Origin of the sequence: Streptomyces sp. NPDC093801 (assembly GCF_040701585.1) — a bacterium.
GTDB lineage: Bacteria > Actinomycetota > Actinomycetes > Streptomycetales > Streptomycetaceae > Streptomyces.
The window spans coordinates 87907-143949 of sequence record NZ_JBFBDP010000009.1; the positions used below are offsets into that span (position 1 = coordinate 87907).

Below are 56043 nucleotides of genomic sequence, written 5' to 3' on the forward strand. Positions count from 1 at the left end.
CCGGCAAGTGCGCCACCGTCGCCGGCGGCACCACCACCGACAACAACCACCCGCTCGTCCAGTTCGACTGCGACACCCACCCCTCGCGACGCTGGAACGTCACGAACGAGGACGACGGCACCTTCCAGATCGTCAACGAACAGACCGGCAAGTGCGCCACCGTCGCCGGCGGCACCACCACCGACAACAACCACCCGCTCGTCCAGTTCGACTGCGACACCCACCCCTCGCGACGCTGGCGCATCACGAACGGGGACGGCTCTTCGTTCCAGATCGTCAACGCGGGGACGGGGAAGTGCGCCACCGTCGCGGGCGGCACCACCACGGCCAACAACCACCCGCTGGTGCAGTTCGACTGCGACAGCCACCCCTCGCGACGCTGGTTCCTGCGGCTCGCGCAGTAGCCGTCCGGCCCGCGGAACGACCGGGTGCCCTCCCGCTCAGGCGGGAGGGCACCCGGTCGTGACCGACGGGGCCGGGCCCGCGAGGGTCAGTTGTGGCTGTGCAGGACCTCGTTGAGGCCGCCCCAGTTCGCCTTGTACGGGCGGGCCTCGACGGCGCCGGTGACCGAGTTGCGGCGGAAGAGGATGTTGTCGGCGCCGGAGAGCTCCAGGGCCTTGACGACCTGGCCGTCCGGCAGGGTCACCCGGGTGCCGGCGGTGACGTAGAGGCCCGCCTCGACGACGCACTCGTCGCCGAGCGCGATGCCGATGCCCGCCTCGGCGCCGATCAGGGTGCGCTCGCCGATCGAGATGATCTGCTTGCCGCCGCCCGAGAGCGTGCCCATGGTGGACGCGCCGCCGCCGATGTCGGAGCCGTCGCCGACGACGACGCCCGCCGAGATGCGGCCCTCGACCATGGAGGTGCCCAGGGTGCCGGCGTTGAAGTTGACGAAGCCCTCGTGCATCACGGTGGTGCCCTCGGCGAGGTGCGCGCCGAGGCGGACGCGGTCCGCGTCGGCGATGCGCACGCCCTTGGGCGCGACGTAGTCGGTCATCCGGGGGAACTTGTCGATCGAGGTGACCTGGAGGTGCAGGCCCTCGGCGCGGGCGTTCAGCCGGACGGTCTCGACCCGGTCGACGGCGACGGGGCCGAGGGAGGTCCAGGCGACGTTGGCCAGCAGGCCGAAGACGCCGTCCAGGTTCTGGCCGTGCGGCTTGACCAGACGGTGGCTGAGCAGGTGCAGGCGCAGGTACGCGTCGTGCGCGTCCAGCGGCTTGTCCTCCAGGGAGGCGATCACGGTGCGGACGGCTACGACCTCGACCCCGCGGACCGCGTCCGAGCGGACGGCCTTGGCCGCGGCGGCGCCGAGGAGCTCCACGGCCTGCTCGGCGGTGAGGCGCTCGGTGCCGGCCGGGCCGGGCTCGGCGGAGAGCTCGGGGGCGGGGAACCAGGTGTCGAGGACGGTGCCGTCGGCGGCGAGGGTGGCAAGTCCGGCGGCGACGGCGCCGGTGGTACGCGTAGCAGTCATGCCCGAAACCTAACCGGCGACGGGCCGCGGCCGCGAACCGGTCTCATGTGCCGGGCGCGCGCCGGGCCGCCCCTCCTCCTGCCGGGCGGCCTCCGCCGCCGCCCGCCCCTGCCGCCGGGACAGCCGGATCAGCACCGCCCCGGCGCCGGCGGCCAGCGCCGCGCACAGCGGCCACAGCAGCCAGGGGGCCGCCGCGTACAGGGCCCCGCCGGCCGGCGGGGCGAGGACGGTCCCGCTGACCGAGACCCCGGCGTACAGGCTCTGGAACCGTCCGACGGCGTGCGCGGGGGCCTGGTCGGCGACGTACGCGGTGGCGGTGGTCTTGTAGAGGATCTCGCCGAGGCTGACGAGCACCATCATGGCGACGGCGGTGGCCGCCCCCGCGCCGATCAGCAGCGCGCCGTACCCGGCGCCGACGAGCACCAGCCCGGTGCCGGTGACGGCCAGCGGCGGCCTGGTCCGCAGGGCGACGGCGGCGGGCAGCTCCAGCAGCAGGATGACGGCCCCGTTGACGGCGATGACCAGCCCGAAGGCGCGGACGTCGAGGCCGTGGTCGGCGAGGAAGACCGGGAAGGTGAAGTACTGCTGGCGGTAGACCGTGTCCGCGACGAGGATCGCGCCCAGCAGCACCAGGACGGCGGGCCTCGCCCGCAGTTCGGCCCACACCCCGCCGCGGCCCCGACCCCCGTCCGGGGCCGCGGCGGGGGTGCGGGCCGCACCGCGCGCCGGGACGACGCGGGCGGTCCAGAGGGCGAAGAAGAGGGTGCCGAGGCCGTCCGCGAGGAAGAGCCAGTCGTACGAGAGCCCGGCCGCGACCAGGGCGCCGAGCGGCGGGCCGAGGGTGAAGCCGCCGTTGGACACGCACCGTACGACGGCGAAGGCCTGCCGGCGGGCGCCTTCGGGGACGGTGACCGCGACCAGCGCGGAGTTGGCCGCCCGCACCACGCCGTTCGCGTACTGGGCCAGCGGCAGGGCGGCGTAGAGCAGTGGCGTCGGCAGCAGCGGCAGGGTCGTCAGGGTCAGCCCGCCGAGCGCGGATGCGGCGAGCAGGACGCGGCGGTGGCCGAAGCGGTCGCCGTACCAGCCGCCGGTGAAGTTCCCGGCCACCAGGCCGATGCCGCCGATGCCGGTGACCACGCCGGCCTGCGCGGCGCCGAGGCCGCGCGGGCCGGTCAGGTAGAGGAAGACGAAGACGAAGGTGAAGCCGACGACGGCGTTGACGAACACCCCCGCAGCCAGCAGCCACACGACCCTCGGTACGTCCTTGAACCCCTGCAGCACACCCGTGCCCCCCTCGCCCGATCGAGTAAGTTCCTTTTGGGAACGGACTATGTCAGCATGACAGCCTTGGGTCAACGGACAAAGGAGTTCCCATGGCCCAGCGCACGCACCTCGGCGACGCGGACTGCTCCATCGCCCAGGCCCTCGACGTGGTGGGCGACTGGTGGACGCTGCTGATCGTGCGCGACACCGCGCGCGGGCTGTACCGCTTCGACGAGCTCCAGCGGGAGCTGGGGGTGTCCCGCAAGGTGCTCGCCGAGCGGCTGAAGCTGCTGGTCGAGGCCGGGGTGCTGACGCGCGAGCCGTACCAGGAGCGCCCGGTGCGGCACGAGTACCGGCTGACCCCGCGCGGGCGGGGGCTGCTGCCGGTCCTGGTGGCCCTCCAGGACTGGGGTGACACCTGGGTCCTGGGAGAGGGAGAGATGACCGCCACGACGGAGGAGTCCTCGAAGGAGGCCGCACGGGTCCACGCGCTGCGCGGCACCCGGCTGCCGGAGCTGCTGCTGCCGGACCGTTTCGGCGAGGTCCGCGACCCGGTGGCGGACACCCCGTTCACCGTCCTGTACTGCTTTCCCGGCGCGTACGCCCGGGCCGAGTCCTATCCGCCCGGATGGGGCGGGATCCCGGGGGCCAGGGGCTGCACGCTGGAGTCGTGCACCTTCCGCGACCAGCTCGCGGAGTTCACCGCGGCCGGCGCCACCGTCCACGGCGTCTCCACCCAGCGGCCGGACGAGCAGCGGGAGTTCGCCGAGCAGGAGCGGCTGCGCTTCCCGCTGCTGTCGGACGCGGACCTGGAGCTGGTGACGGCCCTGCGCCTGCCGACGTTCCGCGCGGCGGGGGTGAGCCGGATCAAACGGCTGACGCTGGTGGTGGACCGGGACCGCACGGTGCGCGAGGTGTTCTATCCCGTTCGGGACATCGAGGCGAGCGTCTCCGCTGCACTGGAGGCCGTGCGCTCGGCGGTGTAGCGGGGGCCGCTGCGCGGAGCCGTCTCCCCGCCCCGCCCTCTCACCGTTTCCCGGGGCTCCGCCCCGGACCCCGCGCCTCGAACGCCGGCGGGGCTGGACCCTGCCACTGCGCGGCAATTCCAGCCCGCCGGGCGGCAGGCCTAGACGGGGCGGACTACGCGGGTCAGGATTTCGCGGGTGTAGGGCTCGTCGTACGGTGTGCCCGTCAGCAGGACCTGGAGGCCGATGCCGTCCATGACCGCCACCAGCGCCCGCGCCGTGACGGGGTCGGTGTGGCCCGCCAGGGCCTCGACGACGGCCTCGCACCACTCGGCGGCGACCGGCCGCAGTGCGGGCCGGCGCAGGGCCGCCAGGTAGAGCTCGTACTCCAGCTCGGCCCGCCCCCGGTCGGCGGCCAGGAACTCCCCCAGCAGCCGGGCCAGCGCCCCCGCGAGGTCCTCGCCCTCGCGCAGGGCGAGGACCGGGGCCGAGGTCTCGTTGGCCTGCCGCAGGGCCGCCACCAGCAGGTCGTCCAGGGTCTTGAAGTGGTACGTCGTCGAGCCCAGCGGCACGTCCGCCTCCGCGGCGACGCTGCGGTGGCTCAGCCCGGCGATGCCCTTGGCGCCGACCACCCTGATCGCGGCGTCGATGATGCGCTGCCGGCGCTCGGGGTCGTACCGGCGCACCGCGGCCGCCATCAGTGGGTCGCCCCGCCCAGGTTGAGCAGGACCACCCCGGCGATGACCAGCACGATCCCGGCGATCTTCGCGGCGGTGGCGGCCTCGCCCATGAACACCATGCCGATGGCGGCGATGGCGGCGGTGCCGACCCCGGCCCAGATCGCGTACGCCGTGCCGACCGACATCGACTTGAGGGTCTGGGCGAGCAGGGTGAAGGCGACGACGTAGCCCAGCAGGGTGCCGAGGGAGGGCCACAGCCGGGTGAAGCCCTCGCTGTACTTCATCGCGGTGGTGCCGGCGACCTCGGCGGCTATGGCCATGGCAAGCAGTACGTAGGGCATGTGTACGACAGTACACATCGATGCGTACACATGTACACACGCAGACCCCGGGACACCGGCGCGCATCGGGGCTACGGTGTCCCCACTCAGGGGACAGGGGGCCGCTCATGGCGATGCAGCAGGGGACCCGCGGCGGCTGGCTGCCCCCGCACCGGCCCGGGCCCGGCGTGGTGCCACTGCGCCCCCTGGGGACCTCCGACATCCTCGGCGGCGCCCTCGCCGCCCTGCGCCGCTACGGCGGCCCCCTGTGCGGCGCCCTGCTGCTGGGCCAGCTGACGGCCGGGCTCGTGGTCACCGCGGCGGCCGGCGCGGCCACCCTGGCCTCCCTCAGCCCGAGGTCCGGCAGCCGGGTCTTCGTCTGGACCCTCTTCCCGGCGGCGGGCCTGTTCCTGCTGTTCACCTGCGCGCTGGCCACCGCCCTGATCGCGGCGCTGCTGCGACCGGCGGTCCTGGGCCGCGCGGTGACCGCGCCGGGGCTGCTGCGGGCCGCCCTGCCCCGCACCCCGGCCGTGCTCGGCGCCCAGCTGCTGGCCCTGCTGGCCGTGGCCGGGCCCCTCGCGGTCCTGGTCGCGCTGGGACTGCCGCCCCTGGCGGTGCTCCCCCTCGCCCCCGTGGCCCTCTGGCTGGGGGTGCTGTCCGCCCTGGCGCCGACCGCCGCCGGATACGAGGGGCTCGGCCCGGTGGCGGCGCTGCGGCGCTCGGGCCGCCTGGTGCGCGGGGCGTGGTGGCGGACCCTGGCCGTGACCGCCCCGGCCGTGGTGTTCACCGGGGCGGCGGCGTACGCGCTGCTGCTGTGGTTCGGTCTGCCGGGGGCCCTGTCGGCACTGGTCCTGCTCCCGGCGTTCCCGCAGCTGCCGGCCGGCCTGCTCTACGTGGACCGCCGCATCCGCCGCGAGCACCTCGCCGAGGCCCTCGCGACGGATCCGCGGCCGGCCGGACCGGCCTGAGCCGGGCTCAGTTCAGCGTGAACCAGGCGGCGCGGGACTTCTTGAACTCCGGGTGCGTGAGGTCCTTGGCCTCGATGCCGTCCCCGTAGAGGTCGGCGGAGCCGCTGTCGGTGATCAGCTGCACCCGCGCGCCCGGCACCGACAGGTCCGGGACCTCCACGATGGCCTCCCAGCCGCCGGGGTCGGTGGTCGGCAGGTCGGCCCGCTTGACGGGGGCGTGGCCGGCGACGCCGTCCCACTGGTACAGGGCGTAGGGGTCGGAGTTGTCGTCGGCCGCCCAGGAGCCGGCCAGGATCAGGTACTGGTCCTGCGCGTTCTTGCGGATGTCGCGGACCGACAGCCCGCCGAGGTCCAGCTCGATCGCGGAACCGAACGTCGCCGAGGCGCCGTTGGAGAGCACCTGGTCGAAGTCGGTGACCGGCACCAGCAGTGCCTTGCCGCCCGGGACCGCGGGGGCGAGCGGGGCGCGGAAGCCCACGTAGGCGGTGGTGGTGGAGCCGGGGGCGAACTCCAGGCCCTCCACGTTGAACCCGTCGATCTGCTTGGGCGCCTGGCCCGTCGCCGTGCCCGCCGCGAAGCCGTAGCGGTTCCCGTTCGCCGCGTCCCAGGCGACCAGGTCCTCGCGCAGGTGCTTGTACGAGCGCCCGTAGGCGAGCTGCGTGGCGGAGCCGGAGCCGCTGACGGTGGTGGTGAACACCGTGTTGCGCGGGGCCTTGTACTCGCCGTCCTTGTTGTTGCCGAGCGAGCCGGTCCAGTAGACGGTGTTGCCGATCCGGGTGGCGCCCTCGATGTCCACCTCCTTGGTGACGCCGAGCTGGGAGCTGAAGTCCCAGGTGCGCACGGGGGCGTCGGAGCGGGAGCGGTCGTACAGGCGCAGCACGTTGTTCTCGTCGTCCGCGACGACGGTGTAGCCGCCGCCGACGTCCACGGCCGCGGAGGAGTCCGAGGCGCCGCTGAAGTAGCGGGCGTCGGCCGGGTTCCGGACCGCGGCGGAGGCGGCGTAGGAAAGGGTCTTGGTGGCGGTCTTGCCGCCGAGCCCGGTGACCTTGACCGTCAGGCTGGTGTAGCCGCGACCGTGCGCGGTCACGGCCAGTCGGCGCACGGCCCCGGTGCCGGTGACCGTGACGTCGCCGGTGCCGGCGACGGAGGCCTTGCTGGAGGCGGAGGCGCTGACGGTCAGCGCGGAGACGTCGGCGCCGCTCTGGCCGACGGTCACGTCGACGGTCTGGTCGCCGACGCCGTTGACGGACCCGGACAGGTGGCCGGCGGACAGCGCGATGGTCGGGGTCCCGTAGGTGACCGCGTGCGCGGGCATCACCGTCGCGGCGACGATCAGTGCGGCGACCCCCGCGGTACTCGCGATTCCGAGCTGCTTCTTCAAGGTGGCGTCCTCTCCCTCACGGGTCACGGCGTCACTCCGTGACGGCCGTCGAGAAGATTCGGCCACCCTGGCCAACGTCCGGTGCACACCGGTCGTCCGCCGCAAGAACAGGGAGGGCCCCCGGCACGACCGTGCCGGGGGCCCTCCTGTGGACCGCGTGGGTCAGACGTTGAAGCCGAGCGCGCGCAGCTGCTCACGGCCGTCGTCCGTGATCTTGTCCGGGCCCCACGGCGGCATCCAGACCCAGTTGATGCGGAGCTCGTTGACGATGCCCTCCGTCGCCGACTTCGCCTGGTCCTCGATGACGTCCGTCAGCGGGCAGGCCGCCGAGGTCAGGGTCATGTCGAGGGTGGCGATGTTCGCGTCGTCGATGTGGATGCCGTAGATCAGGCCCAGGTTGACGACGTCGATGCCCAGCTCGGGGTCGACCACGTCGTAGAGGGCCTCGCGGACCTCCTCCTCGGTGGCCGGCTTGATCGACGCCTCGGGCGTCGCGTTCTCGGTCATGCCGTCTTCCTCTCCGCGTCGCCCAGTACCTGGGCGGTCGCGTCCTTCCACGCCATCCAGCTCAGCAGAGCACACTTCACACGCGCCGGATACTTGGAGACACCGGCGAACGCCACCGCGTCCTCCAGCACCTCCTCCATCTCCTCGTCCGGCTCGATCTTGCCCTTGGACTGCATCAGCTCCAGGAACACGCCCTGGATCTTCTGCGCCTCGGACAGCTCCTTGCCGACCAGCAGCTCGTTCAGCACGGACGCGCTGGCCTGGCTGATGGAGCAGCCCTGGCCCTCGTAGGAGACGTCGGTGAGCGTCTCGCCGTCGTACTTCACGCGGAGCGTGATCTCGTCGCCGCACGTCGGGTTGACGTGGTGCACCTCGGCGTCACCGTCGCGCAGGCCACGCCCGTGCGGGTGCTTGTAGTGGTCCAGGATCAGTTCCTGGTACATCGAATCCAGCTTCACAGCGTCCTCGTCCTCGTGGCCCTCGGTCAGCCGAAGAAGTTCCGTACGTGCTCCAGCCCGTCGACCAGCGCGTCGACGTCGGCCGGAGAGGAGTACAGGTAGAAAGACGCCCGCGTGGTCGCGGGAATTCCGTAGCGCAGGCAGACGGGGCGCGCGCAGTGGTGTCCCACGCGTACCGCGATGCCCTGCTCGTCCAGGACCTGGCCCACGTCGTGCGGGTGGATGTCACCGAGCACGAAGGAGATCGCCGCGCCGCGGTCCTCGGCCGTGGTGGGGCCGATGATCCGCAGGTCGGGCACCTCCTGGAGGCGCTTGACCGCGTACTCGGTGATCGCGTGCTCGTGCGCCGCGATCTTGTCCATGCCGATCGAGGTCAGGTAGTCCACGGCCGCGCCGAGGCCGACGGCCTGGGCGATCGGGGGCGTGCCCGCCTCGAACTTGTGGGGGGCGGGGGCGTACGTCGACGAGTGCATCGAGACGGTCTCGATCATCTCGCCGCCGCCGAGGAACGGGGGCAGGTCCTCCAGGAGCTCCTGGCGGCCCCACAGGACGCCGATGCCGGTCGGGCCGCACATCTTGTGGCCGGTGAAGGCCACGAAGTCGGCGCCGAGCGCCTGCACGTCCAGCGGCATGTGCGGAGCGGCCTGCGAGGCGTCGATCAGCACCAGCGCGCCGACCTCCTGCGCCCGCCGGACGATCGCCTCGACCGGATTGACGGTGCCCAGGATGTTGGAGACCAGCGTGAAGGAGACGATCTTCGTCTTCTCCGTGATGACCTCTTCGATGTTGGACAGGTCGAGCCGGCCGTCGTCGGTGAGGCCGAACCACTTCAGCTTCGCGCCCGTGCGCTGCGCGAGCAGCTGCCACGGCACGATGTTGGAGTGGTGCTCCATCTCCGTGATGGCGATCTCGGTCTCGCGGTCGACCCGGTAGGGCTCGTCGGCCCAGCCGAGCATGTTCGCGACCAGGTTGAGCGACTCCGAGGCGTTCTTGGTGAAGATCACCTCGTCGCGGCTCGGCGCGTTGATGAAGGCGGCGACCTTGTCACGGGCGCCCTCGTACAGTGCCGTGGCCTCCTCGGCGAGCACGTGCACGCCGCGGTGGACGTTGGCGTTGTGCCGCTCGTAGTAGGCGTTCAGCGCGTCGAGCACCTGGCGCGGCTTCTGCGAGGTCGCCGCGTTGTCCAGGTAAACGATCTTCTTCCCGTCGTGGACCACACGATCCAGCAGGGGGAAGTCCTTGCGGATCGCCTCGATGTCGAGGAGGCCAGGCAGCTGTGTCACGCGGTCGCGCCACCCTTCACGTACTTGTCGTAGCCCTCGTTCTCCAGCTGGTCGGCGAGCTCGGCGCCGCCGGACTCGGCGATGCGGCCGTTCGCGAACACGTGCACGAAGTCGGGCTTGATGTAGCGCAGGATGCGCGTGTAGTGGGTGATCAGCAGGGTGCCGACCTCACCGGTCTCGCGGACGCGGTTGACGCCCTCGGAGACGATGCGCAGGGCGTCGACGTCGAGGCCGGAGTCGGTCTCGTCGAGGATCGCGATCTTCGGCTTGAGGAGCTCCAGCTGGAGGATCTCGTGGCGCTTCTTCTCACCGCCGGAGAAGCCCTCGTTGACGTTGCGCTCGGCGAAGGCCGGGTCCATCTGGAGCTGCTCCATGGCGGACTTGACCTCCTTCACCCAGGTGCGCAGCTTGGGGGCCTCGCCGCGGATGGCGGTGGCGGAGGTGCGCAGGAAGTTGGAGACCGAGACGCCGGGGACCTCGACCGGGTACTGCATGGCGAGGAAGACGCCGGCGCGGGCGCGCTCGTCGACGGACATCTCCAGGACGTCCTCGCCGTCGAGGGTCACGGAGCCACCGGTGATGGTGTACTTCGGGTGACCGGCGAGGGAGTACGCCAGGGTGGACTTGCCGGAGCCGTTCGGGCCCATGATGGCGTGCGTCTCACCCTGCTTGACCGTCAGGTCGACGCCCTTGAGGATCTCGCGGGCGCCGTTCTCGGCCTCGACGGAGACGTGCAGGTCGTGGATTTCAAGCGTTGCCATGGGTACCTCAGGACTCCTGGGTGAGGGAGACGAGCACGTCGTCCCCTTCGATCTTTACGGGGTAAACGGGGACGGGGCGCGTCGCGGGCAGACCGGAGGGCTTGCCGGTGCGCAGGTCGAAGGCCGACCCGTGCAGCCAGCACTCGATCATGCAGTCCTCGACCTCACCCTCCGAGAGCGAGACGTTCGCGTGCGAGCAGATGTCGTTGATCGCGAACACCTCCCCCTCGGTGGAGACGATGGACACCGGCGTGCCGTCGAGTTCCACCCGCTTGGGGGTGTTCTCCTCCAGCTCGCTCAGCGCGCAGGCCTTGACGTACGTCATCAGACGGCCGCCGCCAGCTCGGCCTCGATCTTCGCGATGAGGCGCTCCTCGATGTCCTCGACGCCGATCTGCTGGACGAGCTCGGCGAAGAAGCCGCGCACGACCAGGCGGCGGGCCTCGTCGGCCGGGATGCCTCGGGCCTGGAGGTAGAAGAGCTGCTCGTCGTCGAAGCGGCCGGTGGCCGAGGCGTGGCCGGCGCCGACGATCTCGCCCGTCTCGATCTCCAGGTTCGGCACCGAGTCGACGCGCGCGCCGTCCGTCAGGACGAGGTTGCGGTTCATCTCGTAGGTGTCGGTGCCCTCGGCGGACTTCTCGATGAGGACGTCGCCGATCCAGACCGCGTGGGCGTCCTGGCCCTGGAGCGCGCCCTTGTAGACCACGTTGGACTTGCAGTGCGGGGCGTCGTGCGTGACCAGGAGGCGGTGCTCCTGGTGCTGGCCGGCGTCCGTGAAGTACAGGCCGAGCATCTCGGCCTCGCCGCCGGGGCCCGCGTAGGTGACGCGCGGGTGCAGGCGGACGAGGTCGCCGCCGAAGGTCACGACGACGGACTTGAAGCTCGCGTCGCGGCCGATGAGGGCGTTGTGCTGCGAGGTGTGGACCGCGGTGTCGTCCCAGTCCTGGACCGACACGAAGGTCACCTTGGCGCCGTCGCCGACGAGGATGTCGACGTTGGCGGCGCGCACGCCGTCACCGGTGTGGTCGATCACGATGATCGCCTCGGCGAACGGCTTGACGTCGAAGACGGTGTGCCCGAAGGTCGTGCCGCCCTCACCGTGCAGCGCGACCCGGATGGGCTCGGCGAGCACGGTCTCCTTGGGCACGGTGACGACCGTGGCCTTGGCGAACGAGGAGAAGGCCTGGGCGGCGACCCGGTCGACGGGGGTGCCGGCCTTGCCGATCCGCTCGTCGTCGCGCTCGACGGACTCGACCGTGACGCCCTCGGGGGCGTCGATCTGGGCCTTCATGGTGCCGTTGGCGACCGCGGTGCCGTCGTGCAGGCCCTTGAGGCGGGCCAGCGGGGTGAACCGCCACTCCTCCTCGCGGCCGTGCGGGACCGGGAAGTCGGCCACGTCGAAGGACGGGGGCGCGCTCATCCGGGTGGCGACGGTGGACTCGGCGGCCACCGCGATCGCGCCGGCGGTGGTGGAGCCCGCCGGAATGTTCTGAGCCTCAGCCATGGCTGTCGTTCTGCTCTCTTCCTACGTCAAAGAATGTGCTGCGGGTGGGACGGGCGGTCGGGACTAGCCGACCGAGCCCTCCATCTGCAGCTCGATCAGCCGGTTCAGCTCCAGCGCGTACTCCATCGGCAGCTCCTTCGCAATCGGCTCGACGAAGCCGCGCACGATCATGGCCATGGCCTCGAACTCGGTGAGGCCGCGCTGCATGAGGTAGAAGAGCTGGTCGTCGGAGACCTTGGAGACGGTGGCCTCGTGGCCCATCGTCACGTCGTCCTCGCGGACGTCGACGTAGGGGTAGGTGTCCGAGCGGGAGATGGTGTCGACCAGGAGCGCGTCGCACAGCACGTTGGACTTGGAGCCCGAAGCGCCCTCGCCGATCTCGACCAGGCCGCGGTAGGAGGTGCGGCCGCCGCCGCGCGCCACCGACTTGGAGACGATGTTCGAGGAGGTGTTCGGCGCCATGTGGACCATCTTGGAGCCGGCGTCCTGGTGCTGGCCCTCGCCCGCGAAGGCGATGGACAGGGTCTCGCCCTTGGCGTGCTCGCCCATCAGGTAGACGGCCGGGTACTTCATGGTGACCTTGGAACCGATGTTGCCGTCGATCCACTCCATGGTCGCGCCCTCGTACGCCACGGCGCGCTTGGTGACCAGGTTGTAGACGTTGTTCGACCAGTTCTGGATGGTCGTGTAGCGGCAGCGGCCGCCCTTCTTCACGATGATCTCGACCACGGCGCTGTGCAGCGAGTCCGAGGAGTAGATCGGGGCGGTGCAGCCCTCGACGTAGTGGACGTAGGCGTCCTCGTCGACGATGATCAGCGTCCGCTCGAACTGGCCCATGTTCTCCGTGTTGATGCGGAAGTAGGCCTGCAGCGGGATGTCCACGTGGACACCCTTGGGGACGTAGATGAAGGAGCCGCCCGACCACACGGCCGTGTTCAGCGAAGCGAACTTGTTGTCGCCGACCGGGATGACCGTGCCGAAGTACTCCTGGAAGAGCTCCGGGTGCTCCTTGAGCGCGGTGTCGGTGTCCAGGAAGATGACGCCCTGCTGCTCCAGGTCCTCGCGGATCTGGTGGTAGACGACCTCGGACTCGTACTGGGCCGCGACACCGGCGACGAGGCGCTGCTTCTCCGCCTCCGGGATGCCGAGCTTGTCGTACGTGTTCTTGATGTCCTCCGGCAGGTCCTCCCAGGACTCGGCCTGCTTCTCGGTGGAGCGCACGAAGTACTTGATGTTGTCGAAGTCGATGCCCGAGAGGTCGGAGCCCCACTTCGGCATGGGCTTCTTGTCGAACAGCTTGAGGCCCTTGAGGCGGAGCTTCAGCATCCACTCCGGCTCGGACTTCTTCGCCGAGATGTCGCGGACGACGTCCTCGGACAGACCCCGCTTGGCGGCGGCGCCGGCCGCGTCGGAGTCGGCCCAGCCGTACTCGTAGTTGCCCAGACCCTCGAGCTCAGGGTGAGCAGTCTCCGTGGTCATGCGGGGTTCCTCCCGGCCGTACTTGCAGATGCTGATGTGTCGTGCTGTGCCGCGCTTCGCGGAATGAACGTGGTGCACACCCCGTCGCCGTGGGCGATCGTGGCGAGGCGCTGCACGTGCGTCCCGAGCAGGCGGGAGAAGACCTCGGTCTCCGCCTCGCAGAGCTGCGGGAACTGCTCGGCGACGTGTGCGACCGGGCAGTGGTGCTGACAGAGCTGTTCACCGCTGTGCGGACCGGGAGCGCTCTTCGCCGTAGCAGCGTACCCGTCCGCGGTCAACGCCTTCGCGAGGGCCTCGGTGCGGTCCGAGGGTGCGGCCGCGTCCAGGGCTTCCCGGTAGGCCTCCGCCTGTGAGGCCATCCTCGCCCGGGCGAAGGCGGCGACGGCCGCCTCGCCCTTCTCCCCGCCGCCGACGGACTGCGCGATCCAGCGCAGGGCGTCCGCGGCGAGCGTGTCGTAGGACTGGTCGAAGGCATCGCGCCCACAGTCGGTGAGTGCGAAGACCTTGGCCGGCCGGCCCCGGGTGCGTGCGCCGTACACACGCTGCTCACGGGGTGCGACCACGTCGTCGGCGACGAGCGTGTCGAGGTGGCGGCGGACGGCGGCCTGGGTGAGGCCGAGACGCTGCGCGAGGTCGGCGACGGTGGAGGGACCGTGGTCCAGGATGGACCTCGCGACCCGGTTGCGGGTTGACCGCTCACCGGTCGCGAGCTCCCCCTGGGGGGCCTCGCTCGTCCGTTCGCCGTATTTCACAACGCCATTGTTGCGTAATTACCGGAGCCCCGACAAGCCGTGACCGACGCCACTCCTGGTGTCCTCTATCACTAAGGGTTACCTAATCTGTCGACGGAGAGTGAGCAAGAGGGCCGGGTCCCACCGCTCCTGGCCAGCGACGATGTACAGGAGGGGGAACCTTCCCCCGGCGCCCGTGGACGCCCCTGCCGCTCCGTAGACTCACCCGCATGAGCAACGACCCCGCCGTGGAGATCCGCGGACTGGTGAAACGGTACGGATCGAAAACGGCGGTCGACGGCCTGGACCTCACCGTGCCCGGCGCCGCGGTCACCGCGGTCCTGGGGCCCAACGGCGCCGGGAAGACCACCACCGTCGAGACCTGCGAGGGCTACCTCCGCCCCGACGCCGGCACCGTCCGCGTCCTGGGCCTCGACCCGGTGGCCGAGGCCCGGGCCCTGCGCCCGCGCGTCGGCGTGATGCTCCAGTCCGGCGGGATCTACTCCGGCGCCCGCGCCGTCGAGATGCTGCGCCACACGGCGAAGCTGTACGCCGACCCGCTGGACGTCGACGCCCTGGTCGAGCGCCTCGGCCTCGGCGGCTGCGGCCGCACCCCCTACCGCCGGCTCTCCGGCGGCCAGCAGCAGCGCCTCTCCCTGGCCATGGCCGTCGTCGGCCGCCCCGAGCTGGTCTTCCTGGACGAGCCCACCGCCGGCCTCGACCCGCAGGCCCGCCGCGCGACCTGGGACCTCGTGCGCGAGCTGCGCGCCGACGGGGTCGCCGTCGTCCTCACCACCCACCACATGGACGAGGCCGAGCAGCTCGCCGACGAGGTCGCCATCGTGGACGCCGGCCGGGTCATCGCCCACGGCAGCCCCGAGCAGCTGTGCCGCGGAGGCGCCGAGAACACCCTGCGCTTCTCCGGCCGCCCCTCCCTCGACCTCGCCTCCCTGCTGAAGGCCCTGCCCGACGGCACCGAGGCCGCCGAGCTCCTGCCGGGCTCCTACCGGGTCACCGGCGACGTGGACCCGCAGATGCTGGCCACCGTCACCTCCTGGTGCGCCCAGCACGGGGTGATGCCCAGCAGCCTCACCGTGGAACGGCACACCCTCGAGGACGTCTTCCTCGAACTGACCGGCAAGGAGCTGCGCGCATGAGCGCGGGTACGTTCACCCCCCGGCCGGGGGCCGCGCCGGTCGCCCGGATGATCTGGGCGCAGACCGCGCTGGAGACCCGGATGCTGCTGCGCAACGGGGAGCAGCTGCTGCTGACCGTGATCATCCCGGCGCTGCTGCTGACGCTGTTCTCCGTCGTCGACGTCGTGGACACCGGCGCGGGGGAGCCGGTGGACTTCCTGGCCCCGGGCGTCCTGGCGCTCGCCGTGATGTCCACCGCCTTCACCGGCCAGGCCATCGCCACCGGCTTCGACCGCCGCCACGGGGTGCTCAAGCGGCTCGGGGCCTCCCCGCTGCCGCGGTGGGCGCTGATGGCCGCCAAGACCCTGTCGGTGCTGTTCACCGAGGTGCTCCAGATCGCCCTGCTGACGGTGATCGCCCTCGCGCTGGGATGGTCCCCGCACGGGAACCCGCTGTCCGTCGCCGCGCTGGTCCTGCTGGGCACCGCCGCCTTCTCCGGGCTCGGGCTGCTGATGGCGGGCACCCTCAAGGCCGAGGTGACGCTGGCCGCCGCGAACCTGGTGTTCCTGCTGCTGCTGGTCGGCGGCGGGGTGATCGTGCCGCTGGAGAAGTTCCCCGGCGCGGTGCAGGACGTGCTCGGGCTGCTGCCCGTCTCGGCGCTCTCCGACGGGCTGCGCGCGGTGCTCCGCGACGGGGCCGCGCTGCCCTGGGGCGACGCGGCGGTGCTGGCGGGCTGGGCGGTCCTGGGACTGGGCGCCGCCGCGAAGTGGTTCCGCTGGGAGTAGGGCCCGGCCCCGGCCCGCGGGGTCCCTGCGGGAGCGGCACGGCTCCCGCAGTGACGCGGCTCTCGGGGCGGCCGTCCGGCCGGCGGGAGTGAAACGCCGCCGCCGGTCGTTGGGCAGGCGGGAGGCCGACCACCTCCCGGGGACAGCGGATCGGCGACGCCGGGGGACGAAGGACATGGGGCAGCGAGAGGCCGTACTGCGGCTGGACGGGCAGTGGGCGCGGATCCGGTCGGGGGCCGCCCGGGCGGAGCCGGGCGAGGCCGACCGGCTGCTCGGCGAGCTGATCGGGGCCTTGCGCGAGCCCGCCCGGACCGACCCCGAGTGCGCGGCCCGGCTGGGCCTGCGGCTCGGCGACCTCGCCGCGCGCAGGTTCGCCGCCGGGGACCGGGCGGGGGCGCTGTCCGCGATCGAGGAGGGCCTGCGCCATGCGCAGCAGGCCGCGGGGCACGCGCCGGAGTACGCCCGCTGGTACGCGCGGGGCCTGATCAACCAGGGGGTCTGGCTGGCCTGGCCGCTGAGCGACGGGGCCCGGCTGCCCCGCCACCCGCTGGGCGAGGGGGCGGAGGAGGGCGCCGGCGCCATGGAGCGGGCGGCCGGCGAGCGCGCCCGCGACCTGACCCGGGCCGCCGTCGAGGTGTGGGCCGGGCTCGACCAGGACGACCCGGTCAACCGGCGCGGGCTCGCGCAGGCCAAGGTGTTCCTCGGGGACCGCCTCGCGGAGCTGGGCTTCGCCGCCGACGCCGTCGCCTGGGCGGTGGACGCCGAGAGCGGGTTCCGCCGGCTGCTGCTCGCCTCCCCCGGGCCCGAGGAGGCCCAGGAGGCGGAGGAGGCCCTGGACCACATCGGCCGCCAGCTGGAGCTGCGGCTGCGCTACCTGTCCTTCGACTCGCTGGCGGGCCTGCGCGCCGACGGGCTGCTGCCCGAGCGGCTGCTGCCGCAGGCGGTGGTGGCCGCCCGGATCCAGGGCGTGTCCGAGGAGGCGGTCGCCGCCCGGCTGGGGCTCGACGCCGAGCAGGTCGCGACCATGCTGGAGGTCACCCCCTGGCGCGCGGTGTGGCGCGTGGAGGTGCGCGGCGCCGACGGGCTCTGGGCCGTACAGCCCTCCCCCTGGCAGGGCTCCGCGGAGGTGCGGCAGCGGACGGCCGAGGACGTGGGGACGGAGGTGGTGCGGGGGTTCATGGAGTCCCCGCAGTACCCCGGGGACTCCGCCCTGTGGCGGGTGCGGTTGTGGTGGCACGAGGAGGGCGACCCGGCCGGAGCCCGGTTCCGCCTGGTCGTCGGACCGGACGCTCCCGCACCCACCCCCTCGTGAAAGTTTGCACAAAGCGGCGCATACGATAGGGGCCGTGTTGAACCCCTTCGCATACCTCGCCGACCGCTGGACCCCGTCATCCCGGATCGTCCGGCGCGCCGCGTCAGTCGCGCTCCTGATGAGCGTGGTCATCGTCGTCACCGGCGGCGCGGTGCGGCTGACCGGTTCCGGCCTCGGCTGCGACACGTGGCCCAAGTGCACGGACGACAGCCTGATCGTGACCCAGGCCCAGGGCTTCCACGGCGCCGTCGAGTTCGGCAACCGGATGCTCACGTACGTGCTCTGCGCGGCCGTCGGCGGCGTGATCCTCACGGCCCGCTCCGCCAAGCCGTGGCGGCGTTCGCTGACGAGGCTCGGCTGGGTCCAGTTCGCCCTCGTCATGGGCAACGCCGTCCTCGGCGGCATCACCGTGCTGACGGGCCTGAACCCGTACAGCGTGGCCGGGCACTTCCTGCTGGCCACCAGCCTGCTCGCCGTCACCACGGTGACCTGGCAGCGCACCCGTGAGGGTGACGGCGCCCCCCGGCCCCGCGTGCCGGGACCGGTGCGCAAGCTGTCGTGGGCGCTGATCGCCACCACCCTGGTGCTGATCGCGGCGGGCACCGTCGTGACCGGCTCCGGGCCGCACGCCGGCGACAAGAGCGAGATCAAGCGGATGCCGTTCGACTGGGCGGCCACCGCCCACGTCCACGCGATCGCCGCCTGGCTGGTCTGCGCGCTGGGCGTGGCGATGTGGCTGGTGCTGCGGGTGGTCGACGCCCCGGCCGACACCCGGGCCCGCGCCCGCGACCTGCTGGTCGTGCTGCTCGCCCAGGGCGCCATCGGCTACGTGCAGTTCTTCACCTCGCTGCCCGAGGCACTGGTCGCCGCCCACATGCTCGGCTCCTGCCTGGTGTGGATCTGCGTGCTGCGCCTGGCCCTGAGCCTGCGGGAGCGCTCCGCCGAGCCGGTGGGGACCCCCGAGCGCGACGCCGCCGAGCTCTCTGCCGTCTGACCGGTCCGACCCCCGCGGGGGTCAGGTCCGCTCGTCCAGCCGGTAGACGCGGCGGGCGTTGCCCGCCGCGAGCATCCCCGCGACCCGGTCCGCGTCCCGCAGGGACCAGGCCCCGTCCGCGACCCAGCCGCCCAGCACCCGGCCCAGCGCCTCGCGGAACGCCAGGGCGCCGACCGCGTGCAGCTCGGGCAGGCCCCCGCCGCCGCTGGAGAACAGCAGCTTCCCGAAGGGCGCGAGCTCCAGCAGCTCGGCCAGCACGGCGGCGGCCCGGGCCCCCGTCCGCGCCAGGGCCGGCCCGATGTCGGCGTGGACGTGCGGGTGGGCGGCCGCGAGCCGCGCCGTGTGCCGGTGGTGCGGGTACCCGCCGAGCAGGACGAGCTTCGCCCCCGGACCCGCCGTGGCCCGGACGAACCCGGTCAGCGGCTGCGGCTCCGCCGCGGCGGCGTGGAGCTGGAGCGGCAGCCCGGACGCCAGCGCGCTCCACACCAGGTGCCGCAGGAGCACGGGGTCCCGTACCGCCCCGCCGGCGGCCCGTGCGGCCAGCCACCGCCCGGCCGCCCCGCGCACCTCGCCGGGGCCGGGCGGCTGCGGGGCGTCCGCGAGGGCGGCGGCGTAGCCGGCGTGGGGCCCGCAGGCGAAGGCCACGGCCCCGGCGGCGGCGCGGTGGACGGATCCGGCGAGGCCGGCGAGGAAGCCGGCGACGGTCCCCGAGGCGTCGGCGGCCCGCTCGGCGAGCGGTTCCAGGCGGACCACCTCGAAGGCCTCGGCGTCCGCGGCGACGGCCAGCTCCTTGGGCCCGGCGAGGTCGCCGGGCGCTCCCGTGTCGACGAGGTAGGCGCCCACTCCGGAGCCCCGCAGCAGCCGCCGCCCGCTCTCGGCGGCCCCCAGCTCGCGCCGCCGGGCCAGGTAGCGGGCGGGCTCGCAGTGCGGCTCCAGGCCCAGCAGGGGCGGGCACCAGCGGCGCACGGCGAAGCCGGTCTGGGTGTCGAAGAAGGTCGTGCCGGCGGCGGGCGGGCCGGACGCGCGGACCAGCTGGGCCTCGAAGGTGGCGAGCCCCAGCTCGGTGCGGAGCACTCCGTGGCAGTGCTGGTCCACCAGGGGCGGCGTTTCGATCATCCGGTCATCCCGTTGCGGACGTGAGGAAGCGGCTTCCACACGTCCTAACGGGTGAGCGGGGTGTGAGGTGGCGCTAGCGCTGTTGACCGAGCGGCCGCGCCGGGGGCCGAGCGGCCGCGCCGTTGGCCGAGCGGCCGCGCCGTTGGCCGAGCGGCCGCGCCGGGGGCCGGCACGTGCGGTTCCCGGACCCGCCCGGAACCGTGGGCCCGGCCGGAGCGCCCGGGAAGGCGGGGCCTACGGGTTGGCCGGGCCGCCGAGCTGGATCCCGGCCATGCGGGTCCACTCGTACGGGCCGGTCTTCACCCGTGCGGCGAACTCCCCGTCGAAGTCCTCGTGGAGGGTCAGGCCGGCCTTCTCGGCTGCCTGCCGGGCCACGGCGTGGGTGGGGGCGACCAGGTCGCCCCAGCCGCCGTCGGTGCCCACGAGGACGATCCGGGTGCCGGCCTGGCCGATGTAGGCGAGCTGGCCCTCGGCGCCGCCGTGCTGCTTGGCGAACGCGCCGATCTGCCGGGCCAGCTTCGCCGCCGTGCGGCTGTGCTTCTTGTCCGCGGCCTCTGCGGTCTGTGCGGTGTCTGCGGTCTCTGCCATGGACGGCATGCTACCGGCGAGTAATCAGCGGAGGAAGGGATCCACGGCCACGGCCACGAAGAGCAGCGACACATAGGTGATCGACCAGTGGAACAGCCGCATCTCCTTGAGCTTCGCGCCCGTGATCCCGGCCTTGGCCCGCGCGCTCAGCGCGTGCGCCTCCCACAGCCACCAGCCGCCCGCCAGCAGCGCGACGGAGGTGTAGAACCAGCCGGTGTACCCCAGCGGGGTCAGCAGCAGCGAGACCGCGACCATCACCCAGCTGTAGAGGACGATCTGGCGCGCCACGGCCTTGTTGCCCGCCACGACCGGCAGCATCGGCACGCCGACCCGCGCGTAGTCGTCCTTGACCTTCATCGACAGCGGCCAGTAGTGCGGCGGCGTCCAGAAGAAGATGACGAGGAAGAGGATGACGGCGGCCCAGGAGACCTCGTTGCGCACGGCCGACCAGCCGATGAGCACCGGCATGCAGCCGGCGATCCCGCCCCAGACGATGTTCTGCGCGGTCCGCCGCTTCAGCAGCATCGTGTAGACGACCACGTAGAAGAGGAGCGCGCCCAGCGCGAGGGCGGCCGACAGCCAGTTGACGAGCAGGCCGAAGAACAGGGTCGAGACGACCCCGAGCGTGATGCCGAAGACCAGGCACTCACGCGGGCTCACCATGCCGGTCACCAGCGGCCGCTGCGACGTCCGGTCCATCAGGGCGTCGATGTCGCGGTCGATGTACATGTTGAGCGCATTGGCGCCGCCCGCCGACAGGTAGCCGCCGAAGCAGGTGGCCAGCACCAGCCACAGCGACGGTACGCCCTGCTCGGCGAGGAACATCACCGGCACTGTGGTGATCAGCAGAAGTTCGATGATCCGCGGCTTGGTCAAAGCCACGAAAGCCATGGCCCGGGCCCCGAACGGCCGGTGACCGGGGCTCGTCCCGAGCACCCCCGCTGGACGGGATTCGACGGCCGTCACGCACACCCCTGAGAGAGAATCCAGCAAGCTTCCGAAGCGATGCCTCCAGTAAATGAAGGCTCGGTAAAGGCTTGCGCGTACCACGCCACTGTAGACGTAGCTCTTGCCCCGCCCTGCGCGGGGGTCGCCTCGTGTTGGGCCGATCGGACCGACAGCAAGATCATCGGCCGCGGATCGCAGGTGAACGGCGGACACCGGGACGGCGACGCACTGCCTGCACTCGAATAGCCGCACGCGCTGGCGGGGGTAGGCTCGGAATCGCCCCGGTGTCACCGTTCGTCACCGGGAAAACAACATGTGGAGAGGAGCCCTGACCAACGGTGAGCACCAAGCCGACCACCCCAGAGCTCGAGTGGACCGAACTGGACCAGCGGGCCGTCGACACCGCCCGCATCCTGGCCGCCGACGCGGTCCAGAAGGTCGGGAACGGACACCCCGGTACGGCGATGAGCCTGGCCCCCGCCGCGTACACGCTTTTCCAGAAGGTCATGCGGCACGACCCGGCGGACCCCCAGTGGGTCGGCCGTGACCGTTTCGTGCTCTCCGCGGGGCACTCGTCCCTGACCCTTTACACCCAGCTCTACCTCGGCGGGTTCGGTCTCGAGCTGGACGACCTCAAGGCGTTCCGCACCTGGGGCTCCAAGACCCCCGGCCACCCGGAGTACGGCCACACCGCCGGCGTCGAGACCACCACCGGCCCGCTGGGCCAGGGCGTCGCGAACGCGGTGGGCATGGCCATGGCCGCCCGCTACGAGCGCGGCCTGTTCGACCCGGAGGCCGCCACGGGCGCCTCCCCCTTCGACCACATGGTCTACGCGATCGCGGGCGACGGCTGCCTCCAGGAGGGCATCTCCCACGAGGCGTCGGCGCTGGCCGGCCACCAGAAGCTCGGCAACCTGGTGCTGCTGTGGGACGACAACCACATCTCCATCGAGGGTGACACGGAGACGGCCGTCTCCGAGGACACCATGAAGCGCTACGAGGCGTACGGCTGGCACGTGCAGCGCGTCGAGCAGCAGGCCAACGGCGACCTCGACCCGAAGGCCCTGTACGCCGCCCTCCAGGCCGCCAAGGCCGAGACCGGTCGCCCGTCCTTCATCGCGGCCCGCTCGATCATCGCCTGGCCCGCCCCGCACGCCCAGAACACCGAGGCCGCCCACGGCTCGGCGCTCGGCAACGACGAGGTCGCCGCCACCAAGCGCGTGCTCGGCTTCGACCCGGAGCAGACCTTCGAGGTCTCCGACGAGGTCATCGCCCACACCCGCGGCCTGCTGGACCGCGGCCGCGACGCCCGCACCGCCTGGGAGAAGGACTTCTCCGCCTGGCGCACCGCCAACCCGGAGCGCGCCGCAGCCTTCGACCGCATCGAGGCCAACGAGCTGCCCGAGGGCTGGGAGGACGAGATCCCCGTCTTCGAGCCCGGCAAGGGCGTCGCCACCCGCGCCGCCTCCGGCAAGGTCCTGGAGGCGCTCGGCGCGGTCATCCCGGAGCTGTGGGGCGGCTCGGCCGACCTGGCCGGCTCCAACAACACCACCATCGACAAGAACTCCTCGTTCCTGCCGGTGGGCAACCCGCTGCCGGAGGCCGACCCGTACGGCCGCACCATCCACTTCGGCATCCGCGAGCACGCCATGGCCGCGGCCATGAACGGCATCGCCCTGCACGGCCACACCCGCATCTACGGCGGCACCTTCCTGGTGTTCTCCGACTACATGCGCAACGCCGTCCGCCTGTCCTCCCTGATGCACCTGCCGGTGACGTACGTGTGGACGCACGACTCCATCGGCCTCGGCGAGGACGGCCCGACCCACCAGCCGGTCGAGCACGTCGCCTCGCTGCGCGCCATCCCGGGCCTGAACGTGGTCCGCCCGGCCGACGCCAACGAGACCGCCATCGCCTGGCGCGAGATCCTGCGCCGCCACACCAAGGTGTTCGGCAAGGGCGCCCCGCACGGCCTGGCCCTCACCCGCCAGGGCGTGCCCACGTACGAGCGCAACGAGGACGCGGCCAAGGGCGGCTACGTGCTGTTCGAGGCCGAGGGCGGTCCCGCCCGGGTCGTCCTGATCGGCACCGGCTCCGAGGTCCAGCTCGCCGTCGCCGCGCGCGAGGCGCTCCAGGCCGAGGGCGTGCCCGCCCGCGTCGTCTCGATGCCCTCCGTGGAGTGGTTCGAGGAGCAGTCCCAGGAGTACAAGGACAGCGTCCTGCCGCCTTCCGTCAAGGCCCGAGTCGCGGTCGAGGCCGGCATCGGCCTGACCTGGCACCGTTACGTCGGGGACGCGGGCCGGATCGTCTCGCTGGAGCACTTCGGTGCCTCGGCGGACGGCGCCGTGCTGTTCCGCGAGTTCGGCCTGACCGCCGAAGCCGTGACCGCAGCCGCCAAGGACTCCCTCACCGCCGCTGCGCGCTGACCCGGTACAAGAACCAGTAGGAGATGCAATTCCGATGACAGACGCACTCAAGCGCCTCTCCGACGAGGGCGTGGCGATCTGGCTGGACGACCTGTCCCGCAAGCGCATCACGTCCGGCAACCTCGCCGAACTGATCGACCAGCAGCACGTGGTCGGTGTCACCACCAACCCGTCGATCTTCCAGAAGGCCATCAGCAGCGGTGACGGCTACGGGCAGCAGCTCGCCGACCTCGCCGCCCGCAAGGTCACGGTCGACGAGGCCATCCGCATGATCACCACGGCGGACGTCCGCGACGCCGCCGACATCCTGCGCCCCCTCTACGACTCCACCGAGGGCCAGGACGGCCGCGTGTCGATCGAGGTCGACCCGCGCCTGGCGCACAACACCACGGCGACCGTCGCCGAGGCCAAGCAGCTCGCCTGGCTGGTGGACCGGCCGAACACGCTCATCAAGATCCCGGCGACCAAGGCCGGCCTGCCGGCGATCACCGAGGTCATCGGCCGGGGCATCAGCGTCAACGTCACGCTGATCTTCTCGCTGGAGCGCTACCGCGAGGTCATGGACGCGTACCTGGCGGGCCTGGAGAAGGCGAAGGCCGCCGGCCTGGACCTCTCCGAGATCCACTCGGTCGCCTCCTTCTTCGTGTCCCGCGTGGACACCGAGATCGACAAGCGCCTGGACACCATCGGCACCGACGAGGCCAAGGCCCTGAAGGGCAAGGCGGCCCTCGCCAACGCCCGTCTGGCCTACGAGGCGTACGAGGAGGTCTTCTCCTCCGACCGCTGGGCGGCCCTGGACCGGGCGCACGCCAACAAGCAGCGCCCGCTGTGGGCCTCCACCGGCGTCAAGGACCCGGCGTACAAGGACACCCTGTACGTCGTGGACCTGGTCGCCCCCGGCACCGTCAACACGATGCCCGAGGCGACCCTGGAGGCCACCGCCGACCACGGCGAGGTCACCGGCGACACCATCCGCGGCACGTACGAGCAGGCGCGCGCCGAGCTCGACGCGGTCGCGAAGCTGGGCATCTCGTACGACGATGTGGTGCAGCTGCTCGAAGACGAAGGCGTCGAGAAGTTCGAGGCGTCGTGGAACGACCTGCTGAAGTCGACCGAGGCGGAACTGCAGCGCCTCGCCCCCGCGGAGGACTGAGTAATTTGTCGGTGAACGGAGCGAACCCGCTTCGTGACGCACAGGACCGGCGGCTCCCGCGCATCGCGGGACCGTCCGGCCTGGTGATTTTCGGCGTTACGGGTGACCTGTCGCGCAAGAAGCTCATGCCCGCCGTCTACGACCTCGCGAACCGGGGCCTGCTGCCCCCGGGTTTCTCGCTGATCGGCTTCGCCCGCCGCGAGTGGCAGGACGAGGACTTCGCCCAGGAGGTGTACGAGGCCGTCAAGCAGCACTCGCGCACCCCCTTCCGCGAGGAGGTCTGGCAGCAGCTCGTGCAGGGCTGCCGGTTCGTCCAGGGCGAGTTCGACGACGACGCGGCCTTCGAGACGCTCAAGCAGACGATCGACGAACTCGACAAGGCCCAGGGCACGGGCGGCAACTTCGCCTTCTACCTCTCGGTGCCGCCGAAGTTCTTCCCCAAGGTGGTCCAGCAGCTCAAGAACCACGGGCTGGCTCAGAAGGAGGGCTCCTGGCGGCGTGCCGTCATCGAGAAGCCCTTCGGCCACGACCTGAAGAGCGCGGAAGAGCTCAACCAGGTCGTCCACGAGGTCTTCCCCCGGGACGAGGTCTTCCGGATCGACCACTACCTCGGCAAGGAGACCGTCCAGAACATCCTGGCGCTCCGCTTCGCCAACACCATGTTCGAGCCGATCTGGAACCGGTCGTACGTCGACCACGTGCAGATCACCATGGCGGAGGACATCGGCATCGGCGGCCGGGCCGGCTACTACGACGGCATCGGCGCAGCCCGTGACGTCATCCAGAACCACCTGCTCCAGCTGCTGGCGCTCACGGCGATGGAGGAGCCCGGCTCCTTCCACCCCAAGGCCCTGGTGGCGGAGAAGCTGAAGGTGCTCAGCGCCGTCGAGATCCCCGAGGACCTGGGCAAGCACACCGTGCGCGGCCAGTACTCGGCGGCCTGGCAGGGCGGCGAGAAGGTCAAGGGGTACCTGGAGGAGGACGGGATCGACCCGAACTCCAAGACCGACACCTACGCGGCCATCCGCCTGGAGATCAACAACCGCCGCTGGGCGGGCGTCCCGTTCTACCTGCGCACGGGCAAGCGCCTGGGCCGCCGGGTGACCGAGATCGCGGTGGTCTTCAAGCGGGCGCCGTACCTGCCGTTCGAGTCGGGCGCGACCGAGGAGCTGGGGCAGAACGCCCTGGTCATCCGGGTCCAGCCGGACGAGGGCGTGACGGTCCGCTTCGGCTCCAAGGTGCCGGGCACCTCCATGGAGGTCCGGGACGTCACGATGGACTTCGCCTACGGCGAGTCCTTCACGGAGTCCAGCCCCGAGGCCTACGAGCGGCTCATCCTCGACGTCCTCCTCGGCGACGCGAACCTCTTCCCGCGTCACCAGGAAGTCGAGCTGTCCTGGAACATCCTCGACCCGATCGAGGAGTACTGGGACAAGCACGGCAAGCCCGCGCAGTACGCGGCGGGCACGTGGGGGCCGGTCGAGGCGGACGAGATGCTCGCACGAGACGGACGGAGCTGGCGCCGGCCATGAAGATCGACCTCACGGAGACCACCTCCAGCAAGATCAACGCCGCGTTGGTGCAGGCGCGCCGGGACATCGGCACGCCGGCCATCGGCATGGTCCTCACGCTGGTGATCGTGACCGACGAAGAGAACGCGTACGACGCGCTCAAGTCGGCGAACGACGCCTCCCACGAACACCCTTCGCGGATCGTCGTCGTGGTCAAGCGGGTCAGCCGCTCCCCGCGCAGCCGCCGCGAAGCCCGGCTCGACGCGGAGATCCGTGTCGGGGCGGACTCGGGCACCGGCGAAACCGTCGTACTGCGCCTGCACGGCGAACTGGTCGACCACGCCCAGTCGGTCGTGCTGCCCCTGCTGCTGCCGGACGCCCCCGTGGTGGTCTGGTGGCCGGAGGGCGCTCCGGCGGACCTGGCGGGCGACCCGCTGGGCGCGCTGGGGCAGCGCCGGATCACGGACACGTACTCCTCCGAGCACCCGATCGACGCGCTCGGCGCCCGGGCGGAGGCGTACGCCCCGGGCGACACGGACCTGTCCTGGACCCGGATCACCCCGTGGCGCTCGATGCTGGCCGCCGCGCTGGACCAGGTGACGCTGTCGCCGGTCGTCTCGGCGACCGTCGAGGGCGAGGACGAGAACCCGAGCTGCGAGCTGCTGGCCATGTGGCTGGCGGACCGCCTCGGCGTCCCGGTCAACCGGACCCTGTCAGGGGGGCCGGGGCTGACCGCGGTCCGCATGGAGACCAAGGACGGCGTGATCGTCCTGGACCGCGCGGACGGTTCGCTGGCCACGCTGTGCATGCCGGGCCAGCCCGACCGTGCGGTGGCGCTGAAGCGCCGCGACACGGCCGAGCTGCTGGCGGAGGAACTCCGCCGGCTGGACCCCGACAACACGTACGAGGCGTCCCTGAAGTTCGGCGTCTCGCGCCTGTCGGCGACCGCTCCGGCGGCTCCCGCCGAGGCGGCTCCGGCGGCCGAGGCCGCCGAGGCGCAGGCTCCGGCGGAGAAGCCGGCCGCCAAGCCGGCGCGCGCGTCGAAGCGGGCGTCGGCGAAGTAGCCGGCCCGCCAGGGGGCGGGGCGGGGGGTATCTCTCCCCGCCCCGCCCTTCGCCCGTTCCCCGGGGCTCCGCCCCAGACCCCGCGCGGCGTTCGGGCGTACGGGCGCGAAGCGCACGTACGGGGTCCGGGGCTCGCCCCGGGAAACGGTGAAGGGCGGGGCGGGGAGACGGCTCCGCTCGGCGGCCCACCCGCACCCGCCCCGACCACACCACGCAGAACTACCAAGAAGGCGGCAGCACATGGGTATGACGACTCCCCAGGTGGTCGTCCACCGGGACAAGGAGCTGATGGCCCAGGCCGCAGCCGCCCGGCTGATCACGAAGATCGTGGACGCGCAGGCCGCCCGCGGCAGCGCCTCCGTCGTGCTGACCGGCGGCCGCAACGGCAACGGCCTGCTCGCGGCCCTCGCCGCGGCCCCCGCCCGGGACGCGATCGACTGGTCCCGTATCGACCTCTGGTGGGGCGACGAGCGCTTCGTCCCCGCCGACGACCCCGAGCGCAACCACGTACAGGCCCGTGAGGCCCTGCTGGACGCCGTCCCGGTGGACCCGGCGCGCGTGCACGCGATGCCCGCCTCCGACGGCCCGCACGGCGCCGACGTGGACGCCGCAGCGGCCGCGTACGCCGCGGAGCTGGCGCGGGCGGCCACACCCGAGGACCACGGCCCGGTCCCGCGCTTCGACGTGCTGATGCTGGGCGTGGGCCCGGACACCCACGTGGCGTCCCTGTTCCCCGAGCATCCGGCGGCCCGGGAGACCGAGCGCACCGTCGTCGGTGTGCACGGGGCCCCCAAGCCCCCGCCGACCCGTGTCTCCCTCACCCTCCCGGCGATCCGCGCGGCCCGCGAGGTGTGGCTGCTGGCGGCCGGCGAGGACAAGGCCGGCGCGGTGGCCATCGCCCTGGGCGGGGCGGGCGGGGTCCAGGCCCCGGCGGCCGAGGCCTACGGCCGCAGCCGCACCCTCTGGCTGCTGGACCGCGCCGCCGCGGCCAAGCTCCCCTCGGGGCTGTACCCGCCGGCCTCCTCCTGAGCCGCGCGTACGAGGAGCACCGTGCGAGGAGCGCCCCGTACCGGCCACCGGCCGGTACGGGGCGCTCCGCCGTAACTACTGCCGCCCGCGCAGCTCCCGGTACGCGGCCACCAGCGCCCGCGTCGACGGGTCCAGGCTCTCCACGTGCGAGCCCTCCGTCAGCGCCGGCTCCACCCGCTTCGCGAGGACCTTGCCGAGCTCGACGCCCCACTGGTCGAAGGAGTCGATGTTCCACACCGCGCCCTGGACGAACACCTTGTGCTCGTAGAGGGCGATGAGCTGGCCCAGGACGGCCGGGGTCAGTTCGGCGGCGAGGATCGTCGTCGTCGGGTGGTTGCCCTGGAAGGTCTTGTGCGGGACGAGCGCCTCGGCGACGCCCTCCGCCCGTACCTCCTCGGCCGTCTTGCCGAAGGCCAGGGCCTGGGTCTGGGCGAAGAAGTTCGCCATCAGCAGGTCGTGCTGGGCCTCCAGCGCCGGCTCCAGCTCCGCCACCGGGCGGGCGAAGCCGATGAAGTCCGCCGGGATCATCCGGGTGCCCTGGTGGATCAACTGGTAGTACGCGTGTTGCCCGTTGGTGCCGGGCGTGCCCCACACCACCGGACCCGTCTGCCAGTCCACCGGATTGCCGTCGCGGTCGACGGACTTGCCGTTGGACTCCATGTCCAGCTGTTGCAGGTAGGCCGTGAAACGGGAGAGGTAGTGGCTGTACGGGAGCACGGCGTGCGACTGGGCGTCGAAGAAGGCCCCGTACCAGATGCCCAACAGGCCCAGCAGGAACGGGGCGTTGTCCTCGGGAGCCGCGGTGCGGAAGTGCTCGTCCATGGCGCGGAAGCCGCCGAGCAGCTCGCGGAAGGAGTCCGGGCCGATCGCGATCATCAGCGAGAGGCCGATGGCGGAGTCGAAGGAGTAGCGGCCGCCGACCCAGTCCCAGAAGCCGAACATGTTGGCCGGGTCGATGCCGAACTCGGTGACCTTCTCGGCGTTGGTGGACAGGGCCACGAAGTGCCGTGCCACTGCGGCCTGGTCCCCGCCCAGCCCGGCCAGCAGCCACTGGCGCGCCGACGTGGCGTTGGTGATGGTCTCGATGGTGGTGAAGGTCTTGGACGCGATGATGAACAGCGTCTCGGCCGGGTCCAGGTCGCGCACGGCCTCGTGCAGGTCCGCGCCGTCGACGTTGGAGACGAAACGCACCGTCAGCGAGCGGTCGGTGAAGGCGCGCAGCGCCTCGTACGCCATCGCCGGTCCGAGGTCGGAGCCGCCGATGCCGATGTTGACGACGTTCTTGATGCGCCGGCCGGTGAAGCCGGTCCACTCCCCCGACCGGACCTGGCCGGAGAAGGCCGCCATCTTGTCGAGGACCTCGTGCACGGCGGGGACGACGTTCTCGCCGTCCACCTCGACGACCGCGTCCGCGGGGGCGCGCAGCGCGGTGTGCAGGACCGCGCGGTCCTCCGTCACGTTGATCTTCTCGCCGCGGAACATGGCGTCCCGCAGTTCCGCCACGCCCGTCGCCGCCGCCAGCTCGCGCAGCAGCGCGAGGGTCTCGTCGGTGACGAGGTGCTTCGAGTAGTCGATGTGCAGGTCGCCGACCCGCAGGGTGTACCCGGTGCCCCGCCCCGGATCCGTCTCGAACAGCTCCCGCAGATGCGTCTGCCCCAGCTCTTCCCGGTGCTTGCCGAGCGCGTTCCACTCGGGCGTCCGGTTGAGCCTCGTACGGCTTTCTGCGTTCATCTCGGACATCAACCCACTTCTTCCGTCCTGTTGTGCCCCGCCACCCCCAACCTAAGGGATCCGAAGGGGGACAACGCACACAAAGGGGCCCGGCCCGCGGGATTCGTACTCCCACGGGCCGGGCCCCAGTCACTCTTGAGCGCGGCCCCGGCCTGAGCCGGTCTCAGATCTCGCCGCGGAGCTTGGCGAGGGCCTCGGCGAGGATGGCCTCGCCGTCGGCGTCGGTGCGGCGTTCCCGTACGTACGCGAGGTGCGTCTTGTACGGCTCGGTGCGCGGCGGCGCGGGCGGGTTGTCCCGGTCCTGGCCGGCGGGGAACCCGCAGCGCGGGCAGTCCCAGGTGTCCGGCACCTGTGCGTCGCTGGCGAAGCTGGGCTGCGTCTCGTGCCCGTTCGAGCACCAGAAGGAGATGCGCAGACGGGGCGCGGATTCACCGCGCTCGGCCTCGCCCATCGGCCCGGCTCCGACCCGACTTCCACGAATCGCGTTGCCACTTGCCACGGTCGTAACTCCCTGCGTGATGGTGCCGCCCAGCGTGAGGGTATACCCGCTGTGGGCGCCTCAGTTTACGTAAAGACCGAGCGGGCCGGGCGAAATGGCCGGAACCGTCAGCTGCCGCTCGACTTCATGAGCAGGCCGAGCGCCACGATGCAGGCGAACCACAGCAGGCCGACGACGACCGTGATGCGGTCGAGGTTGCGCTCCGCGACGGAGGAGCCGCCGACGGAGGACTGCATGCCGCCGCCGAACATGTCGGAAAGGCCGCCGCCCTTGCCCTTGTGCATCAGCACGAGCAGCATCAGCAGAGCGCTGAAGACGATCAGGGCGATCGAGAACCCCATAACCACGGCTGATTCCTACTTTCTGGGCTTACGTCTGCTGCTGGGAGGAAGCGGGGGCCGACGGCTGCACCGGCAGCCCCCGGCCCCCGCAAGGGTACGACGGATCGGCCCTACCGCATACTCACTGGTCGCGGAAGCGGACGATCTTGACGAACTCGTCCGCGTCCAGCGCCGCGCCGCCGATCAGGGCGCCGTCGACGTCGGGCTGGGCCATGATCGCGGCGATGTTGCCGGCCTTGACGGAGCCGCCGTACTGGATGCGGACCTTGTCGGCCAGCTCCTGGGAGTACAGCTCGGCGAGGCGGCCGCGGATCGCCCCGCAGACCTCCTGGGCGTCCTCGGGGGTGGCGACCTCGCCGGTGCCGATGGCCCAGACGGGCTCGTACGCGATCACGATGGACTCGACCTGCTCGGCCGGGATGTCCTTGAGGCCGCCGTCGACCTGGGCGAGGGTGTGCGCGACCTGGTTGCCCGCCTTGCGGACGTCGAGGCCCTCGCCGACGCAGAGGATCGGGGTGATCCCGTTGCGGTAGGCGGCCTTGACCTTGGCGTTGCAGATCTCGTCGGTCTCGCCGTGGTACTGGCGGCGCTCGCTGTGGCCGACGGCCACGAACGCGCACTTCAGCTTGGCGAGCATCGGGCCGGAGATCTCGCCGGTGTAGGCGCCGGAGTCCTGCGCCGAGATGTCCTGGGCGCCGTACTTGATCTTCAGCTTGTCGCCGTCGACCAGGGTCTGGACCGAGCGCAGGTCGGTGAAGGGCGGCAGTACCGCGACGTCGACGGCGTCGTAGTCCTTGTCGGCGAGCGCGAAGGCGAGCTTCTGGACGTGGGCGATGGCCTCCAGGTGGTTGAGGTTCATCTTCCAGTTGCCCGCCATGAGCGGGGTGCGGCCGTGTGCGACAGAGGTCATTGTGGTTCAGCCCTCCAGGGCGGCGAGGCCGGGGAGCGTCTTGCCCTCGAGGTATTCGAGGCTGGCGCCACCACCGGTGGAAATGTGTCCGAAGGCGTTCTCGTCGAAGCCCAGGATGCGGACGGCCGCGGCGCTGTCGCCGCCGCCGACCACGGTGAAGGCCTCGCTGTCGACGAGTGCCTGCGCGATGGCGCGGGTGCCGTTCGCGTAGTCGGGGTGCTCGAAGACGCCGACCGGGCCGTTCCAGAAGACGGTCTCGGCGTCGGCGATCTTCGAGGCGTACAGCTCGCGGGTCTCGGGGCCGATGTCCAGGCCCTCCTTGTCCGCGGGGATCTTGTCGGCGTCGACGGTCTCGAAGACGGCCGGGGTCCCGCCCTTGATGTCGGGGAAGTCCGCGGAGGCGAGGATGTCGACCGGCAGGACCAGCTCGACGCCGTTCTTCGCGGCGCGCTCCATGTACTCGGTGACGGTCGGGATCTGGTCCTCCTGGAGGAGGGAGATGCCGACCTCGTAGCCCTTGGCCTTGAGGAAGGTGTAGGCCATGCCGCCGCCGATGAGGATGCGGTCGGCCTTGCCGAGCAGCTCGTCGATGACGGCGAGCTTGTCGGAGACCTTGGCGCCGCCGAGGACGACCACGTAGGGGCGCTTGACCTCGGCGGTGAGCTTCTTCAGGACGCCGACCTCGGTGGCGATGAGGTAGCCGGCCGCGTGCGGGAGCAGCGCGGGCAGGTCGAAGACCGAGGCGTGCTTGCGGTGGACGGCGCCGAAGCCGTCGCCGACGTAGACGTCGGCGAGCTCGGCGAGCTCCCGGGCGAAGGCCTTGCGCTCGGCCTCGTCCTTGGAGGTCTCGCCGGCGTTGAAGCGGAGGTTCTCGATGACGGCCACCTGTCCGTCGGCGAGGGCCGCGACGGTCTCCTTGGCCGAGGAGCCGACGGTGTCGGTGGCGAAGGCGACCTCGGCGCCGAGGAGCTCGCCGAGCCGCTCGGCGGCCGGGGCGAGGGAGAAGTCGGGCTCGGTGCCGGTGCCCTTGGGGCGGCCCAGGTGCGAGGCGACGACCACGCGGGCGCCGGCCTCGGCGAGCTTGGCGATGGTGGGCTGGACGGCGCGGATGCGGCCGTCGTCGGTGATCACGCCTTCCTTGAGCGGCACGTTGAGATCGGCGCGTACGAAGACCCGCTTGCCGGCGACGCCGTCCGCGAGAAGTTCGTCGATCGTCTTCATGTGTTTCTACTCCTTGTCCCCGTACAGGGCTGTTACAGGTGCAGGGCGGATGGGACGGGGCAAGCAACAGGGCCCGAACGGCGCTTCATCGCGCCGAGCGGACCCTGTGCTCACATGGTGTTGCCTTGCCCTACGTTCTTAGAGCTGACCGCCGACGAAGACGGTGAGGTCGACGAGGCGGTTGGAGTAGCCCCACTCGTTGTCGTACCAGCCGACGACCTTGACCTGCGTACCGTCCTGCACCATGGTCAGCGAGGAGTCGAAGGTGCACGAGGCCGGCCAGTTCACGATGTCGGAGGAGACGATCGCGTCCTCGGTGTAGTCGAGGATTCCCTTGAGCTGGCCCTCGGCAGCCTTCTGGAAGGCGGCGTTGATCTCTTCCTTGGTGGTCTCGCGGGAGAGCTCCAGGACGAGGTCGGTGACCGAGCCGGTGGGGACCGGGACGCGCATGGCGATGCCGTCGAGCTTGCCCTTGAGCTGCGGCAGGACGAGCGCGGTGGCCTTGGCGGCGCCGGTGGAGGTCGGGATGATGTTCTCGGCGGCCGCGCGGGCGCGGCGCAGGTCCGAGTGCGGAAAGTCCAGGATGCGCTGGTCGTTCGTGTAGGCGTGGACCGTCGTCATCATGCCCTTGACGATGCCGAAGTTCTCGTCGAGGACCTTGGCCATCGGCGCCACGCAGTTGGTGGTGCAGGAGGCGTTGGAGATGACGTGGTGGTTGGCCGCGTCGTACTTGTCCTGGTTGACGCCCATCACGATCGTGATGTCCTCGTCCTTGGCCGGGGCCGAGATGAGGACCTTCTTCGCGCCGGCCGCGAGGTGCTTGGCGGCGTCGGCCTTCTTCGTGAAGATGCCGGTCGACTCGATGACGATGTCGGCGCCCAGCTCGCCCCAGGGGAGGTTCGCGGGGTCGCGCTCGGCGAACGTCTTGAAGGTCATGTCGCCCACGGTGATGGTGTCATCGGTGTGCGAGACCTCGGCCTTGAGCCGGCCCAGGATGCTGTCGTACTTGAGAAGGTGCACCAGGGTGGCGTTGTCCGTCAGGTCGTTGACACCCACCACCTCGATGTCCGCCCCCTGCTCGAGAAGCGCCCGGAAGTAGTTGCGGCCAATGCGGCCAAAACCATTGATGCCTACGCGGATCGTCACGAACCGATCTCCTCGTTGGTGCGCCGGCCTGTCCCGCCGGCGAGCTGTATGGGATGTCCCCGACCGCTTACGACCCTACCTCTCCGTGAGCTTCGGAGTGGAATCGGCCGGAGGCTGACACTCCCCCGCTTCGCGGGGGCAGCCCCCCGGGGCCCCGGACCACTGCCGTGGCGAGGGCCCCGGGGGACCTTGGTCCCCGTCACCCGACGTGAGCGACGGGAGGGTCGTCGTTCAGCCGCTCAGCGAGCGGAGGGCCTTGCCGATCAGCAGGGCGCGGTCGGCCGCGGCCGGCAGGTGCTCCAGCCCGAATCCGAGCAGCACCGTGTCACGCGTAGTGACGGCGGGGTAGGAGGCGAAGAGCTCTCCGGTCCTGGACCAATCCCCCGGAACGTCCGGACTTCCGGCGGGGGCGCCCTGTGCGGTCCAGGCGCCGAGGGAGGTCTCGAAGCCCTCGACGGCCTGGTCGGAGCCGCCCACGGAGACCCTCGCCTCGTCCGCGAAGACGCCGCGGCCGCCCGAACCGGGGTCGGTGATGTACGAGAGGGAGACCTCGACGGTCTTCCCCGCGTAGGCGCTCAGGTCGAAGGAGACCTGCTTCCAGCCGTTGGAGGACCCGGTGAAGCTGTTCCAGGCCCCGCTGGTACCTCTCGGTGAGCAGCCGCCGCCGTCGAGGGTGAGGTAGTGGCGCAGGAATGGGTGGCCGTTGACGAAGAACCCGGCCCCGCACTCCGCCGGGACGGTGGTGGAGCTCGAGCCGTTCGCTTCCGGAAGTGTGGTCCAGTCCTCTCCGCCGGCGGTGCGGGCCTCCAGTACGGCGTGGTCGTAGCCCTCCTCGGTGTTCCAGTTGAGGGCGGTCTTGAGCTTCGGCTGGTCGGCGGCGGTGACGTGGGTGAGGTCCACGGTGCGCGTGAGGCGCTGCCAGTCGTCGTCCTCGTGGAGGGCCGACGCCATGCCGGTGCCCGCGTAGGGGGCGTACGGGTTGACGACCCCGGCGTACTGGCCCGCCCGGGCGCTCGTGAACTGCGGGAACTGCGCCGGCGGCAGGGAGTCCGAGGTGACGCTGAAGGCTCCCGGGGAGTTCAGCGGGTTGCCGGGGGTGCCCGGTGCGTCGCCGAGGGCCCCCTTGGCCCCGGTGAGGGCGCCCGTGCCGGTGAAGCCGGTGGGGGACGTGACCGCGGCCCGGTTGTAGGCGCCGAGGTAGTACTGGCTGAAGTCGTCGGTCAGGGCCCGGCCGAGCTGGGCCCGGCCGCCCGCCAGCTCACCGGCCTCGACCAGCCTGCCGCCCTCGTTGAGGAAGTCGCGGAGCGCCAGCTGGGTGGGGCCGCCGGGGGCGGCGGCGCCGGTGTAGTGGACGGCCGTGCGGAAGTGCGAGAGCACGCCGAGGTGGTGCGGGGCGCCCTGGACGGCCACGTCCCAGACGGCGGCGGACTTCCCGTTGGCCCGCAGCGCGTCGACGTAGCTCTGGGCGTACTGCGCCTTCGCACCCTCCTCCGCGATCACCAGGACGTCCGCGCGCGGGCGCTCGGCCACGGTGTAGGTGAAGTGCTCGCTGGAGACCTTCCGGCCGCCGTCGCGGCCGGTGAACCAGACCTCGACCCTGTCACCCGGCCTGGTGCCGTCGACCCGGGCCCGGTACTGGTCGAACCAGTTGTTGTCCTCGCCGCCGTAGACGTCGCCGCCCTTCCAGGGCCTGAGCTCGTCGTCGTGCGTACGGCCGCCGTTGATCCGGAAGTTGAGCAGCTTGTCCTTCAGCGCCTTGCGGGCGGTGACGGAGACCGCCTGGTCCTCGCCGCGGGCCGCGTAGGAGGTGGTGAAGGGGTCGGGGGTGAAGTCGGCGGCGCCGAGCCCCACGGAGGAGGCGGGCCGGTCCGGGTGCGCGGCGCTCTCGCCGACGGACAGCGCGAAGGGGACGTTCTTGGCGAACTCCTGCTGGATCAGCTTCTCGTCGTCCGGGAAGTTGAAGCCGGAGGCGCAGTCCTCGGGCTTCCACCGGTCGTTCGGGTCGATCGCGGAGGCGGTCTGGCAGGTGGTCATCTCGGGCGTGAACATCATGACGCCGTTGGCGTTGGCCGCGTGGCCGTCCGCCTCGCCGTTGGTGGTGTACAGCTCGGAGGAGATCTGCGGGTAGTAGCCGGGGACGGCCGGGTGTTCCGGGGTGCCCGCGAGGGCCTTGTAGGCCACGTCGTCCGGGGTCGGGGTGGCGACCTGCCAGCCGACCCCGTACAGCAGCAGCTCGGAGGCCGAGTGGTAGTTGATGGCGTACCGGAAGCCGATGCGCTTCTCGAAGGCGTCGAGGGCGACGGTCTCGGGTTCGGACTGCGCCGCGGGGCCGCGGTAGGTCTCGCTGGAGGTGTTCGGCGAGGAACCCTCGTTGTCGTAGCCCCACTTGTAGGCGAAGTTGCGGTTGAGGTCGACGCCGTCCACCGCGGTGATCCTGCCGTCGCCGTTGTTGTCGCGGAGGTTCTTGCGCCACAGCCGGGCAGCGGGGGAGGTGAAGGTGTAGTCGTACCCGTCGGGGTTGGCGGAGAGCAGGAACCACAGCTCGGTGGAGTCCACCAGCCTGGTGATCCGGGCGTCCTTGCCGTAGTTGTCGAGGGTGTGGTGCATCAGCCGCCGGGTCATCTCGGGGGTGATCCACTCACGGGCGTGCTGGTTGGACATGTAGAGCACGGACGGCCTGTCGCCGTCCTTCGTCCTGCCGGCGTCCTTGGTGACCTTGAGGGCGAGGATGTCCTTGCCCTGGACGGTCTTGCCGATGGAGACGACCTTGGTGAGGCCCGGGTTCTGCTGGGCGGTCCGCAGGATCTCCTCCTGGAGGCCGCCCTTGCCGCCGTAGGGGCGGAAGACCCCGTCCCCGGCGGCCTCGGTGCGGGCCAGCCCCTGGGCGGAGACCTTGTGCTCGGCGAGCTTCACCCCCTGGGCGGCGAGCCCCGCGGCCTGCTGCCCGGTGAGGAAGAGCTCGACCTTCGCGGTCCCGCTCGCGGGCGCCCGCTCGGCGAGTTCGTGGGCGTCCTGGCCGGCGGCGAGGACCAGCGGGACCTGTTCGCGGGTGATGTCGGCGTCGTAGACGCGTACCTCGTCGGCGCCGGGGGCGGTGCCGGAGGCGGGCCGTGCCTGGGCCGCAGCGGGCAGTGCGGCCAGAGTGGTTCCGAAGACGAGTGCGCTTGCCGCGAGGATCGTTCTCGCGCGTTGCCTCATGTGCCCCCCTGGGCGTCGTCAACCACGAAAGCGTTCGGGGGCCAGGCTCACGATCGGACGATGCTCATGTCAATGGGACAAAGGGGACCGTGCCCGCACGGGCGACCGTGCGGGCCCCTCCGTCCTGCCTGGCGGCATCCGGTCGTGAGCGCCGGACCGCCGGCTCAGCCGGCCATGTTGTCGGCCAGCTCCTCGCTGAGGTCCAGGTTGGACTCGGTCCCGGGGATGCCGAGGTCCTGGGCCCGCTTGTCGGCCATCGCCAGCAGGCGGCGGATCCGGCCGGCGACCGCGTCCTTGGTCAGCGGCGGGTCGGCGAGCGCGCCCAGCTCCTCCAGGGAGGCCTGCTTGTGCTCCATGCGCAGCCGGCCAGCCGCGGCGAGGTGCTCGGGGACCTCCTCGCCGAGGATCTCCAGCGCGCGCTGCACCCGGGCTCCGGCGGCCACCGCCGCCCGCGCCGAGCGGCGCAGGTTGGCGTCGTCGAAGTTGGCGAGGCGGTTGGCCGTGGCGCGGACCTCGCGCCGCATCCGCCGCTCCTCCCAGGCCAGCACCGACTCGTGCGCGCCGAGGCGGGTCAGCAGGGCGCCGATCGCGTCGCCGTCGCGGACGACGACCCGGTCCACGCCGCGCACCTCGCGCGCCTTGGCGGCGATGGAGAGCCGTCGGGCGGCGCCCACCAGGGCCAGGGCTGCCTCGGGGCCGGGGCAGGTGACCTCCAGGGAGGAGGACCGGCCGGGCTCGGTGAGGGAGCCGTGGGCCAGGAAGGCACCGCGCCAGGCCGCCTCCGCGTCACAGGTGGCCCCGGAGACCACCTGCGGGGGAAGGCCGCGGATGGGGCGGCCGCGGCCGTCGACCAGGCCCGTCTGGCGGGCCAGCTGGTCCCCGCCGGCGACGACGCGCACGACGAAGCGGCTGCCGCGGCGCAGGCCGCCGGGGGCCATGACCACCAGGTCGGAGGAGTGGCCGAAGATCTCCAGGATGTCCTTGCGCAGCCGCCGGGCGGCGATCCCGGTGTCCAGTTCCGCCTCGATGACGATCCGGCCGCTCACCAGGTGCAGGCCGCCCGCGAACCGAAGGATCGCCGAGACCTCCGCCTTCCTGCAGCAGGTCCGGGTGACGGGGAGGCGGGAGATCTCATCCTTCACCGCGGGCGTCATCGCCATGGGCCGATCCTTCCATGCATCCGAAAAATACGGTCGTACGCGGCGGCCAGCAGCTCCGGGTCGTGCTTCGGAGAGCCGTCCTGCCTGGCCACCGGCGCCAGCTCGACCGCCGCACCGAACCGCTTCGCGGCATCGGCGAGGGACTCGCGGTCGGGCACGGCGGCCTCGTCGGCCAGCACCACGTCCAGGGCGAGTTTAGGGGCGTGTCGGGCCAAAACCTCCAAATGACGCTGCGGAGAGAAGCCCTCTGTTTCGCCCGGCTGCGGGGCGAGGTTCAGCGAGAGGACCTTGCGGGCCTTCGTCGCCACCAGCGCGTCGAGCAGCTCCGGCACCAGCAGGTGCGGGATGACGGAGGAGAACCAGGATCCCGGCCCGAGCACCACCCAGTCGGCGTCGAGCACGGCGGCGACGGCCTCCGGCACGGCCGGCGGGTCGCCGGGCACGACCTGGACGGAGAGCACCTCGCCCGGGGTCAGGGCCACGGTGGCCTGCCCCCGGACGGTGTCCACCTCGTCCGGGCGCGCCGGATCGTGGCCCCTGACCAGGGCCTGGAGCTCCAGGGGCACCGCCGACATCGGCAGGACCCGCCCCTGGGCGCCGAGCAGCCTCCCCACCAGGTCGAGGGCCTGGACGGGGTCGCCGAGCTGCTCCCACAGGGCGACGATCAGCAGGTTGCCGACGGCGTGCCCGTGCAGGTCGCCCTCGGACTGGAAGCGGTGCTGGATGACCCGGGCCCAGGTCTGGCCCCAGTCGTCGTCCCCGCACAGCGCGGCCAGCGCCTTGCGCAGGTCGCCCGGGGGCAGCACGCTCAGCTCCTCGCGGAGCCGTCCGCTGGAGCCCCCGTCGTCGGCGACGGTGACCACCGCGGTGAGCTCCCCGGTGATCCGGCGCAGGGCGGCGAGGGAGGCCGACAGGCCCATGCCGCCGCCGAGGGCGACGACCTTGGGCGCGACCACCTTGGCCGCCCCGCGGCGGCCGGCGCGGCCCGCGCCGTCCTCGCCCCGGGCGGGGGTCAGACGGCGCAGGCGGCGCAGCCGCAGGGTCCGTCCGGTCACTCGCGCCCCATGTCCCGGTGGACGACGACGGTCTCGACTCCCTCGGAGGCGAGGCGGGCGGCGAGCTTCTCGGACATGGCGACGCTGCGGTGCTTGCCGCCGGTGCAGCCGACCGCGATGGTCACGTACCGCTTGCCCTCGCGGCGGTAGCCGGCGGCGATGAGCTGGAGCAGCTCGGTGTAGCGGTCCAGGAACTCCTTGGCACCGGGCTGGCTGAAGACGTAGCCCGACACCTCCTCGTTGAGCCCGGTGAAGGGGCGCAGTTCCGGGACCCAGTGCGGGTTGGGGATGAAGCGGCAGTCGACGACCAGGTCGGCGTCGACGGGCAGGCCGTACTTGAAGCCGAAGGACATCACGGTGGCCCGCAGCTCGGGCTCCTCGTCGCCCGCGAACTGGGCGTCCATCTTGGCGCGCAGCTCGTGCACGTTCAGGCTGGAGGTGTCGATGACCAGGTCGGCGTCGCCGCGCAGCTCGCGCAGCAGGTCGCGCTCGGCGGCGATGCCGTCGACGATGCGGCCGTCGCCCTGGAGGGGGTGCGGGCGGCGGACCGACTCGAAGCGGCGGACCAGCGCGTCGTCGGAGGACTCCAGGAAGACGATGCGCCGGGTGACCCCGCGGGCCTCCAGGTCGGCGAGGGACTCGCGCAGGGCGTCGAAGAACTGGCGGCCGCGGACGTCGACGACGACGGCGATGCGCGCCACGTTGCCCTGGGAGCGGGCGCCGAGCTCCACCATGGTGGGGATCAGCGCCGGCGGGAGGTTGTCGACGACGAACCAGCCGAGGTCCTCCAGGCACTTGGCCGCCGTGCTGCGGCCGGCTCCGGACATCCCGGAGATGATCACCAGCTCGGGGATGGCCGCCTCGGCGTTGTCGCCGGGCTCCACTGTCGTGCCCGTACTCACCTGTGCTCCGTCTCGGTCGTGCTCGGTCTCGTGCTCGGTCATTGCTCGGTCCCCCGTTCGGACGGAGTCCCCGCGGGCGCGGGGGCCTCGTCCTCAATGATCTCTCCTGTCGCCGTGTTGACGGCAGGACCTGCGGGAACCGCCTGGGCGAGGGCCGCGGCCACGGTCTCGGCCGTCTTGCGGCCTATGCCCGGGACCTCGCAGATCTGGTCGATTGTCGCCTGTCTCAGCTTCTTCACCGAACCGAAGTGCTTCACGAGGGCGTGCTTGCGGCTCTCGCCGAGGCCGGGCACCTCGTCCAGCGGGCCCGCTTTCAGGCGCTTCCCGCGCTTGCTGCGCTGGTACTGAAGGGCGAAGCGGTGGGCTTCGTCACGCACCCGCTGGAGCAGGTAGAGGCCCTCGCTGGTGCGGGGCAGCACGACGGGGTCGTCCTCGCCGGGCAGCCACACCTCCTCCAGCCGCTTGGCGAGGCCGCACACGGCGACGTCGTCGATCCCGAGCTCCTCCAGGGCCCGCCGGGCGGCCGCCACCTGCGGCTGTCCGCCGTCCACGACGACGAGCTGCGGCGGGTACGCGAACCGCCTGGGCCGCCCGTCGTCCTCCGCCTCGCCGTCCTCGGGGGCCCACTCCCCCGTCCTCAGCTTCTCCTGGAGGTAGCGCCGGAAGCGCCGCGAGACGACCTCGTGCATGGACCGCACGTCGTCCTGCCCCTCGAAGCCCTTCACCTGGAAGCGCCGGTACTCGCTCTTGCGGGCGAGCCCGTCCTCGAAGACGACCATGGAGGCCACCACGTCGTCGCCCTGGAGGTGGGAGACGTCGAAGCACTCGATGCGCAGGGGCGCGCCGTCCAGGTCCAGGGCCTCGGCGATCTCCTCCAGGGCCCGGGAGCGGGTGGTGAGGTCCGCGGCGCGCTTGGTCTTGTGCAGGGCGAGGGACTGCTGGGCGTTGCGGTGGACGGTCTCCATGAGGGACTTCTTGTCCCCGCGCTGCGGGACGCGCAGGCTGACCTGCGACCCGCGCCGCCCGGCCAGCCACTGGCCCAGCGCGGGCGCGTCGTCGGGCAGCACCGGGACGAGCACCTCCTTGGGCACGCTCTCGCCGCTCTCCTCCCCGTACAGCTGCTGGAGGGCGTGCTCGACGAGCCCGGCGGTGTCGACGGCCTCGACCTTGTCGGTGACCCAGCCGCGCTGCCCCCGGACCCGTCCGCCGCGCACGTGGAAGATCTGCACGGCCGCTTCGAGCTCGTCCTCGGCGACCGCCATCAGGTCCGCGTCGGTGGCGTCGGCCAGGACGACGGCGTTCTTCTCCATGGCCCGGCGCAGGGCGCCCATGTCGTCCCGCAGCCGGGCGGCCCTCTCGTACTCCATCTCCTCGGCCGCGTCCTGCATCTCCTTCTCCAGCCGGGAGAGGTACGCGCCGGTGCGGCCGGCCATGAAGTCGCAGAAGTCCTCGGCGAGTTCGCGGTGGCCCTCGGGGCTGATCCGGCCCACGCAGGGCGCCGAGCACTTGCCGATGTACCCGAGCAGACAGGGCCGCCCGATCTGGGCGGACCGTTTGAACACCCCGGCGGAGCAGGTGCGCACCGGGAACACGCGCAGCATCAGGTCGACGGTCTCGCGGATCGCCCAGGCGTGGCCGTACGGCCCGAAGTAGCGCACGCCCTTCTTCTTGGGCCCCCGCATGACCTGGACGCGCGGGTACTGCTCGTTCAGGGTGACCGCGAGGGAGGGGTAGCTCTTGTCGTCCCGGTACTTGACGTTGAACCGGGGGTCGAACTCCTTGATCCAGGAGTACTCCAGCTGGAGCGCCTCGACCTCGGTGGAGACGACGGTCCACTCGACGGAGGCGGCCGTGGTGACCATGGTGGCGGTCCGGGGGTGCAGACCGGCCAGGTCCTGGAAGTAGCTGGCCAGCCGCTGGCGCAGGCTCTTGGCCTTCCCGACGTAGATCACCCGGCGGTGCTCGTCGCGGAACTTGTAGACCCCGGGGGAGTCGGGGATCTCCCCGGGCCTGGGTCGGTAGCTGGAAGGGTCGGCCATGCCGCCCACCCTACTGGCGCCGTACGACAACGAACCGTACCGCCGCCCACCCGACCGCGGCAGCGGAATCCGGCCCCGCCGGCCTTCGGGGCGCGGGGTCCGGGCCGGAGCCCCGCGGGACCGCCCCGCAGGACCCGGAAACGCCCCCGCAGGACCCGGGAACGCCCCCGCGGGGCCCGGCGCCGGCCGCCGCGGCCGGACCGGACCCCGCGGGGAGGGGGAACCGGGGGTCAGCCCCCGGCGGTGCGGCGCCGCCGCAGCAGGGCGACGGCCCCCGCCGCGCCCAGCGCCAGCGCCCCGGCGCCGCCGGCGAGCACCACCCCCGGCCCGCCGCCGGCACCGGTCCCGCCGCCGGGCGGCGCAGCCGCCTCGGCGTAGCCCCCCGCCGTGCCCCGCCGGGCGTACGCGGACCCCGGGAGCTTGTCCCCGTAGGCCTTCGCGACGCGCGCCCGGTACGCCCCGACCGAGACCCCGGCCGGGCCCACGGCCCGCACGGCGTCCTCGTCCAGGGGCAGCACCCGTTCGCCGCCGGCGACGTACCAGGCGTCGATCTGCGGCTCCCGGAACACGGTCCCGCCGGGCAGTTCCGCGGCCCCGAGGCGGGCGTAGCGGAACTCGTCGTCGCCGGTGGCGATGTTCACCACCTGCCATCCCGCCCCGGTCCTCGCGGTCCACAGGGCGGCCTTCTGTCCGTCCGCGGACACGGCCTGGCTGGCCAGGAACTCCAGCCGGGCCACCGGGGCCCCGGCCTTCCCGGCGACGAACTCCGGCGCCAGGTAGCTCACGGGCACCGCCTCCCCCTCGATCCGGGGCAGGGCGGCGGCCACCGACACCTTCCCCTCCCGGGCGAAGAACCGGGACAGGGTCGCCAGGGTGTCCGGTGCGACGGCCGCCTCGTGCGCGGCGGCCCGGTCCCCGGCGGTGGCGGCCGCCGGCTGCGGGACGGGCGCGGCGGAGGCCTGCCCGGCCAGTGCGGTGACCAGGGCGGCGGCCGCGAGGGCCGCGGCGGTGGCGCGTGCGGTCTCGGCGGTCACGCGGTCACGCCCCGATCCGGTAGAGGGAGTGGGTCCAGGAGAAGGTTCCGTTGTCCACGTACCAGGCGTGCGAGGCCCAGTTGTAGCGGTCGTTCGAGGGCCACGGGTCGCCCCAGTAGACCCAGCTGCTGCCGGTGTCGTACCCGTACAGGACGTGCATGTGGCCGCCGCCGCCCGACCACTGGATCCGCGTCTCGACCGGCCGGTCGGCGTTGATCTCGGTCTGCACGGTGGAGTACTGGAGCCAGCCGGTCACGTAGCTGCCGGAGTTGATGCCGGCCCAGCGCAGCGCCGTCTGGACGTTGCCCAGGGTGGCCTGGTTGTTGGGGCACTCGGTGCCCTGCTGGCGGTTGAAGGCGGCGTTGCAGAACTGGTTCTGGCTGTAGCCGCGGCCGAACCAGGTGGCGATGGTGTTGCCGCCGGCGGCCCAGCACCAGTTGTCCTTCTGCTGGGCCTGCATGGTGATGCCGAGCCGCTTGTAGGCCAGTGCGGACGCGGCGCCCGCATCGGCGGCCGGGGCGGCGGTGGCGGTACCGGAGCCGGGGCCGACGGGCAGCAGGACGAGCAGCAGGGCGGAGATCAGGGAGGCGGCCGGGGAAAGCCGCCCTCTTCGGTTGCGCATCGCGTTCCTCCCGAGGTGGGGACTCAGGTGTGGGGGTGAGGAGCGCGTCCGGACGCTGTGGAGGAGCATCGGGGTGTTGTCGCGATCAGGTCAACACGCTTCAATACGCCGTGACATTGCAGTGTGAACGGTGGGGCTGCGGTGTGAACGGTTGCTGTCGTTCCACCTGGTCCCCCCGCCGCACGGCCCGGCCCCCCACCCCGGCGCATGTGAACGTTCACAGAGGAGTCGCCATGCGGCCGACCGGCGACGCATCGGGCCCGGCGGACACGGCCGACCTCGGACAACTGCTGCGCGGCGGCCCCTTCCACCTCGCGCTGCGCGCCGCCCTCGCGGCGCGCGGGCTGCCCCTGCACCGGGTGCAGCACCGGCTCGCGGCGCGCGGCATCAAGCTCGGGGTCACCAGCCTCAGCTACTGGCAGCAGGGCGCCCGCCGTCCGCGCCACCGGGAGTCGCTGCGGGCCGTCTCCGCCCTGGAGGAGATCCTGGACCTCCCCCGGGGCTCGCTGCTGCGCCTGCTGGCCGACCCGGGCCCCGCCGGCGGCCCGGCGCGCCCGGCCGCCCGCCCGTACCGGGCGCTGACGAGCGTCGGCGCGGCGGTGGAGCGGCTGCTGGAGGGGATGGAGCTCCCGGCGGACGGCGGTCTGCACACGGTCGGCCACCACGAGCGGGTCCGCATCGGCCCGGACGGGGAGCTGCGCACGCGCGCGTCGCAGCAGATCGTGCGGGCCCACCGCGACGGCGTCGACCGCTACCTCGCGGTCCACCACGGCGATCCGGGCTGCGACGCGGCCCGGGTGGAGGTGACGGCGTACGAGAACTGCCGCACGGGCCGGGTCCGCTGCCACCCGGAGACCGGCGTGGTGGCGGCCGAGCTGCTCTTCGACGCGCGGCTGCGGCGCGGGGACACGTACGTCTTCGGCTACGGCATCGAGGACGGCACGGGGGCCCGCAGCACGGAGTACGTGCGCGGCTTCAGCTACGCGGGCGGCCAGTACATGCTCCAGGTCCGCTTCGACGAGGCGGCCCTGCCGGTCCGCTGCCACCGCTTCGCCCGCACCTCCCCGCGGGCCCCGCGCAGCTCCGTCGCCGACCTCACCCCCAGCGGGCGCCACCGCGCGGTCCACCTGGTGGAGCCGGCGGTCCGTCCGGGCATCCTGGGCATCGCCTGGGACTGGGGGTAGGGGCCCGCCCCGCGGTCGGCCCGGGGTCAGCCCGCGATCAGCCTGCCGTTCTCCGCCTTCACCGGGACGGACGGGAGGGGCTCGGTGGCCGGGCCCTGCAGGACCTTGCCGGTGGTGACGTCGAAGCGGCTGCCGTGGCAGGGGCAGTTGCCCTCACCCTTGTCGATCTTGTCGAGGACGCAGCCGGCGTGCGTGCACTGGGCGCTGAACGCCTTGTACTGACCCTCCGCCGGGCAGCTGACGACGACCTTGCGCTCGCGGAACAGCTTCGCGCCGCCGACCGGGACGTCCGCCGCGGCGCCCAGCTCGACCGGCTCCTTCGGCACGGCGGGGCCGCCCGCGCCGCTGCCGCCCCCGGTGGAGCAGGCGGAGAGCGCCGTACCGGCGCCCACGGCCCCGGCGAGCGCGGCGGCGCCCTTGAGGACGGTACGGCGGGCGGCGGGCTGTGACGCGGACATGTGGTTCTCCTGGCGCGAGGGGGCGGCCCCGGGCGGGGCCCACCCGACCCTACCGGCGCCCGATGGGATACCTTCCCCCGCGTGATCGTCGTCGGCGGAGAAGCCCTGATCGACCTCGTGCCCCTGGCGGAGCCGCCGGGCGCGCTGCTGCCCCGGCCCGGGGGCGGACCGTACAACACCGCCCTGGCGCTGGGGCGGCTCGGGGCGGAGGTGGCCTTCTGCTCCCGGGTGTCGTGCGACGGTTTCGGCGAGGTCCTGCTGGCCGGGCTGCGGGCCGCCGGGGTGGACCTCTCGCTGGTGCGACGCGGGCCCGAGCCGACCACGCTGGCCGTGCCCTCGCTGGCGCCGGACGGCTCGGCCGCGTACGGGTTCTACGTCGAGGGCACCGCCGACCGGCTGTTCTCCCTGCCCCCCGCGCTGCCGCCGCGGGCGCGGGCCCTCGCGCTCGGCACCTGTTCGCTGGCGCTGGAGCCGGGCGCGAGCGCGTACGAGGCCCTGCTGCGGCGGGAGTCGGGGCGCGGGCTGCTGACCCTGCTCGACCCCAACGTCCGCCCGGCTCTGATCGCGGACCCGGCCGGCTACCGGGAGCGGTTCCTGGGCTGGCTGCCGTACGTGTCCGTGCTGAAGCTGTCGGAGGAGGACGCGGACTGGCTGGGCGGCCGGGTCGGGGACTGGCTGGCGGCGGGGCCCTCGGCCGTGGTGCTGACCCGGGGCGCGGCGGGGCTGACGGTGTGGACCGCGGACGGCGCGGAGCACAGCGCGGCGGCCCGTCCGGTGGCCGTCGCGGACACCATCGGCGCGGGCGACACCGTCAACGCGGCGCTGCTGCACCGGCTCGCGGGCCTCGCGGACCCCGGCGCGGCGGACTGGCCCGCGGTCCTCGCCTACGCGGCCCGCGCGGCGGCGCTGACCTGCACCCGGGCGGGCTGCGAGCCGCCGTACGCGGCCGAGCTCGGGCTCAGCCGATAGCGGCCCACAGGGTCCGGGCGAGCGCCGGGGCGAACTCCTCGACCGGCTGGACCACCTCGGCGCCGGAGAAGTGCAGGAAGAAGGCACGCTGGAAGCAGGCGCCGAGCAGCAGCGCGGCGGCGGCGCGGGGGTCGGCGCCGGCCCGCAGCCGCCCGGCGTCGCGCTCCCGGCGCAGCCGTCCTTCGAGGGCGTCGAGCACCACGTGCGGGCCCGCGCCGATCTCGTGGACCCCCTGGCGGTGGCGCGTGAGCAGGGCGGGCTCGGCGAACAGCGAGGCGGCCATCGGCATGGCCTCGGCGTAGAACAGCGAGGCGTGCCGGGCGATGTCGGCCAGCGCCTCCCGCAGGGCGTGCCCGCCGGGGCCCGCGTCGGCGTCGAGGGCGGCCATGAGCGGCCCGGCGTTGGGCGTGCGCTCCATCAGCACCCGTACGAACAGCTCTTCCTTGTTGGCGTAGTGCTTGTAGAGCGCGGCCTCCGAGCAGCCGGCCTCCCGGGCGATGGCCTTGGTGGTGGTGTTGGCGAGGCCGATGGTGCGCATGAGGGTCTCGGCGGCGTCCAGCAGCCGCTCGGAGGCGGGCCGGGTTGACTTCGGGGTGGGCATTCACTCACCCTAGTGGACATGAGGGTGAGTGAATACTCACCCACCATCCTCGACGGGGGTCCACGATGAAGATCACGGTGTTCGGGGCGACGGGCGGGGTGGGCCGCGAGGTGGTCCGGCAGGCCCTCGCGGCGGGCCACGAGGTGACGGCGGTCGTCCGCGACCCCGCCCGGCTGGAGGTGTCGGCCCAGGACCGGCTGCGGGTGGCGGTGGTGGCCGATCTGACGGACGGGTCGGCGCTGCTGCCGGTCCTGGCGGGTCAGGACGCGGTGGTCTCGGCACTGGGCTCCGCGAGCAACAAGCACGCGCGGCTGCACCCGGTCACCGGGCCCGCCCTGCGGTCGGTCGTCGCGGCGATGGAACGGGCGGGGGTCGGACGGCTCACGGCGGTCAGCGCGGCGCCGCTGGGGCCGGAGGCCGAGGGGGACGGGCTGCTCCTGCGGAAGGTGGGCTACCCCCTGCTGCGGTGGGCGCTGCGCGACCTCTACGCCGACCTGGGGGTCATGGAGGCCGTCATCGCGGCGAGCGGGGTGCGGTGGACGGTGGTCCGGCCGCCGCGCCTGCTGAACCGGCCCGGCGCGGGCCGCTACCGGCGCGCCCTCGACGCCAACGTCCCGGGCGGCCGGGTGATCGCCCGCGCGGACGTGGCGACGGCCCTGCTGGACACCCTGTCCGACCCCTCGACGGCGGGCCACGCGCTGGGCGTCGCCGCGTAGGCCCCGACCCTGCGGGGCCGCCGCTGCGCGGGGCGGGGGGAGGCTCCGCGCCGCGGCACCGCCCCGCCCCGCCGGGGGCTACGCCTTGCGCGCGGCCCGGGCCGTCGCCTTCTTCGCCGGAGCGGCCTTCTTCCGCGGGGCCCGCGCCGCCGGCACCGGCGCGGCGTCGGAGATCCGCTCCGCCCCCAGGATGTCCCGCAGGAACTTGCCGGTGTGGCTCGCCCCCACCGACGCGACCTGCTCCGGCGTCCCCTCGGCGACGACGAGACCGCCGCCGTAGCCGCCCTCGGGGCCCATGTCGACGACCCAGTCCGCGGTCTTGATGACGTCCAGGTTGTGCTCGATGACGATCACCGAGTTCCCCTTGTCCACCAGGCCCGACAGCACCTTGATCAGCTTCGAGATGTCCTCGAAGTGCAGACCGGTCGTCGGCTCGTCCAGCACGTACACCGTCCGCCCGGTCGACCGCTTCTGGAGCTCGGACGCCAGCTTGACGCGCTGCGCCTCGCCGCCCGACAGCGTCGGGGCCGACTGCCCGAGGCGGACGTAGCCCAGGCCGACCTCGGTCAGCGTCTTCAGGTGCCGGGCGATCGTCGGGACGGCCTCGAAGAACTCCAGCGCCTCCTCGATCGGCATGTTCAGGACTTCGGCGATGGACTTGCCCTTGTAGTGGACCTCCAGCGTCTCCCGGTTGTACCGGTCGCCGTGGCACACCTCGCACGGGACGTACACGTCCGGCAGGAAGTTCATCTCGATCTTGATCGTGCCGTCGCCGGAGCAGTTCTCGCACCGGCCGCCCTTGACGTTGAAGGAGAAGCGCCCCGGCAGGTAGCCGCGCACCTTCGCCTCCATCGTCTCCGCGAAGAGCTTGCGCACGTGGTCGAAGACGCCCGTGTACGTGGCCGGGTTGGACCGCGGCGTCCGGCCGATCGGCGACTGGTCGACGTGGACCACCTTGTCGACGAGGTCGTCGCCGTCCACCCGGGTGTGCCGCCCGGGCACGGACCGCGCGCCGTTCAGCTCGCGCGCCAGGTGCGTGTACAGGATGTCGTTGACCAGCGTGGACTTGCCGGAGCCCGACACGCCCGTGACCGCCGTGAGGACGCCCAGCGGGAAGGACACGTCGATGTCCCGCAGGTTGTTCTCCTTGGCACCGTGGACGGTGAGCCGGCGCTCCGCGTCCACGGGCCGGCGCACGTCCGGCACGGGGATGGACCTCTTGCCGGACAGGTACTGGCCCGTCATCGACTCGCCGTTCTTCAGCAGCTCCTTCAGCGAGCCGCTGTGCACCACCTTGCCGCCGTGCTCGCCGGCGCCCGGGCCGATGTCCACGACCCAGTCGGCCACCTTGATGGTGTCCTCGTCGTGCTCGACGACGATCAGGGTGTTGCCCATGTCCCGCAGCCGCACCAGCGTCTCGATCAGCCGGTGGTTGTCGCGCTGGTGCAGGCCGATGGACGGCTCGTCCAGCACGTACAGCACGCCGACCAGGCCGGAGCCGATCTGCGTCGCCAGGCGGATGCGCTGGGCCTCGCCGCCCGACAGGGTGCCGGCGGCGCGGTTGAGGGAGAGGTAGTCCAGGCCCACGTCCACCAGGAAGCGCAGCCGCTCGTTGACCTCCTTGAGGACCCGCTCGGCGATCTTCTTGTCGCGGGCGTCGAGCTTCAGCCGCCCCAGGAAGTCGGCGCACTCGCTGATCGACATCGCGGCGACCTCGGCGATGGACCGCTCCATCACCGTCACCGCGAGCACGATCGGCTTGAGCCGGGTGCCCTCGCAGGTCGGGCAGGGCACCTCGCGCATGTAGCCCTCGAAGCGCTCGCGGCTCGCGTCGCTCTCGGACTCGGCGTGCCGGCGCTTGACGAACGGCACGGCGCCCTCGAAGGCCGTGGTGTACGCGCGCTCGCGCCCGTACCGGTTGCGGTAGCGGACCTCGATCTGGGTCTTGTGCCCGTACAGCAGGGCCTTCCTGGCCCGCTGCGGCAGCCCGGCCCACGGGATGTCGGTCCGGAAGCCCAGCTCCCCGGCGAGCGCGCCGACCAGCCGCTGGAAGTAGTCCTTGGTGTGGCCGAGCGACCAGGGCGAGACCGCGCCCTCGTCCAGCGACTTGTCCTCGTCCGGGACGATCAGCTCCGGGTCCACCTCCATGCGCGTACCGATGCCGGTGCATTCGGGGCAGGCGCCGAAGGGCGAGTTGAAGGAGAAGGAGCGCGGCTCCAGCTCCTCGAAGGACAGGTCGTCGTAAGGGCAGTAGAGGTGCTCGGAGTACATCCGCTCACGCTCGGGGTCGCCCTCGTCGAGGTCGACGAAGTCCAGGATCACCATGCCGCCGGAGAGGCCGAGGGCGGTCTCGACGGAGTCGGTGAGCCGGCGCTTGGCGCTGTCCTTGACGGTGAGGCGGTCGACGACCACCTCGATGGTGTGCTTCTCCTGCTTCTTCAGCGTCGGCGGCTCGGAGAGCTGGACGGTCTGGCCGTCCACCCGGGCCCGGCTGTAGCCCTTGGTCTGGAGGTCGGCGAAGAGGTCGACGAACTCGCCCTTGCGCTCGCGCACCAGCGGCGACAGCACCTGGAAGCGGCTGCCCTCGGGCAGGGCCAGGACCTTGTCGACGATCGCCTGCGGCGACTGCCGGGAGATCGGGCGGCGGCACTCGGGGCAGTGCGGCTTGCCGATGCGGGCGAAGAGCAGGCGGAGGTAGTCGTAGACCTCGGTGATCGTGCCGACGGTGGAGCGGGGGTTGCGCGAGGTCGACTTCTGGTCGATCGAGACGGCCGGGGAGAGGCCCTCGATGAAGTCGACGTCGGGCTTGTCCATCTGCCCCAGGAACTGGCGGGCGTACGACGAGAGCGACTCGACGTAGCGGCGCTGGCCCTCGGCGAAGATCGTGTCGAAGGCCAGGGAGGACTTGCCCGAGCCGGAGAGTCCGGTGAAGACGATGAGGGAATCGCGGGGCAGGTCGAGCGAGACGTTCTTCAGGTTGTGCTCGCGAGCGCCACGAACGATGAGACGGTCGGTCACGCCGGTCCGCACCTTTCTTGAGAGAGCGGGGGCACGGGCCCCCGGCTTGTCCAGGGTATGGGGGGCGCCTCTGCGATGGACTGTGTCTGGACTATCGAGCGTATAGCACGCACATTCGATTTACGGCACGCGCAAGAGCGCTTCACCCGATCGTGTGGCGGAAGCCTCCGGGCCACTACGCTCGGACCCATGACTGATCATGTGCACGACCTGGCCTCTGTACGTGAAGCCACGGACCGGCTGCTGAACGCGGTCGCGAAACTGGACAACGCCTCCCTCTCCGAGGAGTCACACCTCCCGGGATGGACCCGCGGCCACATCCTGGCCCACCTGGCGCGCAACGCCGACGCCCTCGTCAACGTCCTCGAGGGCCGCCCCATGTACGAGAGCGCCGCCGCCCGCGACGCGGACATCGAGCGCGACTCCGGCCGGCCCCTGGAAGAACACCTGGCGGACCTCCGTGATTCCGGGGCCCGCTTCCTCGCCACCACCGGGCCCGACCAGGACTGGCAGCGCACCGTCGAGCTGCGGGGCGGCGTCACCGACCTGGCGGCGAACGTGCCCTTCCGCCGGCTCGTCGAGGTGGAGCTCCACCACGTCGACCTGAACGTCGGCTACGAGCTCTCCGACCTCCCGGACGAGTTCGCCGACCGGGAGATCGCCTTCCTCGCCGACCGCTGGTCCGGCCGCCCCGACGTCCCCCCGGTCACCCTCCAGTACTCGGACGGCGGGTTCGTCGCGCACACGGGCGGCACCGAGGGCACCCCGGTGGTCCTCAGCGGCGCGCGGGACGACCTGCTCGGCTGGCTGGCCGGCCGCGGCCCCAAGGGCGCCCACCTCGCCGTCGAGGCCGGCGACGCCGTACCCGAACTCCCCGCGCTCTAGGATTCCGACATGACGTACAGCGGAGCGGTGAAGGTCGGCGGTCCCGCCGACGTGCACGAACTCGCGGACCTGATGATCTCCAAGGTCGCCGTGGGTTCCATGAACAACAACGCGTACCTGCTGCGCTGCCGGGCCACCGGCGAGCAGCTCCTGATCGACGCGGCGGCCGAGCCGGACACGCTGCTGAACCTGATCGGGGACGACGGCATCGCGTCCGTCGTCACCACCCACCAGCACGGCGACCACTGGGGCGCGCTCCGGGAGGTCGTCGACGCCACCGGGGCGCGGACCTACGCGGGCGCCTTCGACGCCGAGGGCATCCCGGTCCCCACGGACGTCCCGGTGCAGGACGGGGACGTGATCACGGTCGGACGGGTCTCCCTGACCGCCCGCCACCTGGTCGGCCACACCCCCGGCTCCATCGCCCTCGTCTACGACGACCCGCACGGGCACCCGCACGTGTTCACCGGCGACTGCCTCTTCCCCGGCGGCGTGGGCAACACCTGGGGCGACGCGAAGAACTTCGCCAGCCTCATCGACGACGTCGAGACCAAGCTCTTCGGGCAGCTGCCGGACGAGACCTGGGTCTACCCGGGCCACGGGAACGACACCATGCTCGGCACCGAGCGCCCCCACCTCGCGGAATGGCGCGAGCGCGGCTGGTGACCCGCGTGCGCATGTGCCGCCGTCAACACCGTGCGGCCATGCGCTCCTTCCGGTCGACCTCGACCGAACGCATGTCCCGAGGGGGCGGGCTGGGGTAGTTGCTGCACCATGCGACACCACCCCTCCCCGTCCCCCGTCCCCTCCCCGCGCGTGCGCCCGCCCGGCGCCGCCGCGTCCCCCTCGATGCTGCGGCTCGCCCTGGCCTCCCTGATCGGGACCGCCATCGAGTTCTACGACTTCTTCGTCTACGGCACGGCCGCCGCCCTGGTGCTCGGCCCGCTCTTCTTCCCCTCGTTCTCCCCGCTCGCCGGAACCCTCGCCGCCTTCGGCACGTTCGGCATCGGCTTCCTCGCCCGGCCGCTGGGCTCGGTGCTCTTCGGGCACATCGGCGACCGCTACGGGCGCCGCCCCGTGCTGCTCGCCTCCCTGCTGCTGACGGGGCTGGCCACGGTGGCGGTGGGGTGCGTGCCCTCGTACGCCTCCATCGGCATCGCCGCGCCCGTCCTGCTGCTCCTGCTCCGCTTCCTCCAGGGGCTCGGGCTCGGCGGGGAGTGGGGCGGGGCGGTGCTGCTGACCGCCGAGCACGCCCCGGAAGGGCGGCGCGGGCTGTGGTCGAGCTTCCCGCAGATGGGCCCGTCCGCCGGGTTCCTGCTGGCCAACGGGCTGACGCTGGCGCTGTCCGGCGCGCTGAGCGACGAACGGTTCACCGCCTGGGGCTGGCGGGTGCCGTTCTGGTGCGCGGGGCTCCTGGCGCTGGCCGGGCTGTGGCTGCGGCGGTCGGTGGAGGAGACCCCCGAGTTCCGCGCGCTCACCGAGACCGGCCGGCGGGCCGAGTCCCCGCTGCCGGAGGTCGTACGGCGCCACTGGCGGCTGCTCCTGCTCACCGGCGGGGCGATGTCGGTCGGGTACGCCGTCTTCTACGCGGTCACCACCTGGGCCCTGGCCTACACCACCGGGCGGCTGGGCATGGACCGCACCCTGATGCTGGCCGTGGTGATGGCCGCCGTCCTGCTGATGGGGCTGGTCACGGCCCCGCTGGCGGCGCTCGGCGACCGCTGGGGGCGGCGGCCGCTGTGCCTGGCCGGCAGCGCGGCCTGCGCGGTGTGGATGTTCCCCTTCGTGGCCCTGCTGAGCAGCGGGGACCCGCTGCTGGTGACGGTGGCCTGCGCCGGCGGGCTGCTGGCGATGGTCCTGATGTACGCGGTGGCGGGCGCGTACCTGCCCGAGCTGTACGCCCCGCGGATCCGCTGCACCGGCGCGGCAGTCGGCTACAACCTCGGCGGGGTCGTGGGCGGCGCCCTCACCCCGGTCGTGGCGACGGCCCTGGCGGCCGGCTCGGGCCCGCCGTGGGGTGCGGCGGTGTACCTGACGGCGGTCGCCCTGCTCAGCCTCGCCTGCTTCGCCCTGCTCCCGGAAACCCGGCCGGCCCCCGACCCGGCCGGCGGCGGAACCGGAACCGGGGACGGGACCGGGACGGGCGCGGAAACGGGTGCGGGGGCGGCCGAAGCGGCCGCCCCCGCGTAGCCCGGCCCCGCGGGGCCCGGCCGGATCAGGCGTCGACGCGCTGCGCCTCCTCGGCGGCGGCCCCGGCCGCCGCCTGCTTCTTCGAGGCGATCAGGCTGGTGACCGTGGTGATCACCAGGACGCCGCAGATGACGCCCAGGGAGAGCGGGATGGAGATCTGCGGGACGTGCACCCCGGACTCGTGCAGGGCGTGCAGCACCAGCTTGACGCCGATGAAGCCCAGGATCACCGACAGGCCGTAGCTGAGGTGGACCAGCTTCTTGAGCAGGCCGCCGATCAGGAAGTACAGCTGGCGCAGACCCATGAGGGCGAAGGCGTTGGCGGTGAAGACGATGTACGGGTCCTGGGTGAGGCCGAAGATCGCGGGGATCGAGTCCAGGGCGAAGAGGACGTCGGTGGTGCCGATGGCGAGCATGACGACCATCAGCGGGGTCAGGACGCGCTTGCCGTTGGCGCGGATGAAGAGCTTGGTGCCGTGGTAGCGGTCGGCGACGCCGAACTTCTTCTCGATCGACTTGAGGAGGCGGTTCTCCTCGAACTCCTCTTCCTCCTCGTCCTTGCGGGCCTCCTGGATCAGCTTCCAGGCGGTGTAGATCAGGAAGGCGCCGAAGAGGTAGAAGACCCACGAGAAGCTGGTGATGATCGCGGCGCCGGCGGCGATGAAGACCGCGCGCAGGACCAGGGCGATCAGTACGCCGATCAGCAGGACGCGCTGCTGGAGGTGGGAGGGCACCGAGAACTTCGCCATGATCAGGACGAAGACGAAGAGGTTGTCCACGCTGAGGGACTTCTCGGTGATGAAGCCGGCGAAGAACTCCTGCGAGGCCTGGCCGTTGCCGGTGAACAGCAGGCCGAGGCCGAAGAGGGCGGCGAGGACGATCCAGACGACCGTCCAGGTCCCCGCTTCCTTGAGGGAAACGTCATGGGGTTTGCGGCCGATCAGGAAGTCGGCGCCGATGAGGATGCCCAGACCGACGATGGTCAGCACCCAGAGGGTCAAAGAAACGTCCACGGTGTTCACGCCTCCGGCGGATGGCTCAGCACATGGTCAGCGTCATCGCTGCCGGAGGTCTCTTCCACCCGGTCGGCTCGCGGGGCCGTGGGCCGGCGCCCCGGGACCGGTGACAGTCCGTACTGACGGGAACGCCGCGCAGGAAATAGCAGGAATACTCCCCTCCGCAGGTCCCAGGGTACCCGCGGAGGGGGTCAAAGGTAAAGGGATCCCCAAAGAGGGGTCACCCGATGGTCATCGGCCGGTCATGGGCGGCCCCCTGCGACGGCCTAGGGGCGGGCGCCCCCGCGGGCGCGGGCGACGCGTTCCAGCACCTGATCGAGGACGCCGCTGCCCTGCGGGGGCAGGTCCGGCTCGAAGGTCCAGGCGTGCTGGACCCAGGGGTCCGCGAGGTGGTGGTCCGGGACGGGCGACAGCCGCATCAGCGAGCGCCACAGCGGGTCCAGCAGCGGCCCGTACGCGGAGGCCTCGTCACGGTCGGCGACCATCAGCAGGTGCACGCCGACCGCCGGCCCCTCGTCGGCCAGGTAGCGCAGCCGGGTGACGGCGCGGTCGTCGAAGCCGTGCGGGAAGTCGTGCACGATGAGCAGCTGCTCGGCGGTGTCCAGGTCCGGGGGCAGGTCCTCGGGCGCGCCGGCGCGCAGCGCCATCTGCACGAGGTCCACCCGCCGGGTCAGCCGCGCGAGGGTCTCGGCGACCCCGGCGGCACCCGCGGCGGGCGGCGCGGCCAGCACCCCGGCGCGCACCAGCGGGGCCAGCGCGGCGGAGCCAGCCCCGGCCGCGTCGATCACGTGGACGGAGAACCGGTCGGCCGGGTGGACGGCGAGCAGCCGGGCGGCGTGGGCGACGGCCATGTCCAGGGCGGCGCGGCGGAGGCGGTCGGTGTCCATGGCCATGGCGGCCTCGGAGCCGGTGCGGCCGTTGTCGATCCACAGGCCGCGCTCCAGCGGGAGCCGCATCAGCAGGGGGATGCGCAGCTCCGGGCCCTCGGGCAGGCCGAGGTTGCCCAGGCGCAGGGCGAGGGGGCCTTCCGCGGGGGTGTCCCGGCCGTGCCAGACGGGGTTGTCCCAGCGGGCGTAGGCGGCCGGCAGCGCGGGTTCGACCACCTCGGACTCGGCGGTCAGCTGGGCCAGGTCGCGGTCGAGGACGGCGCGGGCGCGGGCGACCAGTTCGTCGCGGCGGGCCCGGGCGCTCTCGCGGGCGTCGTCCGAGCCCGTGAGGCGGCGGCTCGGGTCGGACAGGGCCTCGTCCAGCTCGCGGTCGAGCCGGGTGTCGGCGAAGTCGACGGCGCCGCGGTAGGCGGCGACGGTGCGGGCCAGG

The 56043-nt window shown here is 72.3% G+C and carries 52 protein-coding genes (1 of these 52 only partly in view); 18 read left to right on the plus strand and 34 right to left on the minus strand.

Features of this window, described 5'->3' with window-relative positions; translation table 11 throughout:
* On the plus strand, positions 1-404 hold a 404-nt coding region (locus tag AB0469_RS12225; protein WP_366451250.1), incomplete at its 5' end, for an RICIN domain-containing protein.
* Positions 405-490: 86 nt separating this feature from the next.
* On the opposite strand, the gene dapD is transcribed toward AB0469_RS12225, so the two are convergent.
* Together dapD and AB0469_RS12235 are read right to left on the minus strand one after the other, a co-directional pair.
* Positions 491-1471 (minus strand): 2,3,4,5-tetrahydropyridine-2,6-dicarboxylate N-succinyltransferase, encoded by a 981-nt coding sequence (gene dapD, locus AB0469_RS12230; protein WP_366451252.1) that lies wholly within the window; start codon positions 1469-1471, stop codon positions 491-493.
* Between the two features lie 9 nt (positions 1472-1480).
* The gene (locus AB0469_RS12235) at positions 1481-2749 is read right to left on the minus strand and encodes an MFS transporter (RefSeq protein WP_366451420.1); all 1269 of its coding nucleotides are present in this window, start codon (positions 2747-2749) and stop codon (positions 1481-1483) included.
* A gap of 95 nt (positions 2750-2844) precedes the next feature.
* On the opposite strand from AB0469_RS12235, the gene AB0469_RS12240 reads away from it, so the two are divergent.
* A complete protein-coding gene (locus AB0469_RS12240; protein ID WP_366451253.1) occupies positions 2845-3720 on the plus strand; it encodes a winged helix-turn-helix transcriptional regulator in 876 nt (291 codons plus the stop codon).
* A gap of 140 nt (positions 3721-3860) precedes the next feature.
* Here the strand turns inward: AB0469_RS12240 and AB0469_RS12245 are convergent, their stop codons facing one another.
* Both AB0469_RS12245 and AB0469_RS12250 read right to left on the minus strand, forming a co-directional pair.
* Positions 3861-4397: a TetR family transcriptional regulator gene (locus AB0469_RS12245; protein ID WP_366451254.1), complete on the minus strand. Its 537-nt coding sequence runs from the start codon at positions 4395-4397 to the stop codon at positions 3861-3863.
* Entirely contained in the window at positions 4397-4720 is a 324-nt protein-coding gene (locus AB0469_RS12250) for a multidrug efflux SMR transporter (RefSeq protein ID WP_366451255.1), read from the minus strand. Before AB0469_RS12250 ends, AB0469_RS12245 begins: the two co-directional genes overlap by 1 nt.
* A 107-nt stretch (positions 4721-4827) precedes the next feature.
* Here AB0469_RS12250 and AB0469_RS12255 point away from each other — a divergent pair, with 107 nt between their 5' ends.
* Complete coding sequence (locus AB0469_RS12255; RefSeq protein WP_366451256.1) at positions 4828-5667, plus strand: hypothetical protein; 840 nt, start codon at positions 4828-4830, stop codon at positions 5665-5667.
* Positions 5668-5674: 7 nt separating this feature from the next.
* On the opposite strand, the gene AB0469_RS12260 is transcribed toward AB0469_RS12255, so the two are convergent.
* From AB0469_RS12260 to AB0469_RS12300, 9 genes are all read right to left on the minus strand, one after another.
* Positions 5675-6982: a DUF3616 domain-containing protein gene (locus AB0469_RS12260; RefSeq protein ID WP_366451421.1), complete on the minus strand. Its 1308-nt coding sequence runs from the start codon at positions 6980-6982 to the stop codon at positions 5675-5677.
* Between the two features lie 228 nt (positions 6983-7210).
* Positions 7211-7555 carry a metal-sulfur cluster assembly factor gene (locus tag AB0469_RS12265; RefSeq protein ID WP_007263433.1) on the minus strand — a complete coding sequence of 115 codons (345 nt, stop codon included), beginning with the start codon at positions 7553-7555 and terminating at the stop codon, positions 7211-7213.
* Positions 7552-8013 carry a Fe-S cluster assembly sulfur transfer protein SufU gene (sufU, locus tag AB0469_RS12270; protein ID WP_042820170.1) on the minus strand — a complete coding sequence of 154 codons (462 nt, stop codon included), beginning with the start codon at positions 8011-8013 and terminating at the stop codon, positions 7552-7554. Before sufU ends, AB0469_RS12265 begins: the two co-directional genes overlap by 4 nt.
* Positions 8014-8039: 26 nt before the next feature.
* Complete coding sequence (locus tag AB0469_RS12275) at positions 8040-9296, minus strand: cysteine desulfurase (RefSeq protein WP_366451257.1); 1257 nt, start codon at positions 9294-9296, stop codon at positions 8040-8042.
* Positions 9293-10057, minus strand: a complete 765-nt coding sequence (sufC, locus tag AB0469_RS12280; RefSeq protein WP_042820168.1) for a Fe-S cluster assembly ATPase SufC — start codon at positions 10055-10057, stop codon at positions 9293-9295. Before sufC ends, AB0469_RS12275 begins: the two co-directional genes overlap by 4 nt.
* 7 nt (positions 10058-10064) lie before the next feature.
* A complete protein-coding gene (locus tag AB0469_RS12285) occupies positions 10065-10382 on the minus strand; it encodes a bifunctional 3-phenylpropionate/cinnamic acid dioxygenase ferredoxin subunit (RefSeq protein WP_042820167.1) in 318 nt (105 codons plus the stop codon).
* The gene (sufD, locus tag AB0469_RS12290; RefSeq protein ID WP_366451258.1) at positions 10382-11560 is read right to left on the minus strand and encodes a Fe-S cluster assembly protein SufD; all 1179 of its coding nucleotides are present in this window, start codon (positions 11558-11560) and stop codon (positions 10382-10384) included. The genes AB0469_RS12285 and sufD overlap by 1 nt, the downstream gene beginning before the upstream one ends.
* Before the next feature lie 63 nt (positions 11561-11623).
* Positions 11624-13039, minus strand: a complete 1416-nt coding sequence (gene sufB, locus AB0469_RS12295) for a Fe-S cluster assembly protein SufB (protein ID WP_042820164.1) — start codon at positions 13037-13039, stop codon at positions 11624-11626.
* Positions 13036-13791, minus strand: coding sequence for an ArsR family transcriptional regulator (locus AB0469_RS12300; protein WP_366451259.1), 756 nt, complete (start codon positions 13789-13791; stop codon positions 13036-13038). The genes sufB and AB0469_RS12300 overlap by 4 nt, the downstream gene beginning before the upstream one ends.
* Before the next feature lie 209 nt (positions 13792-14000).
* Between AB0469_RS12300 and AB0469_RS12305 the strand changes: the two genes are divergently transcribed.
* From AB0469_RS12305 to AB0469_RS12320, 4 genes are all read left to right on the plus strand, one after another.
* Positions 14001-14927, plus strand: a complete 927-nt coding sequence (locus tag AB0469_RS12305) for an ABC transporter ATP-binding protein (RefSeq protein WP_366451260.1) — start codon at positions 14001-14003, stop codon at positions 14925-14927.
* Positions 14924-15691, plus strand: coding sequence for an ABC transporter permease (locus AB0469_RS12310; RefSeq protein ID WP_366451261.1), 768 nt, complete (start codon positions 14924-14926; stop codon positions 15689-15691). The genes AB0469_RS12305 and AB0469_RS12310 overlap by 4 nt, the downstream gene beginning before the upstream one ends.
* A gap of 175 nt (positions 15692-15866) precedes the next feature.
* Positions 15867-17003, plus strand: a complete 1137-nt coding sequence (locus tag AB0469_RS12315; RefSeq protein ID WP_366451262.1) for a hypothetical protein — start codon at positions 15867-15869, stop codon at positions 17001-17003.
* Positions 17004-17007: 4 nt separating this feature from the next.
* Positions 17008-17997: a COX15/CtaA family protein gene (locus tag AB0469_RS12320; RefSeq protein ID WP_366451263.1), complete on the plus strand. Its 990-nt coding sequence runs from the start codon at positions 17008-17010 to the stop codon at positions 17995-17997.
* Between the two features lie 21 nt (positions 17998-18018).
* Here AB0469_RS12320 and AB0469_RS12325 read toward each other — a convergent pair whose 3' ends face one another.
* The 3 genes from AB0469_RS12325 to AB0469_RS12335 form a co-directional block, all read right to left on the minus strand.
* On the minus strand, positions 18019-19113 hold the full coding sequence (locus tag AB0469_RS12325) for an amidohydrolase (RefSeq protein ID WP_366451264.1): 1095 nt from the start codon (positions 19111-19113) through the stop codon (positions 18019-18021).
* Between the two features lie 234 nt (positions 19114-19347).
* Complete coding sequence (locus AB0469_RS12330) at positions 19348-19710, minus strand: hypothetical protein (protein ID WP_366451265.1); 363 nt, start codon at positions 19708-19710, stop codon at positions 19348-19350.
* Between the two features lie 15 nt (positions 19711-19725).
* Positions 19726-20667, minus strand: a complete 942-nt coding sequence (locus AB0469_RS12335) for a heme o synthase (protein ID WP_042817257.1) — start codon at positions 20665-20667, stop codon at positions 19726-19728.
* A gap of 320 nt (positions 20668-20987) precedes the next feature.
* On the opposite strand from AB0469_RS12335, the gene tkt reads away from it, so the two are divergent.
* From tkt to pgl, 5 genes are all read left to right on the plus strand, one after another.
* Complete coding sequence (gene tkt / locus AB0469_RS12340; protein WP_366451266.1) at positions 20988-23075, plus strand: transketolase; 2088 nt, start codon at positions 20988-20990, stop codon at positions 23073-23075.
* Between the two features lie 34 nt (positions 23076-23109).
* On the plus strand, positions 23110-24228 hold the full coding sequence (gene tal / locus AB0469_RS12345) for a transaldolase (RefSeq protein WP_366451267.1): 1119 nt from the start codon (positions 23110-23112) through the stop codon (positions 24226-24228).
* Between the two features lie 11 nt (positions 24229-24239).
* Entirely contained in the window at positions 24240-25760 is a 1521-nt protein-coding gene (gene zwf / locus AB0469_RS12350) for a glucose-6-phosphate dehydrogenase (protein ID WP_366451268.1), read from the plus strand.
* Positions 25757-26803, plus strand: a complete 1047-nt coding sequence (gene opcA / locus AB0469_RS12355) for a glucose-6-phosphate dehydrogenase assembly protein OpcA (protein ID WP_366451269.1) — start codon at positions 25757-25759, stop codon at positions 26801-26803. Before zwf ends, opcA begins: the two co-directional genes overlap by 4 nt.
* 246 nt (positions 26804-27049) lie before the next feature.
* Positions 27050-27832, plus strand: coding sequence for a 6-phosphogluconolactonase (gene pgl, locus AB0469_RS12360; RefSeq protein WP_366451270.1), 783 nt, complete (start codon positions 27050-27052; stop codon positions 27830-27832).
* Between the two features lie 75 nt (positions 27833-27907).
* Here pgl and pgi read toward each other — a convergent pair whose 3' ends face one another.
* From pgi to AB0469_RS12425, 13 genes are all read right to left on the minus strand, one after another.
* Positions 27908-29563, minus strand: coding sequence for a glucose-6-phosphate isomerase (gene pgi, locus AB0469_RS12365; RefSeq protein ID WP_366451422.1), 1656 nt, complete (start codon positions 29561-29563; stop codon positions 27908-27910).
* A 163-nt stretch (positions 29564-29726) separates the two neighbouring features.
* Positions 29727-30062, minus strand: coding sequence for an RNA polymerase-binding protein RbpA (locus tag AB0469_RS12370; RefSeq protein ID WP_007263454.1), 336 nt, complete (start codon positions 30060-30062; stop codon positions 29727-29729).
* Between the two features lie 107 nt (positions 30063-30169).
* Positions 30170-30403: a preprotein translocase subunit SecG gene (gene secG, locus AB0469_RS12375; RefSeq protein ID WP_042819242.1), complete on the minus strand. Its 234-nt coding sequence runs from the start codon at positions 30401-30403 to the stop codon at positions 30170-30172.
* 121 nt (positions 30404-30524) lie between these two features.
* A complete protein-coding gene (tpiA, locus tag AB0469_RS12380; RefSeq protein ID WP_366451271.1) occupies positions 30525-31313 on the minus strand; it encodes a triose-phosphate isomerase in 789 nt (262 codons plus the stop codon).
* A 6-nt stretch (positions 31314-31319) separates the two neighbouring features.
* Entirely contained in the window at positions 31320-32534 is a 1215-nt protein-coding gene (locus tag AB0469_RS12385) for a phosphoglycerate kinase (RefSeq protein WP_366451273.1), read from the minus strand.
* A 138-nt stretch (positions 32535-32672) separates the two neighbouring features.
* Positions 32673-33680, minus strand: coding sequence for a type I glyceraldehyde-3-phosphate dehydrogenase (gene gap, locus AB0469_RS12390; protein ID WP_365152503.1), 1008 nt, complete (start codon positions 33678-33680; stop codon positions 32673-32675).
* Between the two features lie 231 nt (positions 33681-33911).
* Positions 33912-36878 (minus strand): M14 family zinc carboxypeptidase, encoded by a 2967-nt coding sequence (locus AB0469_RS12395; protein WP_366451274.1) that lies wholly within the window; start codon positions 36876-36878, stop codon positions 33912-33914.
* 164 nt (positions 36879-37042) lie between these two features.
* Entirely contained in the window at positions 37043-38038 is a 996-nt protein-coding gene (gene whiA / locus AB0469_RS12400) for a DNA-binding protein WhiA (RefSeq protein ID WP_030237199.1), read from the minus strand.
* Positions 38029-39093: a uridine diphosphate-N-acetylglucosamine-binding protein YvcK gene (gene yvcK, locus AB0469_RS12405; RefSeq protein WP_366451275.1), complete on the minus strand. Its 1065-nt coding sequence runs from the start codon at positions 39091-39093 to the stop codon at positions 38029-38031. The genes whiA and yvcK overlap by 10 nt, the downstream gene beginning before the upstream one ends.
* Positions 39090-40037, minus strand: a complete 948-nt coding sequence (gene rapZ, locus AB0469_RS12410; protein ID WP_344154433.1) for an RNase adapter RapZ — start codon at positions 40035-40037, stop codon at positions 39090-39092. The genes yvcK and rapZ overlap by 4 nt, the downstream gene beginning before the upstream one ends.
* Positions 40034-42034: an excinuclease ABC subunit UvrC gene (uvrC, locus tag AB0469_RS12415; RefSeq protein ID WP_366451276.1), complete on the minus strand. Its 2001-nt coding sequence runs from the start codon at positions 42032-42034 to the stop codon at positions 40034-40036. Before uvrC ends, rapZ begins: the two co-directional genes overlap by 4 nt.
* Positions 42035-42264: 230 nt before the next feature.
* On the minus strand, positions 42265-43068 hold the full coding sequence (locus tag AB0469_RS12420; protein WP_366451277.1) for a hypothetical protein: 804 nt from the start codon (positions 43066-43068) through the stop codon (positions 42265-42267).
* Between the two features lie 4 nt (positions 43069-43072).
* Positions 43073-43690: a papain-like cysteine protease family protein gene (locus AB0469_RS12425; RefSeq protein WP_366451278.1), complete on the minus strand. Its 618-nt coding sequence runs from the start codon at positions 43688-43690 to the stop codon at positions 43073-43075.
* 233 nt (positions 43691-43923) lie between these two features.
* Here AB0469_RS12425 and AB0469_RS12430 point away from each other — a divergent pair, with 233 nt between their 5' ends.
* Positions 43924-44874, plus strand: coding sequence for a hypothetical protein (locus AB0469_RS12430; RefSeq protein WP_366451279.1), 951 nt, complete (start codon positions 43924-43926; stop codon positions 44872-44874).
* A gap of 26 nt (positions 44875-44900) precedes the next feature.
* Here the strand turns inward: AB0469_RS12430 and AB0469_RS12435 are convergent, their stop codons facing one another.
* Positions 44901-45332 carry a Rieske (2Fe-2S) protein gene (locus AB0469_RS12435; RefSeq protein WP_366451280.1) on the minus strand — a complete coding sequence of 144 codons (432 nt, stop codon included), beginning with the start codon at positions 45330-45332 and terminating at the stop codon, positions 44901-44903.
* Positions 45333-45413: 81 nt separating this feature from the next.
* Between AB0469_RS12435 and AB0469_RS12440 the strand changes: the two genes are divergently transcribed.
* Positions 45414-46301 (plus strand): carbohydrate kinase, encoded by an 888-nt coding sequence (locus AB0469_RS12440; protein WP_366451281.1) that lies wholly within the window; start codon positions 45414-45416, stop codon positions 46299-46301.
* Here the strand turns inward: AB0469_RS12440 and AB0469_RS12445 are convergent.
* The gene (locus AB0469_RS12445; RefSeq protein ID WP_366451282.1) at positions 46291-46902 is read right to left on the minus strand and encodes a helix-turn-helix domain-containing protein; all 612 of its coding nucleotides are present in this window, start codon (positions 46900-46902) and stop codon (positions 46291-46293) included. The genes AB0469_RS12440 and AB0469_RS12445 overlap by 11 nt on opposite strands.
* A gap of 65 nt (positions 46903-46967) precedes the next feature.
* Between AB0469_RS12445 and AB0469_RS12450 the strand changes: the two genes are divergently transcribed.
* Positions 46968-47618 carry an SDR family oxidoreductase gene (locus AB0469_RS12450; protein ID WP_366451283.1) on the plus strand — a complete coding sequence of 217 codons (651 nt, stop codon included), beginning with the start codon at positions 46968-46970 and terminating at the stop codon, positions 47616-47618.
* Positions 47619-47696: 78 nt separating this feature from the next.
* Here AB0469_RS12450 and uvrA read toward each other — a convergent pair whose 3' ends face one another.
* Positions 47697-50636: an excinuclease ABC subunit UvrA gene (gene uvrA, locus AB0469_RS12455; RefSeq protein ID WP_366451284.1), complete on the minus strand. Its 2940-nt coding sequence runs from the start codon at positions 50634-50636 to the stop codon at positions 47697-47699.
* A 189-nt stretch (positions 50637-50825) separates the two neighbouring features.
* Between uvrA and AB0469_RS12460 the strand changes: the two genes are divergently transcribed.
* The 3 genes from AB0469_RS12460 to AB0469_RS12470 all read left to right on the plus strand — a co-directional run bounded on the left by AB0469_RS12460 (position 50826) and on the right by AB0469_RS12470 (position 53711).
* Positions 50826-51521, plus strand: coding sequence for a maleylpyruvate isomerase family mycothiol-dependent enzyme (locus AB0469_RS12460; RefSeq protein WP_366451285.1), 696 nt, complete (start codon positions 50826-50828; stop codon positions 51519-51521).
* Between the two features lie 9 nt (positions 51522-51530).
* Complete coding sequence (locus AB0469_RS12465) at positions 51531-52187, plus strand: MBL fold metallo-hydrolase (protein WP_366451286.1); 657 nt, start codon at positions 51531-51533, stop codon at positions 52185-52187.
* Positions 52188-52370: 183 nt separating this feature from the next.
* Entirely contained in the window at positions 52371-53711 is a 1341-nt protein-coding gene (locus AB0469_RS12470) for an MFS transporter (protein WP_366451423.1), read from the plus strand.
* A gap of 25 nt (positions 53712-53736) precedes the next feature.
* Here the strand turns inward: AB0469_RS12470 and AB0469_RS12475 are convergent, their stop codons facing one another.
* Positions 53737-54723, minus strand: a complete 987-nt coding sequence (locus tag AB0469_RS12475) for a TerC family protein (protein WP_366451287.1) — start codon at positions 54721-54723, stop codon at positions 53737-53739.
* 269 nt (positions 54724-54992) lie between these two features.
* On the minus strand, positions 54993-56043 hold the 3' portion of the coding sequence (locus AB0469_RS12480) for a TerD family protein (protein ID WP_366451288.1). 929 nt of this gene lie beyond the right edge of the window; only the last 1051 of its 1980 coding nucleotides appear in the window; its start codon lies off the right edge, out of view; the stop codon is at positions 54993-54995.

Excerpts from the sequence above, each read along its gene's own strand:
- AB0469_RS12425 (WP_366451278.1), bottom strand. The coding sequence starts at position 43,690 with ATGCGCAACCGAAGAGGGCGGCTTTCCCCGGCCGCCTCCCTGATCTCC.
- AB0469_RS12285 (WP_042820167.1), bottom strand. The coding sequence starts at position 10,382 with ATGACGTACGTCAAGGCCTGCGCGCTGAGCGAGCTGGAGGAGAACACC.
- AB0469_RS12330 (WP_366451265.1), bottom strand. The coding sequence starts at position 19,710 with ATGCCGTCCATGGCAGAGACCGCAGACACCGCACAGACCGCAGAGGCC.
- AB0469_RS12240 (WP_366451253.1), top strand. The coding sequence starts at position 2,845 with ATGGCCCAGCGCACGCACCTCGGCGACGCGGACTGCTCCATCGCCCAG.
- AB0469_RS12250 (WP_366451255.1), bottom strand. The coding sequence starts at position 4,720 with ATGCCCTACGTACTGCTTGCCATGGCCATAGCCGCCGAGGTCGCCGGC.
- rapZ (WP_344154433.1), bottom strand. The coding sequence starts at position 40,037 with ATGACCGAGCACGAGACCGAGCACGACCGAGACGGAGCACAGGTGAGT.
- AB0469_RS12305 (WP_366451260.1), top strand. The coding sequence starts at position 14,001 with ATGAGCAACGACCCCGCCGTGGAGATCCGCGGACTGGTGAAACGGTAC.
- AB0469_RS12465 (WP_366451286.1), top strand. The coding sequence starts at position 51,531 with ATGACGTACAGCGGAGCGGTGAAGGTCGGCGGTCCCGCCGACGTGCAC.
- AB0469_RS12395 (WP_366451274.1), bottom strand. The coding sequence starts at position 36,878 with ATGAGGCAACGCGCGAGAACGATCCTCGCGGCAAGCGCACTCGTCTTC.
- dapD (WP_366451252.1), bottom strand. The coding sequence starts at position 1,471 with ATGACTGCTACGCGTACCACCGGCGCCGTCGCCGCCGGACTTGCCACC.
- sufB (WP_042820164.1), bottom strand. The coding sequence starts at position 13,039 with ATGACCACGGAGACTGCTCACCCTGAGCTCGAGGGTCTGGGCAACTAC.
- tpiA (WP_366451271.1), bottom strand. The coding sequence starts at position 31,313 with ATGACCTCTGTCGCACACGGCCGCACCCCGCTCATGGCGGGCAACTGG.
- AB0469_RS12435 (WP_366451280.1), bottom strand. The coding sequence starts at position 45,332 with ATGTCCGCGTCACAGCCCGCCGCCCGCCGTACCGTCCTCAAGGGCGCC.
- tal (WP_366451267.1), top strand. The coding sequence starts at position 23,110 with ATGACAGACGCACTCAAGCGCCTCTCCGACGAGGGCGTGGCGATCTGG.
- AB0469_RS12470 (WP_366451423.1), top strand. The coding sequence starts at position 52,371 with ATGCTGCGGCTCGCCCTGGCCTCCCTGATCGGGACCGCCATCGAGTTC.
- sufC (WP_042820168.1), bottom strand. The coding sequence starts at position 10,057 with ATGGCAACGCTTGAAATCCACGACCTGCACGTCTCCGTCGAGGCCGAG.
- AB0469_RS12460 (WP_366451285.1), top strand. The coding sequence starts at position 50,826 with ATGACTGATCATGTGCACGACCTGGCCTCTGTACGTGAAGCCACGGAC.
- AB0469_RS12450 (WP_366451283.1), top strand. The coding sequence starts at position 46,968 with ATGAAGATCACGGTGTTCGGGGCGACGGGCGGGGTGGGCCGCGAGGTG.
- opcA (WP_366451269.1), top strand. The coding sequence starts at position 25,757 with ATGAAGATCGACCTCACGGAGACCACCTCCAGCAAGATCAACGCCGCG.
- AB0469_RS12255 (WP_366451256.1), top strand. The coding sequence starts at position 4,828 with ATGGCGATGCAGCAGGGGACCCGCGGCGGCTGGCTGCCCCCGCACCGG.
- pgl (WP_366451270.1), top strand. The coding sequence starts at position 27,050 with ATGACGACTCCCCAGGTGGTCGTCCACCGGGACAAGGAGCTGATGGCC.
- AB0469_RS12245 (WP_366451254.1), bottom strand. The coding sequence starts at position 4,397 with ATGGCGGCCGCGGTGCGCCGGTACGACCCCGAGCGCCGGCAGCGCATC.
- uvrC (WP_366451276.1), bottom strand. The coding sequence starts at position 42,034 with ATGGCCGACCCTTCCAGCTACCGACCCAGGCCCGGGGAGATCCCCGAC.
- AB0469_RS12445 (WP_366451282.1), bottom strand. The coding sequence starts at position 46,902 with ATGCCCACCCCGAAGTCAACCCGGCCCGCCTCCGAGCGGCTGCTGGAC.
- whiA (WP_030237199.1), bottom strand. The coding sequence starts at position 38,038 with ATGGCGATGACGCCCGCGGTGAAGGATGAGATCTCCCGCCTCCCCGTC.
- AB0469_RS12265 (WP_007263433.1), bottom strand. The coding sequence starts at position 7,555 with ATGACCGAGAACGCGACGCCCGAGGCGTCGATCAAGCCGGCCACCGAG.
- AB0469_RS12260 (WP_366451421.1), bottom strand. The coding sequence starts at position 6,982 with ATGCCCGCGCACGCGGTCACCTACGGGACCCCGACCATCGCGCTGTCC.
- secG (WP_042819242.1), bottom strand. The coding sequence starts at position 30,403 with ATGGGGTTCTCGATCGCCCTGATCGTCTTCAGCGCTCTGCTGATGCTG.
- AB0469_RS12385 (WP_366451273.1), bottom strand. The coding sequence starts at position 32,534 with ATGAAGACGATCGACGAACTTCTCGCGGACGGCGTCGCCGGCAAGCGG.
- AB0469_RS12310 (WP_366451261.1), top strand. The coding sequence starts at position 14,924 with ATGAGCGCGGGTACGTTCACCCCCCGGCCGGGGGCCGCGCCGGTCGCC.
- pgi (WP_366451422.1), bottom strand. The coding sequence starts at position 29,563 with ATGAACGCAGAAAGCCGTACGAGGCTCAACCGGACGCCCGAGTGGAAC.
- AB0469_RS12430 (WP_366451279.1), top strand. The coding sequence starts at position 43,924 with ATGCGGCCGACCGGCGACGCATCGGGCCCGGCGGACACGGCCGACCTC.
- AB0469_RS12315 (WP_366451262.1), top strand. The coding sequence starts at position 15,867 with ATGGGGCAGCGAGAGGCCGTACTGCGGCTGGACGGGCAGTGGGCGCGG.
- sufD (WP_366451258.1), bottom strand. The coding sequence starts at position 11,560 with ATGGCTGAGGCTCAGAACATTCCGGCGGGCTCCACCACCGCCGGCGCG.
- AB0469_RS12325 (WP_366451264.1), bottom strand. The coding sequence starts at position 19,113 with ATGATCGAAACGCCGCCCCTGGTGGACCAGCACTGCCACGGAGTGCTC.